Raw genomic sequence first — 57671 nt, 5'->3', positions numbered from 1 at the left:
CCCCGCCGCAGCGGCATCTTTCCCCGATGGGTTGTAGTACCTCATCAGAGTCGCCGGCTCTCGATGCCCCGTCAGACGCGCTAGAACTTGAAGAGGAAGGAAAGGCGCCATCTCAGTAATGCGGGTATGCCTGAGATCGTGAATCCGCGCATCAACCACCTCCGCCCGTACACAGACCCTGGCCCAAGCCCGGGTAATCGAGTCGGCCTTGATGCCATCAAACACCCTCCCGGATGTCGGCCAGTTTCCGCTCTTTAGTGGCTCCAGTGCCGCGACTGCCTCAGGGACCAATGGAATGTGTCGGCTCTGCGCAGGAGTCCCATGCTTTGCCTTGGTGTTCTGAAGGTGCGCAGTGGGCGGTGCCGAGGTCCAATCGATGTCCGACCAGGACAACGCGACCGCCTCCCCTCGCCGCGCGGCAGTCCAGCGTAGCCAACGAATAGCGGCAACGACCGCCGGACTCGTTTCTCCCCAACCCTCCTCGATTCGCTTCCATTCCTCGTCACTGATGATTCGAGTGCGCTCATCGTGGGCTGACGGCTTCTCAACGCCGCGCAGCGGATGGTCGCCCTCGTAATTCCACCGACTGCGGGCGACCGTGTAGACGTGGCTCAACGTCGTCAGATAGCGCCGAATAGTCGCGGGTGCATAGACCTTGCGCATGATGCCTTCGACACTGTGCGGCTCATGGCCCACGAAGTCGGAAGGTCTCAAATCAGCAACCTGGCGCTTCAGCAAGTGGGGAAAGAGGACCCGAATCTGTGAGAGCGTGCTGCGCTCCCGGTTCGCGCTCTTCTTTTTGGGTGTTTCCTCGCGCTCGTACCGGTCGAGCCATACGCCGAGCGTCTGGGCGGCTTTCGTCTCGGGCAATGAACGCCTCTCGATACGCAGCGCATTCCGCTCGGAAGCCGCAAACGCCGCGGCCTCGTGGAAGCGGGAGGTTCGACTGTAGGGATGGGAGGCTGGCGCCAAGGCGTCGTAGGGGAAAGAGCGATTGATGCGATGGAGCAGGCCCCTCGAATCTGCCCGGGAAATCTTCACCTGCCACGCCTTGCCCCGGTCATAGACACCGGCTGCTTTCAGGGAACTCGTGCGCTTCGTCATCGATGCACCGGTTAGCCAGGGAGTCGGGCCTATTTTCCCCGCTTTTTCCCACGTGCAGCAACTAAATCAATATAATGCTGAATTCCTTCCTGCTCCTAAGGGGAAGGTCGTACGTTCGAATCGTATCGGGGCCGCCACTGGTTCCCTCGTCCCGAATCGGGGCGACCCTGGTCAAGTGGCAGGTCTGTCGCCACTGCCATGCTGTCAGCCACGCCAGTTTGCGTGCGCTTCCCAGAACGCCACGCTGGCCAGATAGGCCGCGCGATCGAGCGGCACGCCCGAGCCGCCTTGATCGACGCCGAGGGCATTGCGCATCATCGTGATCGGCGCCATCGGAATTTCCTCGGGCTCGGCGGTGTACAGGCAGCCGACTACGCCCCATTCGGCCGTGATCGGCGAACCCTCCTTCGCCAGTTGTTCACGGCTGTACAGAATCGGTATCAGGAAATCGGCCACGGGCGCCTGGACGCCCTCGAACCAGCGCACCAGCACCGGCAGTTCATCCGTGCTGCGCGCTTCGTAGGCCGATCGCAGCCGATGACGATTCTCGCCGGTGATCGGGAGCACGATGCAGCGGGTCGATGTCCAGTTGCGATGGACATGCAAGGCGCAGAACGGGGCATAGCCCTCAAGCACCTTGAGCGGGGGCTCCTCGTTGAGACGGCGCTCGAAGGCTTGCGCGGTGCAGTCCTGGATCGTGTTGGCCCGAGCCACGCGAGGAAACAACCGGGTTCTGGCAAATTCGGTGAGGACGATCGAGGTCATGTGAGGCCGTGGGTACGCCGGCTGGGTTCGATTCCGGAGAATAACCACCCCGAGGCCCGTCGACGAGGGATCCAGCAAGGCAGGCCGCAATCACTCCCGCGCCTGCGCAAAAGTCTGGAGCCCTGCTTCATCTTGCCGGTCCGGGGTTGGACTACTCGACGGCGATCCAGTCGACGGCCAGACAGAACGGGCCGTCGCGGCGGTCTGCGATCAGCAGTCCAATCTCGCGCACGCTCGAGGCGTCGAGGGGCGGACCACTCAGGGGCGTACCGCGCACGCTCGGCCTCAGCGCATCGAGTCGAACGTGGACGATTTGCCAGTCTCCGGCCCTGGTGGCGAAGGTGGCTGCATAGGAAACCGGCTTGCCATCGAGGTTGGCGTCCGTGGCCAGCCTGAGTTGATAGTCGCGACCGTCTCCGCGCACCCTGAGCACCACCTGCCGGACCTGGGCCAGGTCGAATCGGACGCCGCGTGCACGTACCGAGGAAAATCCGCCGCTGTTGGCCAGCGACAGGATTCCGGAAAAGCGCAGTTCGCCATCGACGATTTCGGCACCTCCCCGCGAGAGGCCACCCATGACGCCATCGTTGACGGCGACCCAGGCCGGTTCGGCCGGATCTCCCTGGAACTGCATCAGTGTGCGCACGTCGGAGTGGGTTCCACAAAAAATGTCGCACTAGAAAAAAATGTCGCACTAGGCGGAATGCGCCTCGCCAGCCACGTCACCGGGTGCCGCCGAACCGAATCGGACCGGCGGAACATCACTGTAAACATGGACTGATGCAATCAGCGCAGCAAAGGCAGGAGGCCGATCAGGCCCACGATGATCAGATAGATGGCAACGACGTAGTTGAGCAGGCGCGGAACGATCAGGATCAGGATGCCGGCGATCAGAGCGATCAAGGGCTGGGCTGCGATATGGATGTTCATAGTGATGTTCTCCGATGGAAAGGCCGGCGCGGTGTCCGTGAATGGCAGACGGGGACGAGGTATAGCCGACCCTGCCTGAACGCACCGACAGCGCCAAGGCCCGGTCTCGCGCAACCTGGATGGCGCGGGTGGAGAGTCGACGGCAACGGGAACGCGGTTGCGGCGCCGATCGTGCGCTGGCAACAGCGAAACCTGACCACCGCCTCAGGAAACCGGGACAATACGACCCTGGATGCCGGCAGTCCGGCCGAGGAGATTCACCCCTGTCTACCCAATCGATCGATCCGCGCGGTCTCGCCGCTGCCACCGTTGCGTTCGCCATCTGGGGGCTGATGCCGCTGTACTGGCATCTGCTCAAGACAGTGCCTTCGCTGCAGATCATCACCCATCGCATCCTCTGGAGCGCGCTGATGGTCGGTGGCTGGCTGATCTGGCGCCACGGTCGGGGCTGGCTGCGCGAAACCCTCCGACAACCGCGCGCGGCCTGGATGCTGGCGCTTTCGGGAACGCTCATCGCCCTCAACTGGGGCCTCTACATCTGGGCGGTCAACGCCGGGCACGTGGTCGAGACCAGCCTCGGCTACTTCATCAACCCGCTGCTCAACGTCGTGCTCGGCGTGTTCCTGCTCGGCGAGCGACTGAACCGCGCGCAATGGATTTCGGTCGCGATCGCCGCCACCGGCGTGCTCTGGCTGACCTTCAATTACGGCAGCTTCCCCTGGATCGCCCTGGCCCTGGCCTGTTCGTTCGGTCTCTACGGATTGATTCGGAAGATTGCGGCGGTGCCGCCCGTGCGCGGTCTCGGCGTTGAAAGCATCTACCTGTTCCTGCCGGCGCTCGTATTCCTGCTCTGGACCGAAAGCCATGGCCAGGGTGGATTCATTGCTTCCCCAGCCGCAGGAGGCTGGGGCCTCAAGGCCGGCATCCTGCTCGTCTTCGGCGGCGCCTTGACCGCGATTCCGCTGATCGCCTTTGCCGAAGCCGTGCGCCGGATTCCGTTCTCGGTTGTCGGCCTGATGCAATACATGGCCCCTACCCTGCAGTTGCTCTGTGGTGTCCTGGTCTTCGGCGAACCGTTCGGTCGCGACCGCATGGTCGGTTTCGCGCTGATCTGGATCGCCCTGGGCATCTTCGCGATCGAGGGCATCGTGCGCTCGAGGCGGCGAACCTCCCCTCGATAGCGTGGGCCATCGATACACCAAATGCGAATCGGCCGACCGCTCTGCGGATGGCAGCCCGTCGCGCGCGCCACATCGGCATTGACAGCGAAATGCGCGCTGGAATGACCGGCGCAAACCGTACCGGGGCCGGCAAGCGGATTCAGCGGAGGGGATCCGCCCGCCCGGAAAGTACCGGATCGATTCCGACCCGCGCGATGCAAAAGCCATCGCGCCCGGCCACCTTTGCCTCATACAGCGCCTCGTCTGCCATGCGCAACAAGGCAGTCGGGTCGGCGCCGGACCGCGAGATGCCGATTCCGATGCTGACTCCAACCCTCAGGGCATGACCATCGACGACGAAGTCGACCCTGACCATATCGAGAAGCTTGCGCGCGACCGTCTCAATCGCCTCGGACGATTCGGCATCCTCGATGAGCACGGCGAACTCATCGCCCCCCAGGCGAGCGGCAAGATCCGATTCGCGAATGCAGCGCTTGAGCCGCGCTGAAAACTCGCAGAGGACACCATCGCCGGTCAGATGTCCGTATCGGTCGTTGATGCTCTTGAAGTGATCGATATCGATGTAGAGCAAGCCGAGCAATCGATCCTGCGGACCCGGGCGGGCCAATGCGCGGTCGAGCGACTCGCCGAATGCCTTGCGATTGGCCAGTCCGGTCAGGCTGTCGCACTGCGCCACCCTGGCCAGTTCCTCTTTCGCGAGCTTGAGTCGCGAGATGTCGAAGAGGAGCACGAAGAAACCACACACGCCTCGAGTCGAATCCAGGTCAGGGACGAAGGATGCTTCGAAGAAGCGCTGCTTGCCCTGAAAGGAGTGCGCCATCTCGAATGTCGGCGCCGTGCCTTGCAGGACCGCGGGAACATGCGGAGCAATCTCCGCATAGGCCGCCGGCCCAAATACTTCCTGCAGGGTGCGACCCACGAAATCATCCGGCTCGACGCCCAGCAATCGAGCCAGATAGGCATTCGCGAACGTGAACTGCTCGCGCGTATCGATATGCGCCACAATCGCCGGCATATGGTCGGTTATGGCGCGGAAATGCGCCTGGTTTCGAACCAGGGCCAGATTCAACCTGTCGTTGCACATCGACAGAAATCCCAGCGTTGCGGCAATCGGGAACGCCGCCGCGAGTCCAAATGCAATGGACTGCATCAGCGAGAACGCAAACGGGCCGGGCAATGCATGAGGCTGGAACAACTCGTGTGCAGCACGAACGAGCAGCACCAGTGAGAGCAGCAAGAACGCCGCCGCGGTCAGCTGATGGCTGCGCGGTCGAGCGATCGCACGCGCCATCAGTGCGGAGACCGCGAAAGCCAGTTGCACGCCGATGATGGCCGCAACCAGGACACCGCGAACGCGCGGGTTCGGCGCGAGATAGCTGAAGACCGCCTCGCCCAGAACGACGGCAAGCACCGGCAGGTAGATCAGCGCGCGATTTCGCGGACGACCGACGAAATCCCGCACGGCCTCGACCAGCTTGGCGAAACCGAGGCTCAACAGACCGTTCGCGACCACGATCGTCACGAAGTCCGACAGCAGCCCGCGAAGTCCGTACAGGACCCAGCCCGTCGGCAGCAGCAGAACACCGAGCATCCAGATCCGGATGCTGGACACCATCGCGGCCTTTTGATTTCGCAGGGCAAACCACAGGCTGACCCCGATGATCAGCGCGATCAAGGCGGCGACGATGACGACCGTGCGGATATCGAGAACCATGATTTCCCCCGGAACCAGTCTGCGCCAAGGGCCGAGAGTGGGCAAGAATGGCGGCGTGGCCTCCTCTGGTCGACCATGGCCGGCCGCCGATGCAAAAAACCACCAATGCCGATCAGAATGGCGTGCCGGTCCACCTTGCCATCATGGACGTCGCTGGCCGAAAACCCTTCTCGCCGCGACCAGGACCGCCATCCAGGCAAGGCCGAACGCGCCCGCCTGGAGAATTTCGAATGGCCAGAGATTATGCGAAGTGGGATCACGCGCGACGCCGGTCACGATCCGCAAGACGACGAACACCATCAATGCTTCCGGGACCGCCGCAGCCAGGCGCCAGCCACCCCTCCAGCGCCAGAGGCCCCAGGCCGGCCAGGCCAGTCCAAGCACCCCGACAGCGAGCATCCCCAGCATGAAGCCGCCAAACAGCACGACCTCTCCGGTGGATACCGGCGCACTCTCCCGCGCCCGATTGGCCTCGTCCTGTTGTTTCCTGGCCAGCGCCGTCAATTCGGCTATCCACCCGGGTGCGATCAGACTGTCGTCGGCAGGTTCGACGCCCCCTGTCACGCGCCCATTCCAGACCGCAACAAGCCGCGTATTGGCCTCGCTGCCATCGCCTGCCGTAATGCGGACTTCGTCGACCTCGGCGCCGGGGTGCATGAAGAAGAACCATCCCAACGCCTCACCACGGCCGGAATGGATCGCGGAAGGATTGCTGCCCGCGTCCACACGTTCGCCGTTCCGATAGGGCGCCACCCAGATGCGCACCGGCACATCCGTGGCATAGGCCAGACGCAAGTAGAAGCTCTGATTTCTGCCCAATTCCACCCGGTCTCCCGGCGGCCACGTCTCGAGCACACGTACGGTTGTCTCCGCCCTGGCCGATCCGAGCAGGCAGGCGAGGACCAGAAGAAAATTGTGCATAACGCGAAAATGCATGCTCGTCCCCTGCACCGACACCCTGCGGGCCATGCCCCTGGTCGCCGAGTTCATCACTCGCCCGGATGTGAAGCAAGCCTCGCTCACCGAAGGCCGACGAAGGCCCGATGACTTCGCCTACCTCCATCCTGCGACCCCGACGCCATCCCCGGGGTATCAACCTGCCCGGGAAGCGCAATGCCAAGTCGTGCCATCGGTAAACAAATTGCAATTAAAAATCAGCACCTGAACGGACATGCCGCATGAACGGCGACTGCATGCAAGGATTCCCAATTTATCTTGCATGCATGGAGTCTGGGGCAAGGTGATCGTCAGCGGGGCACGGCGGGCATGACCGGATCGGGTGCATTGCCGACTCTCCGCAACAATCCAATCCAAAGGGAGAAATCCATGAACGAAGATCGTATCCAGGGTAAATGGAAGCAGCTCAAGGGCAGCATCCAGGAGAAGTGGGGCAAGCTGACCAACGACGACCTCGATGTTGCCGAGGGCAACACCGAATACCTGGCAGGCAAGATCCAGGAGCGCTACGGCATGGCCCGTGACGAAGCGAAGAAGGCCGTTCGGGAATTCGAAAATTCGATCTGAGCCGCCCCGTCCGGAAGCGCAGCAGGAGGCCCCGCGATCGCGGGGCCTCCTGCGTTCCAGGCTGCATCATTACTCGGTCCGCCCGGAGCTCGCGGGAACTGTCAGCCTCTCTCACTGCCCTTTCGCCGATCCGTGCGGCGCTGATTCCGGAACGAAAGCGCCAATGCCCATCGCGGCCATGGACTGGGCAATCCTCGCTTCGAAGTTGCAGTAGAGCCGGATGACCGGCACGGCGCACCCTGGCCGGTCGATGAACTCGCAGCGTTCGACATTGAATCGATCGCCGATTCTGCGAGCGATCTCGGCATGCGAGTGGCCACCGCACATTTGCGCGTCGAAGGCCTCGCGATCTCGCGCATGAACCCAGTTGCCATAAAACCACCTGGCCGCAGAGATGCGTACTCGAAGGGACCGACATGCCGGTCGGCTGCCCATTCTGCACCCACCGGCTGACCACGGCAGGATCGCTGGCAAGACCGTACAATTGGAAACGCGAAGTGGCTGCAGTGGATATATAACAATTCATATTGGGTTACCATGCACATCACGCCAACGTCGAGGCAGGCCGCATGCGTCGTTCAGCAAGCCGCTCCATTGCAGCAATCTGCATGTCGGCAGGCGTCGTCCTGGCCATTCCAAGTCCGGTTCTGGCCGACCTCGTGTTCCTCGAACCGGGCTCATCGCCCGCAGGCAACCGGCCCGCTGGCATGGCGGTCGCAGACTTCAATCACGATGGTCTTCTGGACGTTGTTGCCGCGAATGATCAGCTCTCCACCGCGTCCGTGTTGCTGGGCACCGGCACTACTCGGTTCGCGCCGGTCGTCAGCTATGCCACGGCCCCTGATGGCCGGATTTTTCACCATCCACAGCCGCTGGCGACCGGCGACTTCAATGGCGATGGCAACCTCGACTATGCCGTCACGAGCCAGTATGGCGGCCCGTTCTATGTGTCCGTCGCGCTTGGCGTCGGCAATGGAACATTCCTGGCCCAGACCCTCCACCAGGTCGGCACCTGTCCGACCTCCGTTGTCGCAGTCGACACCAATCATGATGGCAGGCTGGACCTGATCACGACAAATTCGGAAGGCAGCAACATTTCGGTGCTGCTCGGAAACGGCAACGGGACTTTTCAGCCACGAACCGAGTTTGAGTCGGACGACTCGCCGATTTCCAATGTTTCAGCCGATTTCAACGGCGATGGCCACGCGGACATCGCACAGGTCAGCTGGGGAGTCGGACGCCTGACCATACTTCTCGGCGCAGGAAACGGGCAGTTCGGTGCTCCGACGCACTACACGGTGGGTGCCAATCCCCGCTCACTCGTCGCCGCCGATTTCAATCACGATGGAATTGCCGACATCGCCGTGGCCAATGGCGAGGGCGCCTCGATCTCGGTCGTCAAGGGATACGGGGACGGATCGTTTGCGCCCGCCATCGAGTACCCGCTCTCGAGTGCGGGATGGGTCGATTCGGAACCCAATTCGATCATCGCCGTCGATCTCGACGCCGACGGCAACCTCGATCTCGCCGTCGCCGACTTTCGCATGGCCGCGGTTGAAGTCTTCCGCGGCAGCGCGAACGGAATCTTCGGCCTGCCGCAGATCATTCCGCTCGGAACGTCCCCTTCGACGATCGCCACCGCAGACTTCAACGCCGATGGCAGCCCGGATCTCGCCGTGCTCGACTATGAATCGGGCAGCCTCGCCGTATTGATCAATGATGTCGTCTTCAACGGCAGCTTCGACTAGCACCCGGGCGAATCCTCCGCGAAAAACTGCCCGAACCGATCCTCGCCCCGTTCCGCCGACTGCACATCATTGTCATTGTTGTTTCGCGGCGCGGATCAGTGCCTCGCGCATGACGACCGCCTGGTTCTGCGTTTCATCTCGCGCCCCATAGACCAGGGTCAGCACGCCATCACCGGCCGCCCGAAGCAGTTCCGATAGCCGCTGCGCCTGGGCCGGCTCGTCGAGCCACGCGCCATAGCGCTGGCGGAATTCATCCCAACGCTCCGGCCTGTGTCCGAACCATTGGATCAAGGCCGGTTCGGGAGCGAGATCGCGGGCCCACTCGTCCAGTCGCAGCGCGTCCCTGCGGCGGCCGCGAGGCCAGAACCGATCGACGAGAACGCGGTAGCCATCATTCGCGCCGGGATCATCGTAGGCGCGTTGCAGGCGAATATCGGGCAGGTCTCGATGGGTTGGTCGGGTCATCGTCGCATTCCGGCGTGCTTCCCGAACAAGCTGCCGATATGGCTTCGCAATGCGGGCAGGAGCGCGGCTTCGAACCACGGATTGCGCTTGAACCAGGCGACGTTGCGCGGCGAGGGATGCGGCAGGGGCAGGTAACGCGGCGCGAATCGCGCGTAGTCGGCCACGGTGGCACCGACACCGCCCGCCGCGCGCGGACCCAGGATATGCCGCTGTGCATACTGGCCGATCAGCAAGGTCAGCTCGATAGCGGGTAGGTTCGCCAGCAGCCGGTCGAGCCAGAGTTCCGCGCATTCGCGTCTGGGTGGCAGGTCTCCGCTGGCGCCCTTGCCGGGATAGCAGTAGCCCATGGGAATGATGGCGACGCGCTGCGGGTCGTAGAAGGTCTCACGGTCGAGTTGCAGCCAGTCGCGCAGGCGATTGCCGCTGGCGTCGTCCCAGGGGATGCCACTGGCATGTACGCGTGCGCCGGGGGCCTGCCCGATGATCAGCAGACGCGAGCCGGCGCCGGCCTGGACGATCGGGCGCGGCACGTGCGGAAGTTGGCTCGCGCAATGGCAGCAAGCCCGGACCTGGGCAAGCAGCTGGTCGAGCGGTTCGTCGGCCCGGTTCCGTTCACTCATCTCTGCGCGTGCCGTACTTGCCATGCCTGTCTGAATACACCCATTTTGCATGCAGGTTCCAGATTCGCACCCGGCTCACGTTCGCCCCCCCGTTCATCAATGGCCTGCCTTGGATGGTCCATGACCCCGATTGGCATGCCCGGGTTCGGCGCCAGGAACGCTGGTTCCCCGGGCCATGCGCAGCGGACATGGACTTTCCTCGGCGACATTTCCGGGTCCGATGGTTTCAGCCGGAGCCCTTTTGCTCTATCCTGTCCGGCTGCATTCAGGGCTTTGGGCCCGCTTGCTGCGCCGCGTATTGCATTGGAACGCCCGCGACCGGGTATTCCCAAAAGGCCCACACCGGGCCTCGTCGCTTGCGAATGAATGATTCAACCCAATCTCCGCGCGACGGCCCGACGCCCGACCATTCAAATCAACTCTGGAGACTCCATGTCCGCTGACATTCTCAAGGCCCTCGGCCTCGACAAGTCCAATTCCGGCTCCTACCTCGGCAAGGGCGAATGGTCCAGGACCACGAATGCCGGTGTCGTGCAGTCGGTCAATCCAGCCACCAACGAAGTGATCGCGGAAGTCCATGCCTCGAGCCAGGCCGACTATGACACGATCATCAAGCGCGCCCAGGAAGCATTCGAGATCTGGCGCACGACGCCGGCACCGCGTCGCGGAGAAGCGGTGCGCCTGTGCGGCGAAGCGCTGCGCAAGCACAAGGACGCGCTCGGCTCGCTGGTCGCGCTCGAGATGGGCAAGATCAAGCCCGAAGGCGACGGCGAAGTGCAGGAGATGATCGACATCGCCGATTTCGCGGTCGGCCAGTCGCGCATGCTCTACGGCTACACGATGCATTCCGAGCGCCCGGGCCACCGCATGTACGACCAGTGGCACCCGCTCGGTCTGGTCGGCATCATCAGCGCCTTCAACTTCCCGGTAGCGGTCTGGGCCTGGAACGCCTTCCTCGCCACGATCTGCGGCGACATCTGCATCTGGAAGCCGTCGCCGCGCACGCCGCTGACCGCGATCGCGACGATGAAGATCTGCAACGAAGCGCTCAAGGACGCCGGCTTCCCGGATCTGTTCTTCCTGTTCAATGACGCCGGCACCGATCTGGCCAAGGCCTTCGTCGACGATCGCCGCATCCCGCTGATCAGCTTCACTGGTTCGACCAAGGTCGGCCGCGCGGTCGGCGAGCGCGTCGCCCAGCGCATGGGCCGAAGCCTGCTCGAACTCGGCGGCAACAACGCCATGATCGTCGACGATACCGCCGACCTGAAGCTGGCCCTGCCGGCGATCGTGTTCGGTGCGGTCGGCACGGCCGGCCAGCGCTGCACGACGACGCGCCGCCTGTTCGTGCACGAGTCGATCCACGACGACGTGGTCGCCTCGGTGGTCAAGGCCTACAAGCAGGTCGAAGGCAAGATCGGCGACCCGACCGACGCGAAGACCCTGATGGGCCCGCTCAACAGCCCGGAAGCGGTCAAGCATTTCCTCGAAGCGATCGAGAAGGCCAAGGCCGCCGGCGGCACGATCGCCACCGGCGGAACGGCGAAGGAAGGCAAGGGCAACTTCGTCCTGCCGACCGTCGTTACCGGCCTCAGGAACAGCGACGAGGTGGTCCAGACCGAAACCTTCGCGCCGATTCTCTATGTCATGAAATTCAAGACCCTCGACGAGGCGATCGCCATGCAGAACGCCGTGCCGCAGGGCCTGTCCTCGGCGATCTTCACGCAGAACGTCAAGGCTGCCGAACGTTACCTCTCGGCAGTCGGATCCGATTGCGGCATCGCCAACGTCAACATCGGCACCTCGGGTGCCGAGATCGGCGGCGCCTTCGGTGGCGAGAAGGAAACCGGCGGCGGCCGCGAGTCCGGCTCGGACGCCTGGAAGGTCTACATGCGCCGCCAGACCAACACGATCAACTACTCCGACGAGCTGCCGCTGGCCCAGGGCATCAAGTTCGAGTTCTGATCGAACCGAAGCCTGCCGTGACTCCAGAACCGGTCGCCTTGGCGGCCGGTTTTTTTTGCTCTCCGCACGCATGAGAGGGCGCTGTTGGGGTGCGCTGCCGCTTGCTCCGACCTGCACTGGCAAAATATTCGGCGGGCCGTGACAGGAAAAGGCGCCGCATTCCGTCATGAACCAGCAGACGTTCCCGCGCAAGGGAGGGTCTGATCAAGTAGCAAAGTCGTCACGACGCCTGCCTGTGTGCAGATCGCGACGCGTCGACGCAGACAGACTGGCCGTCTTTCAAGTCGACGCAACAAAGATCTGCGCGCAGGCAGGCGTCGCCCCACTGATTGATTGGATGCAGAAAAGGTGGCGTCCAGAAGGCTCCCCATATGCACCGCGCGCCTCGTCAAGGCAACCAGCCTTCACTTCGCCACGCAGTACATATGGAGAACCTTCTGAACGCCATGACGACTTTGCTACTTGATCAGACCCTCCCAAGCGAACCCATGTTGGAGTAGACCATGCGTATCACTTCCTTGTTCCTGTCCCTGCTTTTCGTCTCGCCGTTGCTGGCCGCAACGGAACCCACCCCAACGACGCCGGTCGAGCGGGGTCGTTACCTGATCGCCATCAGCGGCTGCAACGACTGCCACACCGCCGGCTACATCGCCCGTTCCGGCAAGGTCCCCGAAAGCGAATGGCTGATCGGTGACACGATGTCGTGGTCGGGCCCCTGGGGCACGACCTATGCCGCCAACCTGCGCCTGCGCCTGGCCGAGATGGACCTGGCCACCTGGAAGACCTTCGCGCGCAACGCCGTGCTGCGCCCGCCGATGCCCTACTGGGCGCTCAACCACATGACCGATGACGATCTTGAGGCGATCTGGGCTTTCACGCGCTCACTGGGCAAGGCCGGCGTGCCGGCCCCGGCGGCCCTGCCGCCCGGTGTCGACCCACCGCTGCCGGCATTCTCCCTGCACCTGCCGCCAGCGCCGGCCAGCGCTGGAAAGTAACGCCGCCAACGATTCCCGTCAGCCACGGCAGGCGACTGGCATCCGCCCGGTTTGCGCGGCGACTGCCGGTTGCCGGCAACGCGGTGCAAGCGGGCACCGGTTAAACTAGCGAACAGGAGGAGCCCATGAATCCACCCGTTCGCACCAGCGGTACCGCCATCGCCAGCCTCGTGTTCGGCATCATCACCTGGGTCGGCCTGCCGTTCATCGGCGCCCTGGTTGCCGTGATCTGCGGTCACGTGGCCCGCGGCGAGATCCGGCGCATGCCGCCCGGCGAGATCGACGGCGATGGCCTGGCCATCGCCGGCATGATCCTCGGCTACGCCCAACTGGCCCTGTTTCTGCTGGGGCTGTTGTTGTTCGTCGGGATCCTGATTTTCGGCTTCAGCTTATCGGGCATGCACTGATCGATGTACGCCCTGGCCCGCTCCCTGCTGTTCTGCCTCGATGCGGAACGCGCCCACGACCTCTCGCTGAGAGCCATCGAGACCGCCTATCGGACCGGTCTCAACCCGCTGGTTGCATCGAAGCCCGCTTCGCTGCCATCGAAGGTGTTCGGTATCGACTTCGCCAATCCGGTGGGGCTTGCCGCCGGCCTCGACAAGAATGCCGCGCATATCGATGCGCTCGCCTCGCTAGGCTTCGGATTCATCGAGGTCGGCACGACTACGCCACGCGCCCAGCCCGGCAATCCGAAACCACGCATGTTCCGCCTGCCTGAACATCAGGCGGTGATCAACCGGCTCGGCTTCAACAATGCCGGCGTCGACGTGCTGGTCGCCAATGCCGAGCGCGCGCGCTATGACGGCGTGCTCGGCATCAATATCGGCAAGAACAAGGACACACCGAACGAACGCGCGATCGACGACTATCTGTTTTGCCTGGAGCGCGTGTACGCCCGGGCCAGCTACGTCACGGTCAATATCTCCTCGCCGAATACGCAGGGCCTGCGCGACCTGCAGGAGGAGGAGACCCTGCGCCGCTTCATCGGCGGCATCTGCGAGGCCGGCGAGCGCCATGCGTCCCGCCACGGCCGACGCAAGCCGATCCTGCTCAAGATCGCGCCGGACCTCAGCGACAACGAACTCGATGCGATCGCCGAGGTCTTGCGCAACAGCGCGATCGACGGCTTGATCTGCACCAATACGACGATCGACCGCAGCGCCGTCGCCGGCCACCGCCATGCCGATGAAGCCGGCGGCCTGTCCGGCAAGCCGGTATTCGCCAAATCGACGGCCGTGCTGCGCGGCATGGCCGGACGACTCGACGGGTGCATGCCGCTGATCGGCGTCGGCGGCATCGTCAGCGGCCCTGACGCGGCGGCCAAGATCGACGCCGGTGCGAGCCTCGTGCAGTTCTATACCGGCATGGTCTACCGCGGCCCGGGCCTGATCGGCGAGAGCGTCGAGGCGATCCGCGCGCTGCGTCCCGGGGCCGCCGCGTGAGCGAAAAGCGCTATCACGTCGACGCAGCGATCGCCGAGGGCGTCGGTTACACCATCGTCGAAAATGCCTCGCTGGAAGGACGCAACACGTTTCGCGTTCCGGCCCGTGCCCGCATGCTGATCGACGTGCGCCGGCGCGAGGCCCTGGCCGAACTGTTCGGCTTCGCCATGCTCAAGTCCGCACCCCTGCTGGTTCTCGGCGAAGGCAGCAACATCCTGTTCACGCGCGACTGGCCCGGCATCGTGCTGTCGATCGCGGCGCTCGGCATCGAAGTGCGCGAGGACGACGGCGAGCGCGCCCTGGTCCGCGTCGAGGCCGGCGAAAGCTGGAACGATTTCGTGCGCTGGTCGCTCGGGAGAGGGTTCTGCGGACTTGAGAATCTCGTCCTGATTCCGGGCACGGTCGGTGCCGCGCCGATCCAGAACATCGGTGCCTACGGCGTCGAGGTCAGCGAATTCATCGACCATGTGGAAGCCTGGGACCGGGCTGCCGGCGAACTCGTGCGACTGTCGAATCCGGAATGCCGGTTCGGCTATCGCGACTCGGTGTTCAAGCATCAGCGCGACCGCTATATCGTCACGGCGGTGACGTTCGCCCTGTCCCGTTCGCGGCCGTTGCGCGTGGACTATGCCGGCGTCGCCGAGGAACTGGCCGTGCTCGGCATCGAAACGCCGACCGCGCCAGCGGTCGCCGAGGCGATCGCCCGCATCCGCACGCGCAAGCTGCCGAATCCGGCCCTGATAGGCAATGCCGGCAGCTTCTTCAAGAACCCGGTCGTGACGCGCGCAGAAGCAACCGCGCTGGGCGAGGCGAACCCCGGCATGCCAGCCTGGGACGGCGTCGACAACCAAGTGAAACTGTCGGCAGCCTGGTTGATAGAATCCTGCGGATTCAAAGGGTTGCAGCAGGGTCATGCAGCCGTCTCTGAACAGCATGCCCTGGTCCTCGTCAATCGTGGCCGCGCGACGGGGAGCGAAGTGTGGGCTCTGGCGGAGCGCATCCGCGGCGCGGTGACCCATCGCTTCGGCGTCGATCTGGAAGCCGAACCCCTGGTGCTGTAGCGTCGTCGCATTCGGGCGCATGCCCTCGGCCCGGGTAGGGGACTGATCTCCTGCCTGTCCTCGCGCGCCACGATGGACCGCTGGAAACGGGCAATGCCGTTCAGCTTGCTGCAGGATCCGGGGCTTGGATTCCCCTGCCCTGTCGCCGACCGGATTGCTGGTGGTCGCAGGTCATGCGCTGATGTTCGACTCGGTGCACGGGGCCGACGAGGGGACTGCCGCCCATGTTCTCCAGTTGCTCCAGCTCGTACAGGTGCCGTTGGTGCGCTGGCACCTCGTCAGGTTTCCGCCAATCGATCGACCGCGAGCGCCCGGGACAGTCGGCACGCAGGTCGCCCTGGCGCTTGCGGCGATGTTTGCGGATGGGGGGCTGACCTGGGCGCAAGGCGCGCCCGCCGATCACCATGGCAAGGCCACGCCACTGGCCTTCGACAATTCACGCGCAAACGGGGGAACTTGCGCCCCGGCTCGATGGCCCAGCGCGCGAGCTTGGTCACACCCCAAAGCGCCGATTTCTGATCCACTGTCCGACGATCTGTCCATGTCGCCTGTCCAGGCCGCTCGCAACTGCCTGGTGGGCGACGCCGGAAAACCCCGAACGGAGTGCGTTCCATGGCCGCAGCCCCCAGCAGTGCCGCCTTTGTCCAGTCGCGCCGACGCCTGTTCGGTGCGTTGTTTTCCAGTGCCGGTATCGAGGACATCGATCCGTCGTTGGCAATGCGCCGCCCCGGACACGACGGCTTCCGCGAGGACGACCTGCCGCAGAGTCCCGCCGTCCTGAGTTTTCCGCCGGCCGCGGCGCGCTGGCTGACCCGCTGCACATTCGGCTACACGACTCAGGCACTCGCCGACTTCAATGCCCTGGGAGCCAATGACGATGCGCGCTGGACCGCCTGGCTCAACCAGCAACTCTCGCCCGCGTCGATCAGCGACAGCGCCTGTGATGCGCGCATCGCCAGCGCCGCCTTCACGACACTCAACAAGAGCGCCAACCAGTTGTGGAACGACCATCACTCGGTCACCACCAACTATTACCTGCGCATGCTGCCGGTCTCCGAGACCGAGTGCGCGACGGTCATCCGCCAGACCTACAGCCGGCGCCAGCTCCAGGAAGTCATGGTCGACTTCTGGCATGACCATTTCAGTGTGTTCGGCTGGGACTATGACGGCGGACCCATGTTCCCGGCCTTCGACCGCCTGGCCATCCGACCGCAGGTATTCGGCAATTTCCGCACCATGCTGCAGGCGGTCGGCGAATCGGCCTCGATGATGTACATGCTCGATTTGTATTCGAGCGAGGCCTCACATCCGAACGAGAACTACGCGCGCGAACTGTTCGAACTGCACACCATGGGCGCCGAACACTACGGCGGCATCGTGCAGAACCCGGACAGCTTCGCCAACATGACCCTGCTCGGCCATTACACCGCGCCCGACGGCGAGGAGGAGCGGCTCAAGTATGTCGACGACGATATCTACGAAGCCGCCCGCGCTCTCACTGGCTGGACGATCTCGGGAGCGAACTGGCCGTATACGCCGGTCAACGGTGTGCCGCTCGGCCAGTTCGCCTACGATTCGAGCACCCACGACCAGGGCGTCAAGCGCATCCTCGCCCGCTACTTCGCCGCCTCGCAGGGACAGATCGACGGCAACACCCTGTTCGACATGCTCGCGCGTCATCCATCCACCGCGCGCCATGTCGCGACCAAGATCTGTCGGCGCTTCGTCGGCTCTGCGCCATCCACGGCGCTGATCGACAGTGCCGCCAGCGTGTTCCAGCAGCAATGGCAGGCCAGCGACCAGATCGCCCAGGTCCTGCAGGTCATCCTGCAATCGGCCGAATTCAAGAGCGGCTGGGGTACTGCGATGAAGCGTCCCGCGCTCTGCGCGGTCAGCGCGTTGCGGGCTACTGGCGCCGATTTCACACCCAAACCTGACAACTCGACGACCTATACACCGACCGAAGAATTCATGGGCCGCCTGCAGGCCGCGGGGCAACGCCTCTTCTATTGGCCGGCTCCGAATGGCTACCCGGACGATCCCGTCGCCTGGTCGAGCACGGGCACGCTCGGCATGACCCTGAGGATGTTGCCGCGCCTGCTCGAAATGCATCAGACCGAAAGCTACAACAATGCCTACCCGTTCCTGATCGACATCCACGCGCAAACCCTGGCCGCGTTCGTCGCCAACCAGCGTACCGCCGCGAACATCATCGGCTACTGGTGCGATCGCATCCTCGGCTACCGGCCCGAGCCGACTTACAGCGTGGCCGTCGATTTTCTGCGCCAGAACGCCGCTGCCGGCGCGGTGCTCGACCTGGTCACCGATGGCACCGACAACGGGCATCCGGCGCATACCGGTACCTGGAATCTCAATGACCTTTCCAAGCACTACACGATTGCCCGCCTGCGCACGGCGGTTGGCCTGATCCTGTGCAGTCCCGAATTCCTGCGTCGTTGAGGAGCGCTCCCATGACCCGAATCAATCGACGCGACTTTCTCAAGGGCTGTAGCGTGGCAGCCCTGGCCAGCGGCGCCAGCGGCCGTGCCTTTGCCTATTTCTCGGCGCCCGGCTTGGTGCCGACGACGGCCACCAACGACACCCTCGTGATCGTGTTCCTGCGCGGCGCGATGGACGGCCTGAGCCTGCTGCCGCCCGGCGCGGCCAGTCCTTACCGGGCCGACTACGAGGCCGCGCGGACCAATACCCGGATCCCGACCTCGGGCACCGGCGCAGCACTTTCGCTGAACGGCACGAACTGGGCCCTGCACCCGCGGGCGACCGGACTGCGCACCCTGTTCAACCAGAATCGCCTTGCCTTCATTGTCGGGGCCGGCCAGACCCAGCCGAATCCGGTCATCCGCAGCCACTTCGATGCCCAGGCCAATCTCGAATTCGGCTTCGGCGGCGGCACCGGTACCAACATCGGCTGGCTGACCCGGCACCTGGCCAGCGGCGGCCTGCCCGGCACGGTGGCCCTGCCGGCGACCTCGATGGGCAGCATCACGGCCAGCAGCCTGCTTGGCAGCTCCGACGCGATCACCATGAACAGCGCCTCGGATTTCCGCCTCGACGGCTTTCACTGGTCGTGGCAGGAGGATGACAGCGCGCACGGTCTGGTCGGCGCGGTGTCGCGCATGCATTCGCTGTGGAGCGGCAATTCGACCCAGCTCGAGGCGGCCGGCGTCGAGACCCTGGCCTCGCTCGACCTGCTGCGGCCGATCAATTTCGGCCTCTACAATGCGACCAGCAATCCCGGCGGCTACCAGCCGACCGGCGGCGCGAACTACACGCTCGATTACAACCAGGGTTTCGGCGACCAGTTGCGCAATGTCGCCCAGCTGATCAAGAGCAATCTCGGCCTGCGCGTGGCCACGATCGACCTCGGCAACTGGGACACCCATGTCGGCCAGGGCAACCCGACCCAGTCCTACGACTGGTTCGGCAACCAGGTCTCGAGTCTCTCGGGTGGGCTCAGCGCGTTCTATACCGACCTCGCCAGCAGCGCCTCGGGCAACCTGATGCAGCGAACCAGCGTGATCGTGGTCAGCGAGTTCGGCCGGCGCGTGCAGGAGAACGCCGATGGCGGCACCGACCATGGCTACGGCAACGTGATGATGGCACTTGGCGGCTCGGTCAACGGCGGCCAGGTCTACGGATCGATTCCCGGCCTCGCTACCGCGCAGCTCTACCAGGGCACCGACGTGGCCGTGACTACCGACTACCGCCGCATCGTCTCCGAAGCGCTGATCCGGCGCATGGGCAACCCGAACATCTACTACGTCTTCCCCGGCTATTCAGGCTATGCGCCCCTGGGCATCTTCCAAGGCGCCGACCAACCGCCGGACGATTTCGACGCGGTGTTTGCGGATGGGTTCGACTAAGGGCCGGGATTGGGGATTCGAGATTCGGGATTCGCAAGAGCTGACGAATGCCTCACGCTGGATTGGCTTCTGGCTTCGGCTCCCAACGAATCCCGAATCTCGAATCCCGAATCCCGGCTTTCAGGCCTCACTACACTCGAAGTGCAAGAGATTGCCGTCTTCGGCGGCGTGCGACTGGCCGAGGCTGATCGTGCCGCTGCGGCGCAGGTGGAAGGCGTCGCGGTGGACCAGCAGTTCCTCGTTGCCGATCCTGACCCAGGTGCCATTGGTCGAGCGGTCGGAGAGGATGAAGTGGCCCTTCTTCCATTCGATCATGGCGTGGTCGCGCGAGACCCAGTCCGACTCGATGGTCAGGCTGTGGCCGTCCTCGCGCCCCAGGGTGAACGGATCGGCGAGTTCGTCGATCTGGAATTCGCGATCCATGTAGCGCAGGTTGAGGACGACGCGCTTGTTCTTGGTGAACTGGACGATGCGCTGCACCGTGGTGACGTGCGAGACATCTTCCTGCCACATCACGTCGACGATCTCGATCGGCAGCAGCTTGCCGGCAACCCGGGCCGTGCCGACCGAGCGCACACGCACGCCGGCGGCATTGGTGATGTTCAACGCGGTGCTCGCCGTAGCGACGATCTGGTCGCGCTTGGCGATGGCCGCCATGCGCGCGGCGACATTGACCGCGTCGCCGAAGACGTCCTTTTCCTCGACCAGGGCCTCACCATGGTGCAGGCCGATGCGGATGCCGATGTTCTCCTGCACGAACGCGGCGTCGGACTTCATGCGACGCTGCATGTCGGTGGAGGCGAGCAGGCCCTGCACGGCACCGGGGAACGTGCACATGATCTCGTCGCCGATCGTCTTGATCAGCTTGCCGCCATGCCGATGCGCGACCTCGATCAGGGCGTCGAGCACGGCCGCGATGATGTCGCGTGCGGCGACGTTGCCGCGCGTCTCGAACAGCTTGGTGCTGCCCGAAACGTCGGCAAACAGGATTGTCAGCGTGGAAGTGGCGCCCATTGCATCGGATGATAGGACATTCAGCGAGGCGGCTCCAGAATATCCGCGGCGGCAACGATATCTGAATCGGCCGGCAAGACCGCCAGCGCAGCGCCGGCCAGCGGCGTATAGGTATCGGCACCGACCACACGCTGCAGCGGCGTCGCCCCGAACCCGGCCTCGACGATGGCCGTGATCACGCCTTCGCCGACGCCGGCTGAATGGCGGCCTTCATCGACCACGAGGATGCGCCGCGCACTGCGCGCCTGCTCGGCGATGTAGGCCTCGTTGAGCGGCACCAGCCAGCGCAGGTCGACCACGCGGACCTTCCATTTCCGCCGGGATTCGATTTCGCGGGCGGCGCGCAGGCTCATCGGCACGCCGTTGCCATAGGTGAAGATGACCAGGTCGGACGCGTCCGGCGCATAGACACGCCCCTCACCGAGCGGCATGGCCTGGTCTGGCGCCGGATACGGGAACAACCACTGGCCGTCGCCGGCCTCGTGCAGGTCCTTGGTCATGTACAGCGCGATCGGCTCGAGAAACACGCTGACCCGGCCATCGACCCGGGCCAGCGCAGCCAGGGTGCGCAGCATGGTCGCGGCATCGTCGCCGCGGCTCGGGCAGCCGACGACCAAGCCGGGGATATCGCGCAGTGCGGTCAGGGAATTGTCGTTGTGGAAGTGGCCACCGAAGCCCTTCTGGTAGCCGAGCCCGGCAATGCGCACGACCATCGGATTTCGGTACTGGTCGTTCGAGAAGAACTGCAGCGAGGCCGCTTCGCCGCGGATCTGGTCGCAGGCGTTGTGAAAATAGGCCAGGTACTGGATCTCGGGAATTGGCAGCAGGCCCATGTTGGCGTAGCCCTGGGCCAGGCCGAGGATGATCGTCTCGTCGAGCAAGGTGTTGAAGACGCGCGCATTGCGAAAGGCCTTGTGCAGGCCCTTGGTCACGGTATAGACACCGCCTTTCTGGGCCACGTCCTCGCCGAACAGCAGGGCCTGCGGGTACTTGCAGAACAGGTCGTGCAGGGCCTGGTTGATCTGGATGGCGAGGTGCCGCGGCGGCAGGTTCTCCGGCAGCTTGCTCTCGCCACCGAAGATGTCGAGACGCTTCTCGGCATAATCGCTGCGTTCGGCCTCGGCCTTGACCGCCGCTGGCGTATACGGCGCCAGCGGCGCGACGATTTCGGCCAGTCCGGTCAGTTTCGGCCGGCGGTCCGCCTCATCGGCGGCGGCGAAGCAGCGCGCACGGATCGTTTCATAGCGGGCCAGCACTTCGTCCTTGCCGAGCAGGCCGGATTCAAGGGCAATGGCCGCCGAGCGCAGCAATGGGTCGCCGGCCTCGACCTTGACCAGTTCCTCGATGCTGCGCCACTCGATCTCGAAGTCGGTGCCGGCGTGGCCCATGATGCGGGTCGTACGCAGGTGCAGGAAGGTCGGCCGACGCGTGCGCCGGCAGTGCGCCACGGCGCGCTCGACATCGGCGTAGCCGCCCGCCAAGTCGAGGCCGTCGGCGTAGAAGTAGTCGAGGTCGCGACGCTCGCTGAAATTGCGCTCGATCCAGCCGCCCGGCGTCTTCACCGAGATGCCGATGCCATTGTCCTCGCAGACGAACAGGACGGGCGCCGGCAGCTTCTGGTAGGCGGTCCAGCCGGCCGCATTGAAGGCCGTCTGCGCGGTCGCATGGTTCGACGAGGCATCACCGAACGAACAGATCGCAATGGAATCCTCCGGCACGGGCAGTGCGTGGCCGATACGCCGGGACTGTTCGATGGCCAGCGCCGTGCCGAGCGCCTTGGGCAGGTGCGAGGCGATGGTCGAAGTCTGCGGCAGGACCCAGAGCGGCTTGGAACCCCAGACCTTGTGGCGTCCCCCCGACGCCGGATCATCCTTGCTCGCCGCAAACGACAGCGCCGAATCCATGATCGGATCCATACCTGGCAGCTTGCGGAAACGTTCCGCCATGAAGGCGCCGGAACGATAGTGCAGGAAGGCCGGATCGGTATGCCGGGTGAGCCGGGCGACCATCGCGTTGCCTTCGTGGCCGCTCGATCCGATCGTGTAGAACACGCGATTGCGCACGCGCAGCACGCGGGCCATCAGGTCGAGGTGGCGCGAGACCAGTTGCGACTCGAACAGTTCGAGGAAATCCGCCGCCGTGCAGGCGCTGCCCGGCAGAACGGCCTGATCGGGTGCTGGAGCCGGGCGCACCGGACCATCCCAGTCGCGTACGTACTCGATGAAGTTCTGATCGCAGATATCGGCGCGATTGAGTCCGCGGTGACGCGCGGCAATGACGGGGGTTTTGGCGGATGCGGCAACGGACATGGGGCTGATCGGAAAACGGGTAGTCCGCTATTGTATCCGGGCCCGGGCGCGCTGCCGATGGGATATCCCTGCGACCGGGCGAATCTCGAACGAAGTTCGGGGGATCGCGCTGGACTCAGGCGCCGAGCGGCACGAAACCGGGTATGCCACGCACACGCGCCAACCAATCCCGCACGGCCGCGTACGGGGAGAGGTCGAAGCCGCCGTCGTCGGCCACATGGGTGTAGGCAAAAAGAGCGATGTCGGCAACGCTCGGTGTGCTGCCGACCAGGTACGGCCGGTTCGCCAGCTGCTGTTCGAGGATGGCCAGGGCCTGATGGCCCCTTTCGAGCAACCGCGGCAACTCGCTGCGGCGGGGGTGATCCTGATCGAGCATCAGACAGATGAACCGCGCCACGGCGATATAGGGTTCATGGCTGTACTGCTCGAAGAACAGCCACTGCAACACCTGGGCGCGCTGCCAACGGTCTTCGGGCAGATAGCGGCTGTCCTCCGCCAGGAAGCAGAGAATCGCGTTCGACTCGGCCAGGGTACGGCCGTCCTCGAGTTCGAGGACCGGCACCTTGCCGACCGGGTTGCGGGCAAGGAATTCCTGCGTCCGGGTCCCGCCATGGGCGCTGTCGACCTCGACCCAGCGGTAGGGGCGATCGAGCAGGGCCATCAGCAACTGGATCTTGTAGCAGTTGCCGGAGATCGCCATTCCGTAGACCGTCGGCAGGTTCATTTTCCAGCGCTCCGCTTCGATTGCCATTGTTCGCGCGACTGTCCCCAGACCTCGACGTCAATCTCGATTGGCGCCGGCAACCGGCCCATGCGCAGGTAGCGCGAGCCAAGACGTGCGGCAACCCCCTTCGAGCCGGCATTCTCCGGGGATATCGTATGAATGACTTCGCTCCAGCCGAGGTGCTGGAACGACCAGTCGATCGCCGCCGTCGCCGCCTCGACCGCATAGCCCCTGCCCCATGCCTCGCGAAGCAGGCCCCAGCCGACCTCGGTGCCCGGCCAGCCTTCCGGCATCCACGGCCCGATACGTCCGAGCCAGTGGCCCGAAGATTTTTCGATGACCGAAAACATGGCAAAGCCCTGGATCTGCCAGGCGCCGGCCATCGCGATGAAGCCGCGCCAGGCCGTGGATCGGGGCTGCACACCGCCTAGATGGCGCATGACCTCGGGATCCGCGGCGAAGCGTGCCCAGGCCTCGAAATCTTCGGCAGCCGTCGGACGCAGGATCAGGCGATCGGTTTCGATGTGGCGCAAGGATTGGTCCACGGCGGCTTCAGGGTCGCTTCGTAGCGACGTCGGTGGCGGAGGCCGGCACATAATCGCAATCCGGCAGGGCCCGCACTATCTGCGGAAAGTCACGGGTCCGGCAGCGCCACTGCAGGCCCATCGATTCGATCCCGGTCAGATCGGGCAGCCATTCGATCGTGCCGCCGTCGACCCCCGATTCGGCGTCGAAAGTCAGGATCAGTTCGCCGCCCTCGTCGACTTCGAGCGAGCGCAGGCTCTGGCCCTTGTACGAACCCGGTTCGGGCAGGCCAGCCTCGGCATTCGAGGCCGGCATGCGTCCACTGTTCATGTAGAACTCGGTGACGGCCATGCGCGCCGACGTGCTGGCGACCGTGTCATTGCGGATGGCGAGGATCGCGCGGTCCTCGGCCAGGGTGCGTTCGGCCAGCTGCCGGCCCTGCTCGATCCGCGCCTGTTGTTCCGCCTCGGCGGCCGCCCGTTCGCGGTCGGCTTCGTATTTCGTGTAGAGATGAAACGCGAACAGCGCGATGAGGACGCCGAAGAACGAAGCCAGCAAAGTCACGAGCGCATGACGCATTCCGGTTTTCCTGACGGTGGTTTCCATTCGCAATGGGCTCGGCTACTCCACGAAATCACCCAGCCGCCGCTTCACCGGGCACGGCGCTGCTCAGAACGCGTTGATGCCGGTGACCTCGCGGCCAACCACGAGCTGGTGAACGGTTTCGGTCCCCTCGTAGGTGATCACGGATTCGAGGTTGAGGGCGTGGCGGATCGGGCAATGTTCGGTGGTGATGCCGGCCCCGCCAAGGATGTCACGGGCCTCGCGGGCGATATCGATGGCCATGCGGCAGTTGTTCCACTTGGCCAGCGATACCTGGGTCGGCTGCATCGTGCCGGCGTCCTTGAGACGGCCGAGCTGGAGCGAGAGCAGCTGGGCCATGGTGATTCGGCGGGCCATGTCGGCCAGCTTGAGCTGGACGGCCTGGCGGGAAGCGATCGGCTGCTTGAACAGGATGCGGTTCTTCGAATACTCGAGGACCTCGGTGAAACAGGCGATGGCCGCGCCAATCGGGCCCCAGGTGATGCCGTAACGGGCCTGGGTCAGGCAGCCCAGCGGTCCCTTCAGGCCCTTGACGTTGGGCAGGCGGTTGGCCTCCGGCACGCGCACGTTGTCGAAGAACAGGGCCGAGGTGACCGAAGCGCGCAGGCTCATCTTCTTGTGGATTTCCTGGGCCTTGAAGCCGGGGAAGTCCTTCTCGATCACGAAGCCCTGGATGCCCTCGTCGGTCATTGCCCAGACGATCGCGATATCGGCCAGGTTGCCGTTGGTGATCCACATCTTCGAGCCATTGATGATCCAGTCGGCACCGTCCTTCTTGGCATGGGTCTTCATGCTGCCCGGATCCGAGCCGCCCTGCGGTTCGGTCAGGCCAAAGCAGCCGATCACCTTGCCGGCGGCCATGTCCGGCAGCCAGCGCCGGCGCTGCTCCTCGGTGCCGTAGGCGTAGATCGGGTACATGCAAAGCGAGGACTGTACCGAGGCGAAGCTGCGGATGCCGGAATCACCGCGCTCGAGTTCCTGGCAGATCAGGCCATAGCTGACGCCATTCAGGCCCGCGCAACCGTATTCGGTCGGCAGGCTCGAGCCGAGCAGGCCGAGTTCGGCCATCTCCGGGATCAGTTCCTTCGGGAACACGCCCTTGTCGAAACAATCGCCGATGATTGGAATCACGCGTTCATCGGTGAAGCGCGCCACCGTATCCTGAACCGCCTGCTCCTCTTCGCTGAGCAGGGAGCGGACGTCGTACAGATCAACGGGATTGAGCGGGGTGGCGGCCATGGCTGTGTTCCGGAAGGGTTGGCAAAGCAGGCTATTGTAAACGGCCTGCGCAAGCCGGAACACCGCTACTTTGTCGCGCCTGCCGTGGCGACTGATCAGACCCGGGCGACGTGCCCTTGGCGGATTGCTGCCGGGACCCTATGCTGGCCGCCCGATTCTGCCGTCTGCCCATGCGCGTCCCCGTTCTCGCCTATCACGCGGTCAACATTTCCGGTAACGACTACGCCAGCAACGACCCGCGGGCGTTCGCCGCCGATCTGCGCCTGATCGACGACCTCGGTCTGCGCATCGTTCCGCTGCACTGGGTCGTCGACCAACTCCTCGGTCGCGCCAATCGCGACCTCGAGCGCTGCGTCGCCCTGACCTGCGACGATGGTTCGAATTTCGATTTCGAGGACATCGAGCATCCGACCCATGGTCGCCAGCGCAGTCTCCATCACTGCCTGACCGACTTCATCGCCGAGCGCGGCAAGGACGCCCAACCCGATCTGCATCTGACCTCGTTTGTGATTGCCTCGCCGGAAGCACGCGCGCACATTGACCGGGGCTGTCTGGCCGGACGGGGATGGATGGACGATGCCTGGTGGCCCGCCGCCCAGGATACCGGCCTGATCGCGATCGAAAACCACAGCTGGGACCACAACCATGCCGCCGTGCCATTGCCCGGCATCGACGGCATGCCCCGCGGCTCCTTCCTGAGCGTCGACAACCGCGCCAGGGCCAGGGCCGAGATCGCCGCCGCCAGCGACTTCATCAACGCCCGGATCGCGCCACAGCGGACGACGCTGTTCTGCTACCCGTTCAGCCACGTACCCGACTACGTCCACGACGAATACCTGCCCAGGTTCGGCGAGGAACACGGCATGCTGGCGGCCATGGGCGACGGCGCGGAACCTGTGCATCCCGACAGCGACCGCTGGAACCTGCCGCGCTACATTTGCGGCTGGCACTGGAAATCGCCCGAAGCGCTGCGCCAGATACTGCTTGGCTGACTCTACCGCAGGGGTACCTCAGAAGGCGCCGAGGGCGTGGACCTTGGCCAGCAGGGCGCGCCGGATGTTCGGGTGCAGCGGTTTGTGCCAATGCACGATCACGTGCTCGTGCTCGGTCTGCACAAAACCCGCTGCCAGGGCCACTTCGAGCGCTCGCGGATCGCCGCAGTGGCCGAAGAAGGCGTCGCAACAGTCCGCGTACTTGCGGAACGCATATTTGAGCAGATGGAACCAGAGGCCGCCGGCACTGCGCAGCGCGTCGCGCTCGCCGGGTGACATCAGGCGCGCAGTCTCGCCGTTGGTGCACGAGCCACCGGAGAGATACACGTCGCCGAACGGCATCATGTGCGAGTAGCCGGCCAGGTGCAGTCCACCCATGGGGTCACGGTAAAAGGCAACCAGATGGCGCGGATAGGCCGGCGGCGGGTGACCGAATTTGCGCTTGAACAAGTTGGCCACAAGCAAATCCGCGTGGTCGACTTCCGTGATGGCGATGAAATCCCGCAGTGACCCAGGCAGGATCTCTGCCGAATCGAACAGTTCACCGGTCTGCATCTTGACCTCCGTATTGCGCCCGCCGTGAAGCGATGGAGGTGCAGCAAGGACCCCGTTGGATTGCTTCGCGCATGGTGTCAGAACGGAATCCAGGTGCGTGCCTGTTCGACCAGTTGGAGTTTGCGCTCGTGCTCCACCGGCTTGTGCCAGCGCGCGATCAGTTTCTCATGATCGGTCGGCTCGAATCCGGCTTGCATGTCGACCTCCCAGGCCCGTGCGTCTCCGCAATAGCCGAAATAGGCCTCGCATCTGTCGGCAAATCGATCGAACGCATAACGCAGGGCATTCAGGTAGACGCCGCCCGCGGCCGTGACCAGCTCGCGTTGTTGCTCGCTCATCATCGCGAATACCCGACCATCCGTCGCTGCGCCGCCAACCAGATAGATGTCGCCGCGAGGACGTATGTGCACATACGAGAACGGCACGAGGCAGTGCCAGTCCTTGCGAAAGAAGGTGACGATGTGGTGGGGGAAATCGGGAACCGAAAGCCTGAACTTGCGCTGGAAGATCTGCTCTGCCACGGCCGGTCCCTCGGCCACTTCGGTCACGACTATGAAATCTTCAAGCATGAATTTCCGCCAATGGGAGGTCCCGGATGGCGGCACGATAGCAGGCAGGCTTGCCGGAACGAAACCGTCAATCGGACGATGGGTTGTGAACCCCGTGCGGCACGTGACCGGTGGCCACGTGCTGGCGTGCCGATTCGACGTTGAGCATCGAATCGTCGAAGAAGATGTCGGCGCCAAAGGCCTCGAGAAACGGGCCCTTCGAACGCCCGCCGAGGAACAGCGCTTCGTCGAGGCGGATCCCCCAGCTGCGCAAGGTCAGGATCACGCGCTTGTGCGCTGGCGCCGAGCGCGCGGTGACCAGGGCGGTGCGGATCGGCGAGGTTTCGATCGGGAACGCCGCCTGGATGCGATGCAGGGCCTCGAGGAAGGTGCGGAACGGCCCCACCGCAAGCGGCTCGTTGACCCTTGCCCTTTCGTTGCGGTGGAACGCATCGAGGCCTTCGTGATGGGAAACGCGCTCGGAATCGTCGCCGAAGATGACCGCATCACCATCGAAGGCGATGCGCAACTGCTCGGACGGCAGTTCGGGCGCCTTCGAGGGCAGGATCGTCGCCGCGGCCACGCCAGCGGTCAGCGCGCGACGCACGTCCTCGACATTGGCCGAGAGGAACAGGTTGGCCCCAAACGGGTGCGCATAAGAAGCGGTCGGCGCGCCGTTGGTGAATGCCGCGCGCACGATGTCGAGTCCGTAGTGCTCGATCGCGTTGAAGATGCGCAGGCCGGTGTCGGCCGAGTTGCGCGAGAGCAGGATCACCTCGACCCGTGGCGCCTCCGGGGCCAGCGCATTCAGGCGCAGCAGCTTCTGCACCAGCGGGAAAGCGATTCCTGGCTGCAGCAGTTCATCTTCGTGGGCGATCTGGTAGCGCGCGTAGGCATCGAGCCCTTCGCGCTCGAACAGCTCATGGCTGTCGCCAAGGTCGAACAGGGCGCGCGAGGAGATGGCGACGACCAGCTTGTCGCTGGTCGCCGGTGGCGGAATATCGTCTTTTTCGAAGCGGGCACCCATGGCGCGGATCTTACAGGGTGCCCCCGGATCAATCCTCGAAACTGTCAACGAAGATCATGTCGGTTGCGAGCTGAAAGGCATTCCATGCATCGACGCGCCCCATACCCTGCACCGGGTTGGGATATGTCGTCGCCGGGATGCCGCCGCAGACCTGTGAATCGTTGATCGGAACCGCGGTATCCCTGAGGATCTGCGCGACCCGCGCCGGATCGCCCTTCAGGGCAGGATTGGCCGACATGAGTAGCGCGACCACGCCGGCCACATGGGGCGTCGCCATGCTGGTGCCGCTGATCGTCATGTAGCTCGTGTCGCTGCCGTTGCTGATCGAGCGGACGCTCGAACCCGGCGCGATGACGTCCGGCTTGACACTCGACGAACCGAGACCCGGGCCGCGCAGCGAAAAGCCGGACATGGCGTCGCCGGACGTCATCGAGCCGATCGTGAACGACGCGTCGTAGATGGCGGGCGGGTCGATGATGCCGCCACAGGCGGATCCGCCGTTACCCGCTGCCGCGACGAACACGATGCCACCCGCAACGAGGTTTTCGATGGCCTCCTTGATCTCGGTACCCGCCGTGCACCCTTCACTGGCCGGGCAGCCCCATGAGTTGCTGATCACGTCGGGTGCCAGATCCGGATTCGGGTTGGCTCCGTTCAGGTCAGTCGGTGCGAGCAGCCACTGCGCACACTCGTTGTAGCGAGCCGGCGTGCCGTCGCCGGCATTCATGTTGCGGCACCCGATCCATTTTGCGCCAGGCGCCACGCCGACCTGATTGCTGCCGCCGTCGTCGCCGACCATGGTGCCGATCGTGTGGCTGCCGTGACCATTGTCGTCGCAGGGGACCGGCGAATCGGCGCCGCACGAGCTGCCTGCGACATGGATGGAATCATGCCAGTTGTAGTTGTGGTCGGCGCTGACGCCGTTCCAGCCACGGTATTTGGCCTTGATCGCAGCATGGGTCCAGCGAATGCCGGTGTCCTGACCGGCAATCACCACGTCCTGGCCGGTAAACCCGGCGGCCCAGACCAGTGGCGCCCGGACCTTGTTGACGCCCCATTCGATGGCCTGCGGCGCTGCGGGAGCCGACCCATCCGATTGAGTTGCGGACGAAGGATCGGGCAGCGGGCCGTTCTCGACAGGCTGCTTCAGCGCGTAGCTGCGATTCGACTCGATCTTGGCGACCTCCTCACGAGCCGCCAACGCCTCTATTTGCCGCGGCGTCAACGACGCCTGGATCATGTTGACGATCCAGTACGGGCGATAGGCAATGCCCTGCGCATCGAGCCAGTTGCGCAAACCGGCCTGGGTCACGTCCGCCGTTGCGCGCAGGGTATCGACCAGATTGCGCCGACGCTCGAGGTAGTTGCCATCATTGCGAAGAAGGCTCTTCGGTGCCCGTGCGGACAGCACGATCAGGGTATCGACGCTCCCCGAGCGCTGGGCCTCGGCGCGCAGGCCTGCCTCGATCTCGGCGGCACCGACAGGTGCCATGGCGGCCGCGCAAGCCAGAGCCAGAGGTGCCACGCGCAGGAATGGAACGGTCATCAACAAACTCCCCAAGAGTTGGCCCGCTCCGTGGGCAGACGTCCCGCCAGAGCGGGGCAATTTCGGACTTTAAGGGAAGTTGGCGCCGCTGCCTAGGAGCCTGTCGGACTTTGCAGGTCGAGGCGAGAATTCGGCTGTATGTGAGGAGATCTTTGACGATTTGCAGACCCATAGTGGTTCCATGGGTCAAAAAGCGGCGGAAATATGAACCATACAGACGGATTCGCAGCCCCGTCTGGCAAAGTCCGACAGGCTCCCGGGGATGCCCCTAGACCGTGAACTGTTCCTTGAGGATGCGTTCCTCCAGATTGAGTTCGGGGTCGAACAGAAGGGTCATGGTCTGGTCGGCCGATTCGCGGATGACCACCTCGACGACGTCGCGCACTTCGCTCGAGTCGGCCGTGGCGCTGACCGGACGCTTGTACGGATCGAGGATCTCGAACTTGATCTCGGTGGTCTCCGGCAGCACGGCGCCGCGCCACCGGCGCGGACGAAACGGGCTGATCGGCGTCATCGCCAGCAGCTTCGAGCCGATCGGCAGGATTGGCCCATGGGCGGAGAGGTTGTAGGCCGTGGACCCGGCCGGCGTCGCCACGAGGACGCCATCGCACATCAGTTCCTCGATGCGCACGATACCGTTCAGCGACACGCGGATGTGCGCCGCCTGCTTGGTCTGGCGCAGCAAGGAGACTTCATTGAAGGCCAGCGCCTCGACGCTGGTGCCCGATTCCGAATGGGCATGCATCGCGAGCGGACGCATGACCGTCGGCTGCGCACGCGCGATTCGCTCGGGCAGGTCATCGGCGTGAAACGGATTGAGGAGGAATCCGACCGTGCCGAGCTTCATGCCGTAGACCGGCTTGCCGAGGGCCAGATGGCGATGCAGGGTGCGCAGCATGAACCCGTCGCCGCCCAACGCCACGATGACATCGGCCTCCTCCGGCGCGAGGTCGCCGTAGCGCTCCTTGAGCTTGGCCAGCTCGGCCTGGGCCTCGGGGCCATGGCTCGCCACCAGAGCGATGCGCTGACTCACGTTGTCACCCCGCGTCGTTTGCGCTGCGTCCCGCAGCAGGCCCCGACTCTAGCAGACGGACGGAACCCGATGGATTCCGTCCGTCAGGCTGCGCTACACCAGTTGTGCCAGCCGGCGCACGGCCACGGACACGATCGGATAGTCGATGACGACCTGGCTGCGCATGTCGGCGAGCGTGCTCAGCAGTGCCTTCAGGGTCGGGTCGTCGCGACCGATCCAGGCGGCGACGCGATGGACACCCTCACCGGCGCATTCGAAGGCGAGCATCTGCGAGACCAGCGAACGCTGGTGCGAAAGCAGCTCGTCACGCAACGAGCCGCGCGCGTGCGCATGCCAGCGCGTCTCGACCGGCAGGTCCTCGATCTTTTCCATCAGCCACTTCAGGTTCAGGGCCTCGCCGACGGCGAAGAAGACCGAGGCCACGTCGATGACGCTGTGGCCGCTCTGCTGGGCGACCAGGGCGATGTCCATGGCCGAAGCCAGCGACGGCAGGTGGGCCAGTTGGTCGGCCAGTTGCTCCGGGAAGCCCTGTTCGATCCACTGCGCGCGCCCGGCTTCGAAGACTGCGTTTTCGGCAGCGCTGGTCACCGCGTCGATCCGGGCCCGCAGTTCACGCATCGGCGGCTCATAGCGCTCGACCGCCGCGGCGATATCGTGGACCTCGCCGGGATGGTTGAGCAGCCAGCGCGTCATCGTGCGCAGCAGGCTCCAGATGGCCAGGTTCGCATCGATCTGGGCATTGCCATTGACCTTGCCGTCGAGTTCCTCGATTTCGGCCCACAGCGTGCGCGCATCGAGCACTTCGCGGGCGATGTTGAAGGCCTTGGCCACGGCCGCGGGCGATTGCCCGGTGTCTTCCTGCATGCGCAGCATGAAGGTCGCGCCCATGCGGTTGACCATCGAGTTGGTCACCGCCGTGGCGATGATCTCGCGTTTCAGGCGGTGCCGCTCCATGTGCTCGGCGAAGCGTTCGCGCAGCGGTTCCGGGAAATAGCGACGCAGTTCCTTGGACAGGTACGGGTCTTCCGGCACGTCCGAATCAAGCAGTTGCTGGAAGATCACGATTTTCGAGTACGAGAGCAGGATCGCGAGTTCCGGACGGGTCAGGCCGACGCCGCGGGCCTTGCGCTCAGCGAACTCCTTCTCGCTGGGCAGGAATTCGATCTGGCGGTCCAGCAGGCCCTGCGCCTCGAGCGTGCGCACGAGGTGCTGCTTGGAGCCGAGCCGCGAGACCGACATGCGTTCCATGATGCTGATCGCTTCGTTCTGCCGGTAGTTGTCGAACAGGACCAGGCGCTCGACCTCGTCCGTCATCTCGCGCAGGAGGGCATTGCGCTGCTCGACGCTCATCTCGCCGCGGCGTACTGCATCATTCAGCAGGATCTTGATGTTGACCTCGTGATCCGAGGTATCCACACCGGCCGAGTTGTCGATGAAGTCGGTATTGAGCAGCACGCCGTTCTGGGCCGCCTCGATACGTCCGCGCTGGGTCATGCCGAGGTTGCCGCCTTCGCCGATCACCTTGCAGCGCAGCTCGCCGCCGTTGATGCGGATCGCATTGTTGGCGCGGTCGCCGGCATCAGCGTGGGTTTCGCTGGCCGACTTGACATACGTGCCGATGCCGCCATTCCAGAGCAGGTCGACCGGCGCCTTGAGGATCGCCGTGAGCAGTTCGTTCGGGGTGAGCTTCTGGGCGCCGCCGTCGATACCGAGCGCCGCCGCGGCTTCGGCGGACAAGTCGATGGTCTTGGCCGAGCGCGGATAGACGCCACCACCCGCCGAAATCAGCTTGGTGTCGTAGTCGGCCCAGGACGACCGTGGCAACTTGAACATGCGCTCGCGCTCGATGAACGAGCTGGCCGCATCCGGGTTCGGGTCGATGAAGATGTGCCGGTGGTCGAAGGCGGCGACCAGGCGGATGTGCCGGGACAGCAGCATGCCATTGCCGAAGACGTCGCCGGACATGTCGCCGACGCCGACGCAGGTGAAGTCCTCGCTCTGGCTGTCGCACCCCATGGCACGGAAATGGCGCTTGACCGATTCCCAGGCACCCTTCGCCGTGATGCCCATGCCCTTGTGGTCGTAGCCCACCGAACCGCCCGAAGCGAACGCATCGCCGAGCCAGAAATCGTGCTCGGCGCTGACCGCGTTGGCGATGTCGGAGAACGTCGCCGTGCCCTTGTCGGCAGCGACGACCAGGTAGGGGTCGGCATCGTCGTGGCGGACCACGTCCTGCGGATGGACGAGGTCACCTTCGACGAGATTGTCGGTGACATCGAGCAGGCCGTTGATGAACATGCGGTAGCAGGCCACGCCCTCGGCCAGGACCGCATCGCGTTCGCCGCTGGCCGGCGGTCGCTTGACGAAGAACCCGCCTTTCGAACCGACCGGCACGATGACCGTGTTCTTGACCATCTGCGCCTTGACCAGGCCGAGCACCTCGGTGCGGAAATCCTCGCGCCGGTCCGACCAGCGCAGGCCGCCACGCGCAACCGGGCCGAAGCGCAGGTGCACGCCTTCAACGCGCGGTGAATAGACGAAGATTTCGCGATAGGGGCGCGGCTTCGGCAGTTCGCTCAGTTGCGAAGGATCAAACTTGAAGCTCGTGTATTCGTGCGCCTTGCCATCGACGCGCTGGTAGTAGTTGGTGCGCAGGGTGGCCCGGATCACCGCGCTGAAGCTGCGCAGGATGCGGTCCTCGTCGAGGCTGGCGACGCGTCCCAGCAAGGTATTGATGGTCGAGGCGATGACCCGGCACTGGGTGTCGCGCGGCTGGTCGCGGCAGGCGATCAGCTCGTCGATCAGGCCGGGATTGTCGGCCAGCGACTGCGCCGGGATCAGCGTCTCCATCTCGTCGCGCAGGCGGCTGCGGGCTTCCTCGATGAACTCTGCGCCGGCGTCGAGGCGATGCGGATCGAACTTCGCTTCGAACAGTTCGACCAGCAGACCGGCCATGTCCGGATAGTTGGCCAGGGTCTGCTCCATGTAGGCCTGCGAGAACGGCACGCCGGTCTGCAGCAGGTATTTGCAGTAGCCGCGCAGGATGCTGACCTGGCGCCAGTCCAATTGGGCGGCGAGCACGAGCTTGTTGAAGCCGTCGTTCTCGGCATCGCCACGCCAGATGCGCTCGAAGGCCACCTGGAACAGTTCACGCACGCTGGGCAGTTCGAAGGCGAGTCGCCCTGGTCGGACCAGGATGTCCTGGATCGTGATCGCGTTGCCGCTGTTCCTGATCTCGTAGAGATTCTCGGTCAGAACGCTGAGACCGAGGTTTTCGAGCAGCGGGATGACCTCGGACAGGGTAATGTCGGCGCCGAGCCGGAATACCTTGAAGTGCAGCACGCCATCCTGCTTCTGCGACGGATACAGATTGAGCTGGATGTCGTCGGCATCGGCCAGGGCGGCCGCCAGTTCCACGTCGGAGGCTGCATTCTGCGGCGTGACCTTCTCGATGTAGCCTGCCGGCAAGGCCTTGCCATAGCGGCTGGCCAGCTTGCTGCCACGCTCCTCGCCATGGCTGGCGACGAGGATTTCGCGCAGGTCGTCGTGCCAGTTGCGCACGATCTCGGCGATGTTGGCTTCGAGTTCGGCCACGTTCCAGTCCGGGCGCTCACCCGGGTCCGGACGCACGATCATGTGCACGCGGGCCAGCGGCGACTCGTCGAGGAGCACGGTCGAGTCGATGCGTTCGGCGCGGAAATAGTCCCTGAGCATGGCCTCGATGCGCTCGCGCACCTCGGTATTGAACCGGTCGCGCGGCACGTAGGCGAGCATCGAGAAGAACCGGCCGTAACGGTCCCTGCGCACGAACAGGCGCGTGCGCGCCCGCTCGCGCAGGTCGAGCACGGCCATGGCGATCTCGTAGAGCTCGTCGGTCGAGCACTGGAATACTTCGTCGCGCGGCAGGGTGTCGAGGATGTGGCGCAGGGCCTTGCCCGAATGCGAATCGCGCTTGAGCCCCGAGCGGGTCAGGATGGTGTCGTAGTTCTTGCGCAGCAGCGGCACCTGGCGCGGCGGCGTCATGTACGCCGAGGATGTCAGCAGGCCGAGGAAGCGCTGTTCGAGGACCGGCTTGCCGCTGGCGTCGAAGCCGAGCACCGAAAGGTAGTCCATGTGGCCGGGGCGATGCACGCGCGATCGCGAATTGGTCTTTGTGAGGATCAGGGCTCCGACCGAGCCGGACTTCTCGAGATCGCTCGCCGCCAGCGTCTTCAGCGAACGCGCCGGAAAGCCCTTCTCGGAGCCACGCATGATGCCCAGTCCCGTGTTCTCGATCGGCTTGAGCACCTCATCGCCGTTCTCCTCGACGACGCGGTATTCACGGTAGCCGACGAAGGTGAAGTGATCGTCGGCGATCCACTTGAGAAATTCCTGGGCCTCGTCGAGGCTGGCCTGGTCGAACGGCAGGTTCAGGGTCGGCAGCTGGTCGGCGATTTCGAGCATTTTCGCCTTCATTTTTGGCCAGTCGGAGACCGCCGCGCGCACGTCCTCGACAGCCGCTGCGATGTTCCTGCGCAAGGCCTCGATCTCATTGGCGTCGCTGACCCGCTCGATCTCGAACAGCATGACCGACTCGGCCGCGCCACGTCCGATCTGTTCGTCGCCGAAGGCCAGGATGTGGCCGCCCGGATCGCGCTCCACGCAGAAGATTGGATGGATGACCGCGTGCGTGGCGAGACTCGCCTGGTTGATCGCCATCGAGACCGAATCGACCAGGAACGGCATATCATCGGTCGCGATCGCGATCATGGTGTGGCCGCTGTCGAAGCCCTCTTCGGCTGCCTGTGGATTGAATACCCGGATCTTGGCCGTGTGTGGCGTGCGCTGGCGCAGGTATTCGAACATGTACTGGGCGATCCGCGCCCATTCGGCGGGGTCCCTGCCGCCGATGTCGTCAGCGGGCACGTGCCGGAAGAAGTGGGCGGCAAAGGCCTGCGTGTCGCGCTGGCGGGAGGCCCCGCCCTGGCTGGAAATCTGGTTCAGGATCGGCTCAAGACGCTTGGATTCGCTGGCGACGCTTTGGGCATTCATTCCGATTCTTCGGGCTCGTGGGCGGTGGGCGCGGAGGATACGCTCGACCCCAGGCGGAATCCACCGCGCCAGCCTTTGCGCGGGCACCCGCAGCGGGGTCGCTCCGGGCCACGCAAGGGCCACGTCCGGGGTCCCTCCTTCGGGACATGCCGAGACCGGGAGCGACCAGCCGATCGGCGCGATTTGTCAAATCCGGCGCTGAACCTCCCGTTCAGGCGGTGACGCTGGCGGTCCGGAAGCTCTCAGCACCGGTAGTCGGACGTTTCCATTGGCGGACTTGTGAACTTCGTCAGACTTTTGGCATCGAAATCTGCGCCAGTTGGCAGAATCCGGAAGCGGCGAACGTCGATGGCACGCGGGTTGCAACCCCGGACAACGCATACCCCTGCAGTCGAGCGGATCATGAACGGCCACGGTGCGACACTTTCTGGCGCGGCAAGCGCCTGGAACCGGAGATACAGCCAACGGCTGGTCGCCTCGTTCCTGGTGCTCGCCGTCATCCTCGCCGCCGTCGCGGTCCAGGTCTACCGGGCCGTGGGTGAGTTCGTCGCGACCAACCACTGGGTCACGCATTCGCTCGAGGTCAAGCAGGAGATCACCCTGACCCTCGCCTCCCTGCACGATATCGAGGCCAGCCAGCGCGCCTACATCATCTCAGGCAAGGTGGAGAGGCTCGAGGACTACTATCGCGATTTCCCGCGCGCCAGCGAACACAGTGAGCGCCTGGCCGCGCTGGTGGCCGACGACCCGCAACAGGCGGAGACCGCTGCCCGCTTGCACGACCTGATCCAGCAACGCATCGATGGCATCAATGCGGTCCTCACCCAATACGCCAAGGGCGGCATCGAAGCGGTGCGGACTTCCCTGCAGGTCGCCCGCTCGCTGGAGGAGGACCATCGGATCGATGCCCTCGGCAAAACCATGCTGCGCAACGAAGAAGCGTTGCTGGCACAGCGCGAAAAGCGCATGGAGGAAAAAGCCGGGCTGACCACCTTGCTGACGACCGGCGCGGTCCTGGTCTGCCTGCTCATCCTGAGCCTGGCCCTGGTCGCCTTGTTGCGCGAAGAACGCAGGCGCCTGATCAGCGATGCGCGCGTCAAGTCTGCAAACGTCGAGCTGACCACGAGCCTGAACAAGTCGCAGGACCTGGCGCGGACCTTGCGCCAGCTCTCGGAACTGGGCGAAATGCTGCAGGGTTGCCGCAGCATCGAAGAAGCCACCGACAGCTTGCGGATTTCGCTGCCGCATCTGCTTCCCGGCAGCTCGGGCTCGATCAGCCTGATCAACGCGTCGAAAAACCTGCTCGAGCCGATCGCCACCTGGGGTTCGGGCATCGCCGCGGAAAGCGGAGTATTTTCTCCAAACGATTGCTGGGCGCTGCGTCGCGGCCACGTGCATCCTGCCTCCGGGACCCTGCCGTCCTTCACCTGCCGCCACCTGCATTCGGATTCCGACGAGGGTGCGCATGGCAGTCATTGCCGCTTGTGCGTGCCGATGGTCGCCCAGGGCGAGATGCTGGGCGTGCTCACCGTTAGCGACGATGCCGAAATCAGCACGGAGGTTCGCGAAATCGCGATCGCGGCCAGTGAACAGATCTCCCTGGCCATGGCCAACCTGCGCCTGCAGGAAACGCTGCGAACCCAGTCGCTGCGCGATGCGCTGACCGGACTGTTCAACCGGCGCTATCTCGAGGCCTCGTTCGAGCGTGAAATCCAGCGTGCCGAACGTCGCCAGTTGCCGCTCAGCGTGCTGATGCTCGACGTCGATCATTTCAAGCGGTTCAACGACACCCACGGGCACGAAGCCGGCGATACCCTGCTCGCCCAGTTCGGCGCCCTGCTTGCTCGCACCGTGCGCAGCGAGGACGTCAGCTGCCGCTACGGCGGCGAGGAATTCACCATCCTCATGCCCGAGGCCGATTCGGAGCAGGCTTTGCAGCGCGCCGAGGAGATCTGCTCCGCGGTGCGCAACCTCGACGTCCAGCACCGCAACCTGTCGCTCGGCCAGGTCACCGTATCCATCGGCGTGGCAACCTACGGCGAACACGGCAAGTCGGCCGAGGAACTCATGCGCAACGCCGACAATGCCCTCTATCTGGCCAAGAACAGCGGCCGCGACCAGGCCATGCTGGCCGAAGTGCTGCACCCCAAGTCCGAGTCGAAGACCCCGCTTTCGCTGGCCAGCGTTTCCCGTCTCGGCAGCACCAGCAAGGTCGGTTGAGTACGGGGGAGCGGTGATCCGGATACCTGCACGGGCCGCGCATCGGCAACAAACGGCGGTCGCGCGAGCCGGGAGGCGATCTCAGCGCAGCCCGGTCTCGTTACGGGCGATGACGAGACGCTGGATCTCGCTAGTGCCTTCGTAGATCTCGGTGATCTTGGCGTCGCGGAAATAGCGCTCGAGCGGCATTTCCTTCGAATAGCCCATGCCGCCATGGATCTGCACGGCCTGGTGGGTCACCCACATGGCGGCCTCCGAGGCATACAGCTTGGCCACCGCCGCCTCGGTGCTGAAACGCCCGCCGGTGCGGTCGGCCTCGCCCTTGGCGAATGCCGCACGCAGGGTCAGCAACTCGGCCGCATCGAGCCGGCATTTCATGTCGGCGATCTTGGCCTGGATCATCTGGAACGAGCCGATCGCGTGGCCGAATGCCTTGCGCTCCTGCACATAGGCAACGCTCGCCTGGTAGGCCGCTCGGCAAAGACCAACCGCCTGCGAGGCGATGCCGATGCGTCCGGCATCAAGCACCCCCATGGCGATACCGAAACCCTTGCCTTGCGGGCCGAGCATGTCGCCCGCGGGACAGACATAGTCGTGGAATTCGATCTCGCAGGTGGCCGAGGCACGGATGCCGAGCTTGGGCTCCACCTTGCCGGCGTGGAATCCGGGCCGAGCGGTATCGATGATGAAGGCGGAGATGCCCTTGGCGCCAATGCCGGGGGTCGTGATCGCGAACAGGATGATGTACTTGGCGACCGGACCCGAGGTGATCCAGCTCTTCTTGCCGTTGATGACCCAGTCGCCGTCCGCATTCCGCGATGCCTGGGTATGCATGGCCGAGGCGTCGGATCCGGATTGAGGTTCGGTCAGCGCGTAGGCGCCGATGTGCTCGCCCGAGGCGATCGCGCGCACATATTTCTGCTTCTGCTCCTCGGTGCCGTGCTGCAGGATGCCGTTGCAGTACAGCGAATTGTTGACCGACATGATCGTCGAGTGCGCCGTGTCGGCAGCACCGATCTCGATCATGGCCAGGGCGTAGGCGACCGGATCCATGCCGGCACCGCCGTATTCCTCGGGCACCTCGATGCCCATCAGGCCGAGTTGACCCATTTCGCGAATGTTCTCGAGCGGGAACCTGCCGGTTGCGTCGAGTTCGGCGGCAACCGGCGCGATGCGCTTCTGCGCGAACTCGCGGGCGATGGACTGGATCGAGAGCTGATCGTCGCTGAGGCGAAAATCCATGGGTCATCCTTTGCGGCGTGGGGCGGCCGGCGATTTTATCGCGTCGGGGGCCTTTCCGCCTGCCGATGGGGGAATCCCGCCAGGCGCCAACCTCGGCGCAGCGGTCAGATCCACGTTGACGGCACCGCAAGGTCTGGCTACGCTGCACTTCCATCTTTCAATCAAGATGAAAGGATAATACGTGGACCTGACCGCCACCTCGGCCCTGCTCCGGCTGCTCTCCGACCCGACCCGGGTGCGCCTGCTGGCCTTGCTCGAACGCGAAGAACTGACCGTGGCCGAGCTCTCGGCGATCCTGCGCCTGGCCCAGCCGCGCGTGTCGACCCACCTGGCCAAGCTCAAGGATGCCGGTCTCGTCCGCGACCGTCGCGCCGGCGTGTCGTCCTACTACCGGTTCAACGGTGAGCTCGCGCCACGCGAAGGCGCGCTCCTGCATGCCCTCAAGGAAGCCGTCGATGACGCCCTGCTCAGGGACGATGAGCATCGGCTTCCCGGCGTCCTGGCCAAGCGCGCCCGCGCCGAAGGCTGGGCCGACACGGTCGCCGGCGACATGGAGCGCCATTACTCCCCGGGACGCACCTGGGAAACCCTGGCCCGCGCCATGACCCAGCTGGTCGATCCGGGTGACGTGCTGGACATCGCCTCCGGCGACGGCGTTCTCGCCGAACTGCTGGCACCGCGGGCCCGCTCGATCGTATGCGTCGATGCCAGCCCGCGCGTGGTCGCCGCTGCTCGCGAGCGGCTCAAGGGTTTTGCCAATGTCGAAGTCGTCACCGGTGACATGCATGCCCTTGATCTCGGCCGCAGGCGCTTCGATCTGGTCCTGCTCATGCATGCCCTGACCTACAGCGAAAAGCCGGCCACGGTCGTCGCCGAGGCCGCGCGCGTGCTGGCCAAAGGTGGTCGCCTGCTGGCCGCCACGCTCGGCAAGCACGCGCATCACGGTGCCGTGGAACCCTTCGATCATCGCAACCTTGGCTTCCGGCCGGCCGACCTGCGCGGTTTCGCCGAGAGTACCGGGCTCGAGGTGCTCAAATGCGAACGCATCACGCGCGAGAGCAAGGCGCCGCATTTCGAGGTGGTCACCCTGCTGGCGCGCAAGCCATGAGCGCGCCGCTGCCCTGGCTGCACCCGGAGCGCGTGCAGATGCTCGAACAGGCGCTCTCCCGGCGCATCCTGGTCATCGACGGCGCCATGGGCACGATGATCCAGAGCCATCGGCTCGACGAATCCGATTACCGGGGCGAGCGTTTTGTCGATGGCCATGATTCCGCGCATGCGCACGGCGACGGCTGTTCGCACGACCTCAAGGGCAACAATGACCTGCTTTCGCTGACCCGGCCCGACATCATCCGCGCCGTGCACGAAGCCTATCTGGAGGCCGGCGCGGACCTGGTGGAGACCAATACCTTCAACGCCACCGCAATCAGCCAGTCCGACTATCACCTCGAACACATCGTCTACGAGTTGAATCGCGAGGGCGCGCGGCTGGCCCGCGCCGCCTGCGATGCGTACAGCGCGAAGACGCCGGACCAGCCGCGTTTCGTGATCGGCGTGCTCGGGCCGACCAGCCGCACCGCTTCGATCAGTCCCGACGTCAACGATCCGGGCTTTCGCAACACCAGTTTCGACGAACTGCGGGCCACCTACCGTGAGGCCACCGAAGGCCTGATCGACGGCGGTGCGGACACGCTCATGGTCGAGACGATCTTCGACACGCTGAATGCCAAGGCCGCCCTGTTCGCCATCGCCGAGGTCTTCGAGCAACGCGGCGGCCGCCTGCCGATCATGATCTCGGGCACGATCACCGACCGCTCGGGGCGCACCCTGTCCGGGCAGACCGCCGAAGCCTTCCACGCCTCGCTTGCGCACAGTCGTCCACTTTCGTTCGGCCTGAACTGCGCCCTTGGTGCGGCCGACCTGCGCGAACACGTCGAAACCCTGGCCCGGGTCAGCCGTGCCTACGTCAGCGCACACCCGAATGCCGGCCTGCCGAATGCGTTCGGCGAATACGACGAGACACCCGAGGAGATGGCTTCGACCCTGCGTGAATTCGCCACATCAGGCCTGCTCAACCTGGTCGGTGGCTGCTGCGGCACGACGCCGGCGCACATCCACGCCATTGCCGAGGCTGTCCGCGGGCTTGCACCCCGGCGCCTGCCGGTCAGGGACCTGGCCGCATGACCGCGACTTCGCACCACACGGTCCTGTCCGGCCTCGAACCGCTGGTCATCACGCCGCAACTCAACTTCATCAACGTCGGCGAGCGCACCAACGTCACCGGCAGCGCGCAGTTCCGCAAGATGATCAAGGAAGGCCGTTTCGAGGACGCTGTCGAGGTCGCCCGCCAGCAGGTCGAAAACGGCGCCCAGATCCTTGACGTCAACATGGACGAGGGCCTTATCGATTCGGAAGCGGCGATGGTCCGCTTCCTAAATCTGATCGCCTCGGAGCCGGACATCGCACGCATCCCGGTCATGGTCGATTCGTCGAAGTGGTCGGTGATCGAAGCCGGACTGAAGTGCCTGCAGGGCAAGGGCGTGGTCAATTCGATCTCGCTCAAGGAAGGCGAGGTGGCGTTCCGGGAGCAGGCGCGCACGGTGCTGCGCTACGGTGCCGCGGCGGTGGTCATGGCCTTCGACGAGGAGGGCCAGGCCGATACCTGCGCGCGCAAGGTCGCGATCTGCACGCGCGCCTACCGGATCCTCGTCGATGAAGTGGGCTTCCCGCCCGAAGACATCATCTTCGACCCCAATATCTTCGCCATCGCCACCGGCATCGAGGAGCACGACAACTACGCGGTCGACTTCATCGAGGCGACCCGGATCATCCGCCGCACCCTGCCCCATTGCCACGTCTCCGGCGGCGTCTCCAACGTCTCGTTCTCGTTCCGCGGCAACGAGCCGGTGCGTGCGGCCATCCATGCGGTCTTCCTCTACCACGCGATCAAGGCCGGCATGGACATGGGCATCGTCAACGCCGGCGCGTTGCCGATCGTCGATGATCTCGATGGCGATCTGCGCGAGCGCGTCGAGGACGTGGTCCTCAACCGCCGAAGTGATGCCACCGAACGCCTGCTCGAGATCGCCGAGCGCCACAAGCGCGGGATTGGGGATTCGGGATTCGGGATTCGCGAAGACAAGAACGCCTGGCGCGACTTGCCGGTAGCGAAGCGACTGGCGCATGCGCTGGTGCATGGCATCGATGCGCATGTGGAGACCGACACCGAGGAGGCGCGGCTGGAATCGGTGCGACCGCTGGATGTGATCGAGGGGCCCCTGATGGATGGCATGAACGTGGTCGGCGACCTGTTCGGCGCCGGCAAGATGTTCCTGCCGCAGGTGGTCAAGTCGGCGCGCGTGATGAAGAAGGCCGTGGCCTGGCTGCTGCCCCACATCGAAGCCGAGAAACTGCGCACCGGCGATGTCGGCAAGTCGAACGGCAAGATCATCATGGCCACGGTCAAGGGCGACGTGCACGACATTGGCAAGAACATCGTCGGCGTCGTACTCCGATGCAACAACTTCGAGGTCATCGACCTTGGCGTGATGGTGCCGGCGCAGAAGATCCTCGACACGGCGCGCGCAGAGAACGCCGACATGATCGGACTCTCGGGGCTGATCACGCCGTCACTGGAGGAAATGACCCATGTCGCCCGCGAAATGCAGCGCCAGGATTTCCACCTGCCGCTGCTGATCGGCGGCGCCACGACCTCGCGCGCGCACACGGCGCTGAAGATCGAACCGCACTATCGATCACCGACGGTCTGGGTCAAGGACGCCTCGCGCGCCGTGGGCGTCGCCCAGTCGCTGATTTCGAAGGACATGGTCGACGCCTTCATGGACAAGATCCGCGCCGACTACGCCGAGATCCGCGAACGCCACAAGGGCCGCGGCGACGCCAGGCGTCTGGTCCCGCTCGAAAAGGCGCGTGCGCAACGCTTCGATGGCGACTGGACGAGCCATCGACCCGTGCAGCCGCGCCGGATCGGGGTCACGGTGCTCGATGATTTCCCACTTGCCGAACTCGTGCCGTTCATCGACTGGTCGCCGTTCTTCAACGCCTGGGAACTGGCCGGAAGCTATCCGGCAATCCTCGATGACGCCGTGGTCGGCGCGCAGGCGCGCGAGCTTCATCACGATGTCCTGGCCATGCTCGAACGCGTCATTGCGGAGAAATGGCTGGTCGCTCGCGGCGCCTTCGGTCTGTGGCCGGCGACTGCAAACGGCGACGACGTGCAGGTACTCGCCGCGGACGGTTCGACGATTTCGATCCTGCACTTCCTGCGCCAGCAGGTCGACAAGCCGATCGAACGTCCCGATTTCTGCCTGGCCGACTTCATTGCGCCGAAGGATTCGGGGGTCGAGGACTGGATCGGCGGCTTTGCCGTGACCGCCGGCATCGGCATCGACGCGCACGTGGCCCGCTTCGAACAGGACCATGACGACTACTCGGCGATCCTGCTCAAGGCCCTGGCCGATCGCCTGGCCGAGGCGTTCGCCGAATGCCTGCACCAGCGCGTGCGCAGGGACTACTGGGGTTACGCCGCGGACGAGGTTATCGACAATGAGGGCCTGATCGCCGAGGCCTATCAGGGCATCCGCCCCGCTCCGGGCTACCCGGCCTGCCCCGACCACAGCGAAAAAGCCACGCTGTTTACACTACTCGATGCGACCGCGAACACCGGCATCTCGCTGACCGAGAGCTTCGCCATGTTGCCGACGGCGGCCGTCTCGGGCTGGTACTTCTCGCATCCGAAAAGTCAGTACTTCGTGGTCGGCCGCATATCCCGCGAACAGGTCGAGGACTATTCCCGGCGCAAGGGCTGGAGTATTGCCGAAGCCGAACGCTGGCTGGCCCCGAATCTCGACTACGATCCGGAGTAGTGGAAACCTGCATGTGGGGAAACGCGCCTGCCGGATCCGGCAGGCGCGCCGATCTCTACATTCCCGACGAACCAGCGCCGCTCATGGCCGACATGAAGGCCATGCCGCCAAAAATGAAGAACAGCACGATCGCGACCAGGGCAAGAATCAGATAGGCCTTGCAGAAGTTGGACTTGTTCGGATTCGTTCCGCTCGAGAAAGCCCAGACGAACAGCATCACGATGTTGACCAGCGGAATCGCAAGGACAATGAAGGTGATGATCCAGTCGCCGAGCGACATGACCGGTGCGCTGCTACGATTTTCCATGCTTGCCTCTCCCCGAGGATGATCGCCAGGCGGACGCCTGACCGGGGGGATTCTGGCATGAAGCCGCCGCGGGCGCATCCATTCAGCTTTCGGCCCATTCCCGGCGGTGGCGCAGGTCCACGACCAGGTTGTAGATCGAGACGAAGGCCGGAAATGCGTTCGAAAGGATGCCGACCGAGTCGTTCTTGCCAAACGTGAAATAGCTGACCAGCATCAGGCTGCCGAGAATGGACAGCCACCAGAATGCCCTTGGCATGTGCACGCGGCGCAGCTTCTTGGTCGCGTACATCTGCACGAACCAGCGGCTGGTGAAGAGCAGGACGCCGCAGTAGCCAATCAGCTTCCAGGGCGTGACGCCGATGCTGTGGATGTTGAACAGGACTTCGTTCATTGCGCTGCGACACCAGGTGAGGGGGTGACGCATTCTATCCTGCCGAGGCCTCTGGCCCGGGCCGGATCGACATGTGCCCCGTCACCGACGCTTGCGCGCGAGCCGGATTATGCAAGCAAGCCGAGGCAGGCGGCCGGCTGGCGCCTGCCTACGGAATCGATCAGCTGCGCGCCTTGAGCCAGTCGTGGATCGCCGGAGGCACCTCACGCTGGGCGCGGCCGGACACGTAGATGCCGATATGCCCGCCCTTGAAGGCGATCTGGGTATAGTCCTTGCTGCCGACGGCGGCCTGCAGCGCCCGCGAGGAATCGGGCGGGACCAGATGATCCTGTTCGGCGAAGATGTTGAGCACCGGCATCGTGATCCTGCCCAGGTCCACGGTGCGGTCGCCGATGGTCAGACCACCCCTGACCAGCTTGTTGCCCTGGTAGAAATCCCGCATGAATTCACGGAAGGCCTCGCCGGCCTGGTCGGGCGAATCGAAGATCCACTTCTCCATGCGCAGGAAATTCTCGAGTTCCTCCTTGTTGTCGAGGATATCGACCATGCCGACGTACTTCTGCTGCAGCAGGCGCATCGGCTTGAGCATCAGGTAGCACCAGTTCATCAGGTCGGCCGGCACGTTGCCGATCGTGTCGACGAACAGGTCGGCATCCATGTTGCGGGTCCAGTTCGACAGCATGTTGTCCGGGGTGTGGAAATCCACCGGGGTCACCATGGTGATCAGGTTCTTGACCTTGTGCGGATGCATGGCCGTGAAGCACAGCGAGAACGCACCGCCCTGGCAAATGCCGAGCAGGTTGATCTTGGCCACGCCGGCGTTCTTCGCCACCGCATCGACGCTGCGCCGGATGTAGCCGTTGATGTAGTCGTCCAGGGTCAGCCAGCGATCGGCGCGATCCGGGTAGCCCCAGTCGATCAGATAGACATCCTCGCCCTGGGCCAGCAGGTTGCGAACCAGCGACTTGTCCGCCTGCAGGTCGACCATGTAGGGCCGGTTGACCAGCGCATAGACGATCAGGATCGGTGTCTTCGCGGTCGGCTTCCTGTCGCCGCGGAAACGGTAGACGACGAGCTTGTCCTCGCGGTAGACGACGTCCTTCGGCGTCACGCCGAAATCGACGTCGTCGAGCGTGCGCAGCACTTCGCTGCCGCGACTCATTTTCTTCTGGAAGCGGACCGCTTCCTCGAACAGTTCCGACGGCGCAATATTGAGCGGGCCCATCAGCGGTCACCTCCGCGCTTGCCGGATGCGGACGTGCGGGTCTGCGGCGCACGGCTCGCGGTCGCCGTCTTCGACTTGCGTGCGAAACGGGCGATGCTGGCGGCGAAGCTGTTGCCTTTCGGCTTGCCCTTGCTTCCCTGCCCCGTCGATTTCACTGCAGCGCCGACCGCGGCGACTGATTTTCCGGCTTCCGAGCGGCTTCGCTTGGGCCGGCGCTTGGCGCTCGAGCTGGCAGCGGTTTTGCGCCGCGGCTTCGCCTTGGACGATGGGGTTTTCGCTGCCCCGGTAACTGCCCGGCTCACGGACTGCACGACCTGCGTGCGCTTGCCCTTGCCAGCGCCGGTGTCGGCGTCGCCCGCCGGCGCTGCTTCGGCCTTGCTGCCAGAGGTCTTGGCTTGCGTAGCCCTGGCGGCGGCCGGCTTTGCCATTTTCGACGTCCTGGGCGTGCTGGCCCTGGCTGCACGTGCCGGTTTTGCGGTCGCAGCGCTGCCTGTTCGCGCGTCCGGTTGCGACTTGAGTGCCGCTACCTCGTTGCGCAAGACCCCGATCTCGGCCAGCAGCGCCTGATGTCCGGCCTCGCCTCCCTGCTGGTTGCGGAATTCGCGGCGCAGTGCCTGCAAACGCTGGCCGATGCTGTCGACTTCGCTGCGCGTCGGCATGCCGAGCTCGTTGCAGTAACGCTCGATCTCGCCCTGCACCTGCTGGCGCACGCGCATCTGCGCATCGACCACGGCGGCATACACCTCGCGGAATTCCTCGGACAGGGCGATCTCCGCATAGGCTTCCTCGGCCGCGTCGATCCAGAGGTCGTACAGGGCGCGCGCCGACTCGATCTGGCGACCGGGTTCCTCGCGTTCGGCCAGCTTGAGCTGAAAGCGGGCGAAGCTCTGCTCGCCGACCTTGAGCATGAGGCGATCGTAGCGCGCGCTCTGCTCCTGATAGTCTATGAAGACCTGCGCCGTCTTTTGCAGGTTTTCCTGCTTTTCGCGCAGGAATCCGAAAGCCGGCTGGTGCAGGGCGCCGCGTGTCTTGTCGAACATCGGCCCTGCCGCTGCGGCGAACTGCTCCATCATCTGGTCGAAGCCTCGCGCTCCCGAGCCGGCGAGCCCGCGCATCGCGGTGGCCATCGGATTACCGATCGCCGGGGACGAAAATGCACCGGAAAACATGCCGTTGCGGAATGCATCGGCCAGGTTGTCGCCAGCGCCCCCGGTCTGGCCGACCGCGGCCGCGGCCAGGCTTTGCAGCATGCCGAGATAGCCCTGGGCGCCACTGAGCATGCGCTCCACGGCCTCGTTCTGCTGCTTGCCGTCGGCAAACGGATTGGCCTTGCCCAGCACGTCGGCCCAGCCGGCGTTCGCAGTGCCGGCGCCCCACGGGACCTGGCCCGTGTTTGCGCCGAGGGCGGCTTGCGCTTGACGCGCCATCGCCTCCCAGTTCTTTGCCCATTGGGCTATATCCAGCGATTCGCTCATGGCGCGATCTCCGATTCGAGTCAGCGGGCGGCGCGGGCGCCGCATGTCGCACATGATAGCGGTGCGCGCGTTACAGCGGCGAATCGGCGCGCTGGCGCCGGCCCGGACTCCGGTACCGCACGCACATGCGCCGCGCAGGAACCCGCGACTCAGGGAACGCCCAGTTGAACCGCGCCGAGCGGGCCACTTCCACGTGGCGTGGTCGCGATATCGCGGCTCGGCGGCAGGGCCTCACCGGCAAACAGATGCGCCCACATCCGGTCCAGGGCCGCATACGCGAACGGCATCAGCGGTACATGCCGATCGCCGAACCCCGGAAAGGCCAGGAAGGCATCGAAGTGCTGGGCATGCTCGACCCGCCACAGGACAGGGTGACGCTCGTTGGCCTCGAGCCAGCGGACGTATGGATCGGAACTGAAGGCTATCGGCACCAGGCCATCGGCCTGGCCATGCACGATGATGATCGGCAGGTCGGCGCGCGGCAGCGCAGCCCGGGTTGCCTCGACACCCGCGGCAAGGCGCTGCCCTAGCGCATCCTGCGTGCCCCACAACTGGCGAAGGCACTCGACACCGGGCCAGCTCGCATCGTCGCCGGTCGCCATGTCATCGACGATGCCTACCCCGGCGCCGGGCGGAATGCCCGAGGCATCGGACCACCAGGCCGCACGCTCGGCGGGCGTCGCGAGTCGCGGGGCCGTGCCGGGATCCATGCCGGCCAGACCATAACCGCACGGCATCGGACCCGCCGCCGTGCGCGTGTACGCCGCCGCATAGGTCACCGCGACCGCGCGCCAGAGATCAAGGGCCGTGCTCGCCGCGACATTGCGCAGCGCGGCATCGGTCCAGCCGGAAACGTGCAGACGGGCCAGCGCCTCAGCGGCCTGGGTCTGCAGATCGTCCGCGGTCAACTCGCCGCGTTCGTGCAAGGTGGCGCAGCGCGTGACCCAGGCCGGTGGATGCGCGCCATTGACGCGCGCGAACGGCGTGTCGTCGAAGCGCGGCTCGAGCAACGCGCAGGGCGTCAGCAGGGCCGCTTCAGTGACGTAGTCGTAGAGGGCGCGCCCACCGTCGCCCGCGAGGATGTTGGGCTCCACTGCGACCACGCCGTCGAGCAGGTTGGCATCGTTCTCGGCGGCGCGCAAAACGGCACCGCCGCCGTTGGAAAGGCTGGCGGCGATGATGCGCGTGTTCCCGGCAGTGAATGGCGCCTGGTCCGGAAAGGCCTGGTCGAGCGCGTGCAGGGCGAACCGTGCGGCCTGGATGACGTGCCGCCCCCACGAGGCCTCGGGGTTGTCGCCGGAATGCGCATGCTTGACCAGCACGGCGTTGAGCGGGCCGGGCGTTTCATCGCCATCGGGCGCGAATTCGAGCATCTCGACGCCGCGCTCGGTACGCGTACCGTCGAGGCGAACGCCGGTATTGCTGGCCACGTCGAAATAACCGCTGCCGGTGCCCTTGTCGGTATAGGCCACCGCGCAGCCGCGCGGCAGGCCCCAGGCACCGGCCAGCGAGATCGCGCCATAGACCCCGCGCGATCCCGATGAGGCCGCGACGATCACGCAGCGCTTGTCGCGATCGAACAGGTCGGGCACCTGCAGCAGGACGCGATGCGGCGAGCGCGCTTCCGGCAGTTTCGCAAATGCGCTGAACTCGCGACCGGTAACCAGCGGAACGCTGCCGTAGATTTCGCCATAGCTGCCGAGCGGTCCCAGATCGGCGATGCCCCGCCAGCTCGTATAGATTGCCCGACGACGCAACTCGGCCGGCGTCGGCGCCTGCGCGTCGGCGAACGCCGGCACCGACCCGCGCAGGCCGGAAAGACCGAGGCCGGCGCTGAGCAGGTCGTCGGCTCCCTCGTGTCGAGTGACCCTGATCTCGCTGACGAGCCCATCGGACATGACCGGTTTCTCCGAACCCCGCGGCGTGCTCGCGCACGCGCCAAGAAGCAACGCGGCGAGGACGCCGCAACCGTGAATGACTGTTCTGTTCATGCCATCACCGTAGCAACTGTCGACCAGCCTGTCATCGGGACCAAGGTACAAGCCTTCCCTGCGCATTGCCGATGCCTGCCTGCTGTGGTGTGATCGGGTACCGAGGCCGCGAAGCCATCCTGCCCATGAAATCGATCGCCATCCTCCTGCTCGTCTGCACTGGCCTGGCCAGGCCCGCTCTGGCTGCGCCAGCCGACACCCTCGAGCAACGCGCTGCAACCCTGCACCAGAGCGCTATCGTGCTCGATACCCACCTGGATACACCGATGCTGTTCGCGCGTCCCGATTGGCGCATCGGCGACCGCCACAGCTTCGACGCGGATTTCTCCCAGGTCGACTATCCGCGCATGCTCGAAGGCGGACTCGATGGCGGCTTCTGGGTGATCTACACGCCACAGGGCGAACGCACCGTCGCCGGCAACCGGGCGGCGCGGGACTTCGGCCTGAAGCGCCTGGTCGAGATCCGCGAGATGGTCGCAGCGAATGCCGACCGCTTCGAGATCGCCCTGAGCGCCGACGATGCGGCACGCATCAAGAAGGCCGGCAAGCGCATCGTCTATATCAGCATGGAAAATGCGTCGCCGCTGGCGAGCGACCCGAGCCTGCTCAGCGCCTACTACGCGCTGGGCTTGCGCATGCTCGGCCTGGTCCACTCTGCCAACGACGACTTCGCCGATTCCTCGACCAATCCAGGCGGCCCCGAATTCAACGGACTGAGCGACAAGGGCCGGGCCCTGGTCGCCGAAGCGAACCGGCTCGGCCTGATCATCGACCTTTCGCATGCCAGCGACGCCGTATTCGACCAGGTCGTCGAGCTCTCGAAGACGCCGGTGGTGCTCTCGCATACCGCATCGGCCGCGCTCAACGCCCATCCACGCAACATCGACGATGCGCGACTGCGCAAGCTGGCCGCGACGGGTGGCGTGATCCAGGTCAATTCGGTCAACCAGTTTCTCATCAAGGTGCCGAAAAACGGCGAGCGCGATGCCGAGTTCGACCGCTTCTTCGCGATCATCGAAGACGGCGCGGCACTGACCGTCGAGAAGCGCAAGCAGGCCATGCGGCTGTACCGCGAGATCGAAGCGAAATATCCGGCGCCACAGGCGACATTCGAGGACTACATGAAACACATGCTGCACATCCTCGAAGTGGCCGGACCCGAGCATGTCGGCCTCGGCGCCGACTGGGACGGCGGCGGCGGGGTCAGCGGCATGATCGATGTCGCCAGCCTGCCGAAGATCACCGAGCGCCTGCTTCGCGAGGGCTACAGCGAGGCGCAGATCAAGGGCGTGCTCGGTGGCAACCTGCTGCGCGTGATGCGCGCGGTCGAGGCGGCCAGGCAACCGTGAACAGCCCGGGCTGCCTTGCCATGAATACGGAGGAATTGCGATGAATCGAATGAACCGGCCCGGCCTGTCGGTGCTGCTCCTGCTCTGCGCGTATGCCCGCGCCGAGACGCCGCACCCACCTGCACTCGTGATCCACGGAGGTGCCGGTGTCATCCGCGCCAGCATGACGCCCGAAATCGAGAAAGCAGTGCGGGCGACCCTGCTCGAAGCCGTCAACCGCGGCTATGCCGAACTGAAGGCAGGAAAACCCGCCCTGGATGCCGTCACCGCCGCGATCACCGTGCTCGAGGACGACCCCAACTTCAATGCCGGCAAGGGAGCCGTGTTCACCCATGACGGCCACAACGAACTCGACTCGGCGGTCATGGATGGCGCCAGCCTCAAGGCCGGCGCAGTGGCCGGCGTGCGCTCCGTGCGCAACCCCATCCTGCTCGCCCGAGCGGTGATGGAAAAATCGCCGCACGTCATGCTGGCCGGCCCGGGTGCCGAAACCTTTGCCAGGGAAAACGGCATCACCCTCGTCGATCCCGCCTACTTCCGCACCGAGCGCCGCTGGCAGCAGTTGCAGAAGGCGCTGACCGAAGACAAGGCCGGCACGGCTCACGCCGATCTGGAAACGGCGAAGCATTTCGGCACGGTCGGAGCGGTCGCCCTCGATCGCAACGGACATCTCGCGGCAGGAACCTCGACCGGCGGCATGACCGACAAACGATTCGGCCGCATAGGCGACTCGCCGGTGATCGGTGCCGGCACCTACGCCGACGCGAACTGCGCGGTTTCGGCCACCGGCTGGGGCGAGTTCTACCTGCGTACGGTCGCCGCACATTCGATCTGCATGCGCGTCGGCCTCCTCGGCCAACCGCTGGCCAAGGCCGCCGAACAGGTCATCAACAAGGACATCCCGAAACTCGGCGGCGACGGTGGCGCCATCGTGCTCGGTGCGGACGGCAGCATGGCGATGCCGTTCAACACCGACGGCATGTTCCGCGCCTGGGTCGGCGCCGACGGCATTGCGCATGTCGCGATCTACGCAGACGAGGACGCATCGAAGCAATAGGGTTCTCATTGAACGCGCTGGCCGCCGCGAGGTGCAGCGCGAGATGAAGCACCCCCCTTCATCCGGCATCATCTGTCCCTGCTTTCACTCACTCGCGGCGAGCCAGTTTCTTCTCCTTGCATGGCCACTGCAGCACTGCATAGGGGCCGCATTCACTGCCCATCCCGCGCAGCCAGGACGAAGCCGACTCCCGCAAGCATGCCGCTTGCCCATCACCGCGGCGCCTGCTCTTCCTTCTCTCGCCACGCGGGAGAAGGTGCCCGCAGGGCGGATGAGGGGCTTTGGGCTTTGGGCTTTGGGCTTTGGGCTTTGGGCTTTGGGCTTTGGGCTTTGGGCTTTGGGCTTTGGGCTTTGGGCTTTGGGCTTTGGGCTTTGGGCTTTGGGCTTTGGGCTTTGGGCTTTGGCTGTTGCCATTGCTCTCCGCTCTGGCGCGCAGGATGCGCGCTACCCGGGCCCCGTAAGCGGTGGCGGCCGGGCGAAGGAAAGGCCCGCAGGGTGGGCGCAAGGGATTGCGCCCAGTTCGCTGCCAGCACACGGAGGTGCTGTCAGCGAACCCCCGCAGCCCGGCCGCGAAGTCGCAGGGCAGGATGCCCGCAGACCACCGCTTTGGGGTGGCCTTCTCTTTGCCTACTTTCTCTTGGCCACGCAAGAGAAAGTGGGTCGCTCGCCGCAGGCGAGTGAAAGCTCTGGATTGGATCGACATATCTCGCGCCGCGTAGCGATGTCGAGCAGAGCGACAAGCACAGTCACTGGGTCCCTGCCTGAGCAGGGACGACAGCCTACAAGGTTGAATCGTTCAGAAAGCGCATCGCGCCTGAAGGCGCTCCTACAGTGGAAGCGAAGTGACTCGCACGCCGGAGGCGAGTGAAAGCCGTTGCCACCAAGGCTGCGCCGCGCAGCGGTGCACGAACAGAAGAAGCCGAGTCAACGGGTCCATGCCCGCACGAAGTCCGCCCAGTCCTGAGCCTGTCGAAGGGCTGGGACGAAGGACCTCAGTCGATGCACACTGATGCCGAGACCGCCAGCGAACAGTGGCCGCACGCAAATCCGCGGCACGGTTGTCTGCGCAGGCACTTCATGCGAAGGACAGGAAACTTCCCGCGCGCCTGCTCACACAGCGTCGACAAGACCCATGGTTGTCCACATCACGATGCCGCCGGCCGCTGCCGAAGGATCCTGCCGGCGCGGCCATCACTGCCAACCTTGCGCACCCAGAGGCGTGCATCGTCGAGCAACGAATAGATCACAGGCAACGCCATCAGGGTGACGATGGTCGAGAACATCAGGCCGCCGACGATCGCGCGCGCCATCGGGAAGTACGGTGGACCATCGCCACCGACCTGCACGGTGCCGATGCACAGCGGCACCATCGCCAGGATCGCCGTACCCATGGTCATCAGTACCGGTCGCAGGCGATCCTTGCTGCCGCGCACCAACGCTTCGGTTCGCAACAGGCCCTCATGCCTGAGCTGGTTGATGTGCATGAGCATGACAATGCCGTTGTTCACGACCACGCCCATCAATATCAGTATTCCGATCATCGCCATGAACGAAAACGTGGTGCCGGTTATCCAGAACAGCCAGAACACGCCGAACACGGAGAACACGAACGTCGTCATGATCGCGGCCGGATAGATCAGTGACTCGAACATCGCGCACATGACCACGTAGACCAGAACCAGGGCGATGATGATGTTGAACATCATGCGCTGCCCCGTCTCGTCCGCTTCGCGGAACGAGGTGCCGAAAGTCCAGCGGTAGCCGGCCGGCAGGGACACGTTGGCCATTGCCGTCTCGATGCGCTTGCGCGCCTCGTCGGAGGTGGTGTCACTGTCGAGATTGGTCTGAATCTGCAACGAAGTCTGGCGGTTCTCGCGCTGGATCGTCGAGGCCGCGCCTTGCGTACGCACCTCGACCATCGCCATCAGCGGAATCTGGCTGCCGTCCGGCGCACGCAGCTTGTAATCGGACATGTCGTTGATGCTCTGCGCATCGGCATTCTGGAAGCGTACCCAGGTCGGAATCTGCGTATCGCCGCGACGGAAATCCTTGAGCTGCGCCCCGCGCAGTGCGATCGAGACGTATTGCGCGACGTCCGCGGCGCTGAATCCGTAGTAGCGGGCGCGTTCGCGATCGATACGCACGGCGATTTCACGCTCTTCGGAATTCTCGACAAGACGAACATCGTGCAGTCCGGGAACGCGGCTCAGGACGGCCATCACGGATTCCGATTGTTCGCGCAATGTGTCCGTCGAGTCGCCGACCAGCGACAGCTTGATGCCGTTGCTGTTGCCGCCACCATTGCCATCGAAACTGACCGAGCCAATGGCCAGCTTGGGCAATCCCTTGCGTATGTCGTCGATGATCTCGCTGGCCGGCCGGATCGCATCGTCGTCTTCGGTGAGCAGGATGTTGGTCTGCGCATTGCCGCGCTCATCGAAATAGCTGTAGATGTTGCGGATCTCGAATTCTTTCTTGTGCTCGGTCAGGTACTGCTCGATCTTGCTGACCGACTGTTCAAGCTGCGGCAGGCGGTAGTTGCCGTTGAGCTCGTAGCGCAACTGCATTTCGCGCGTGTCCCCTGCCGGGAACATGTCGGACTTGGTCTGCGACATCGGCACGAAGCTCAGCAGCAGCAGGCACAACAGGCCGAGCATGGTCTTGCCGCGGTTCTGCAGCGACCAGTCGACCAGTCGTCCATAGCGATGCTGCAGGCGTGTGATCGCGTTCTCGCGGCCGATGAACTTGGGTGGCGGCAGCTTGGCGGCGAGCATCGGAATCAGGCTGACCGCCACCAGCCACGAGGCGATGTGCGCGATCGCCATCGAGATGGCCACCTGGGTCAGGTAGATGGCAATCGGGGTGCGCTCGCCGAACACGTTCGGCAGGAACACGATGATGCTGGTCAGGGTACCGGCAGTGATCGCCGTGCCGACCGCGCGCGTGCCCTCCACCGCGCTGTACCAGGGCTTGTCGGGATAGCGCTCGCGATACTGGTAGATGCTCTCGACGGCGACCACGGCGTTGTCGACCAGCATGCCCACGGCCAACAGCAGACCCATCATCGACAGGATATTGAGACTGATGCCGAAAAAGTACATGCAGCCCAGGGTAATCACGAAACAGACCGGTATGGCCAGCGAGACCATGGCCGTTGCCCGCCAGTCGCGCAGGAAGAAGAACAGCACGAGGACAGACAGCACCGTGCCCTCGATGCCTGCCTTGCCGAGTTCGCGCAGCGAATCGGTGACCCCCTTGGCCTGGTTCTGCAGGAAGTAGAGGGTCAGACCCTTCAGCTCGGGCTCCTTCGACGCCCGCGCCACCTCGGCGAGCACGGCCCGGCCAACCTCGACGAGGTTGGCGCTGCGCTCGCGGCTGATGTCGATGGCGACCGCCGGCCTCTGGTCGAGCCGCCGCTGGTAGTCGAGTCGCGCTGGTCGCAGTTGAACGTCGGCGATGTCACCCAGGCGCAGGCCGGTATCGTTGATGACCAGATTGCGCACTTCGTCCAGCGACCGCCACTCACCTTGCGGCTGCACGCGATAGCGCATGCCACCGTCGTGGATCAATCCCGCCGACGTCGAGAAGTTGGCCTCGCGCAGCGACTTGGCCAGATCATTGAGGTTGATGTTGTGGGCGCTCAGGCGATCCGAGGACAGCTCGATCTGCACCTCCGGCGGCGCCACGCCCTGGATGGTGACCTTGGCCACCCCGGGCAGGCGCTCGAGCGGGCGCTTGAGCTTGCGATCGAGCAATTCATAGGAGTTGGACAGATCGCCGTCGCTCGATATGCGCAATTGCAGAACCGGCTGGTCCGAGGTCGAGAACTTGAACACGAAGAAGCGCTGCAGGTCGTCGGGAAGATCGGCGCGGATCGCATCGATCTTGTCGCGCGCCTCGACCGCCTTCGATGAAACGTCCTGCCCCCACTTGAACTCGAGGAACAATTGCGCACCGTCGGCACGCGAACTCGAATTCATCGACTGGATGCCGGTCAGCGTGGACAGCGCCTCCTCGATCGGTCGCGCGATGGTCCGCTCGATCTCGGCCGGCGTCGACCCCGGATACGGCACGTCGATGAACAGGAACGGCGCCTGGATGTCGGGCATGTATTCGAGCGGCAGGCGAAACGCCGCGAGGAGACCGATGACGGTCATCGAAACGAAGAACATGACCGCCGTGACCGGGCGCTTCAGGCTGAGTTCGGCGAGGGTCATGGGGAGGCTCCGGGTATTGTCATCATTGGCGATGTGGGCAAGCCCGCTTGGCTGGCATGTTTCGGGAACCGAAAGGCCGACGCTTCCCCATGTTTAGTCCGCCGCTGACAGTCCGAGAAACTCCTTACTACTGAGCCTTTGCGACGGGCGAACAAATGGATTGCGACGCTTTCACTCGCCTTCGGCGAGCGAGTTACTTTTCTTTGCGTGCTCACTGCGCCGCAGGAGCGGCGCGAACGGCGCAGCTGGCCCGAAGGGCGAAGGGCAGGTAGCCCGAAGTCAAGGAAGTAACCAAAAGAAAGAGCACCCCGATGCAGCGGTCTCCGGGCATCCTGCGCTGCGACTCCGCGCAGCGGCTCCGGGGTTGGCTGACAGTCCCTCCATGGACTGGCAGCCAACTGGCTCGCATCCCTGCGAGCCGCCCTGCGGGCCTTTTCTCCGCCACTGCGCCACTGCATAGGGGCCCCAGTGACTGCGCCTCCTGCGCAGCCAAGACGAAGCAGCGTTCCGCAAACCTGCAGCTCGCTCTTCGCTTTGGCTCCTGATCTTCCTTCTCCCGCCGTGCGGGAGAAGGTGCCGCAGGCGGATGAGGGGCTTTGGCTTTGGCTGTCGCGTTTGCTTTTCGCTCTGGCGCGCAGGATGCGCGCTACCCGGGCCCCGTAAGCGGTGGCGGCCGGGCGAAGGAAAGGCCCGCAGGGTGGGCGCGAGGGATCGCGCCCAGTTCGCTGCCAGCACACGGAGGTGCTGTCAGCGAACCCCCGTAG

45 protein-coding genes (1 of these 45 running past the window's edge) are annotated in these 57671 nt (G+C 64.7%); 18 read left to right on the top strand and 27 right to left on the bottom strand.

Translation table 11 applies throughout. The features are described 5' to 3' along the window. From BM125_RS10595 to BM125_RS10580, 4 genes are all read right to left on the bottom strand, one after another. On the bottom strand, positions 1 to 1104 hold the 5' portion of the coding sequence (locus tag BM125_RS10595) for a tyrosine-type recombinase/integrase (protein WP_092407738.1). 33 nt of this gene lie to the left of the window's left edge; 1104 of the gene's 1137 nt are visible here — the first part of the coding sequence; the start codon lies at positions 1102 to 1104; its stop codon lies off the left edge, out of view. Between the two features lie 204 nt (positions 1105 to 1308). Continuing rightward, positions 1309 to 1869 carry a DUF3228 family protein gene (locus BM125_RS10590; RefSeq protein WP_092407736.1) on the bottom strand — a complete coding sequence of 187 codons (561 nt, stop codon included), beginning with the start codon at positions 1867 to 1869 and terminating at the stop codon, positions 1309 to 1311. A 151-nt stretch (positions 1870 to 2020) separates the two neighbouring features. Further along, positions 2021 to 2515 carry a CIA30 family protein gene (locus tag BM125_RS10585; protein WP_217647851.1) on the bottom strand — a complete coding sequence of 165 codons (495 nt, stop codon included), beginning with the start codon at positions 2513 to 2515 and terminating at the stop codon, positions 2021 to 2023. A gap of 140 nt (positions 2516 to 2655) precedes the next feature. Beyond that, on the bottom strand, positions 2656 to 2799 hold the full coding sequence (locus BM125_RS10580) for a DUF3096 domain-containing protein (RefSeq protein WP_092407732.1): 144 nt from the start codon (positions 2797 to 2799) through the stop codon (positions 2656 to 2658). Between the two features lie 263 nt (positions 2800 to 3062). On the opposite strand from BM125_RS10580, the gene rarD reads away from it, so the two are divergent. After that, positions 3063 to 3980 (top strand): EamA family transporter RarD, encoded by a 918-nt coding sequence (rarD, locus tag BM125_RS10575; RefSeq protein ID WP_245778889.1) that lies wholly within the window; start codon positions 3063 to 3065, stop codon positions 3978 to 3980. A gap of 139 nt (positions 3981 to 4119) precedes the next feature. On the opposite strand, the gene BM125_RS10570 is transcribed toward rarD, so the two are convergent. Both BM125_RS10570 and BM125_RS10565 read right to left on the bottom strand, forming a co-directional pair. Beyond that, entirely contained in the window at positions 4120 to 5694 is a 1575-nt protein-coding gene (locus tag BM125_RS10570) for a GGDEF domain-containing protein (protein WP_092407728.1), read from the bottom strand. A gap of 141 nt (positions 5695 to 5835) precedes the next feature. Then, the gene (locus tag BM125_RS10565; protein WP_092407796.1) at positions 5836 to 6630 is read right to left on the bottom strand and encodes a hypothetical protein; all 795 of its coding nucleotides are present in this window, start codon (positions 6628 to 6630) and stop codon (positions 5836 to 5838) included. Here BM125_RS10565 and BM125_RS20215 point away from each other — a divergent pair. The 3 genes from BM125_RS20215 to BM125_RS10550 all read left to right on the top strand — a co-directional run bounded on the left by BM125_RS20215 (position 6629) and on the right by BM125_RS10550 (position 8966). After that, the gene (locus BM125_RS20215; RefSeq protein WP_175498017.1) at positions 6629 to 6859 is read left to right on the top strand and encodes a hypothetical protein; all 231 of its coding nucleotides are present in this window, start codon (positions 6629 to 6631) and stop codon (positions 6857 to 6859) included. The two genes, BM125_RS10565 and BM125_RS20215, sit on opposite strands and share 2 nt — an antisense overlap. A gap of 161 nt (positions 6860 to 7020) precedes the next feature. Next, entirely contained in the window at positions 7021 to 7218 is a 198-nt protein-coding gene (locus tag BM125_RS10560) for a CsbD family protein (RefSeq protein ID WP_092407726.1), read from the top strand. Positions 7219 to 7826: 608 nt separating this feature from the next. After that, positions 7827 to 8966: an FG-GAP repeat domain-containing protein gene (locus tag BM125_RS10550; protein WP_175498016.1), complete on the top strand. Its 1140-nt coding sequence runs from the start codon at positions 7827 to 7829 to the stop codon at positions 8964 to 8966. A 72-nt stretch (positions 8967 to 9038) separates the two neighbouring features. Here BM125_RS10550 and BM125_RS10545 read toward each other — a convergent pair whose 3' ends face one another. Further along, positions 9039 to 9431 carry a DUF488 domain-containing protein gene (locus tag BM125_RS10545; protein WP_092407720.1) on the bottom strand — a complete coding sequence of 131 codons (393 nt, stop codon included), beginning with the start codon at positions 9429 to 9431 and terminating at the stop codon, positions 9039 to 9041. Further along, positions 9428 to 10051, bottom strand: coding sequence for a uracil-DNA glycosylase family protein (locus BM125_RS10540; protein ID WP_092407718.1), 624 nt, complete (start codon positions 10049 to 10051; stop codon positions 9428 to 9430). The genes BM125_RS10545 and BM125_RS10540 overlap by 4 nt, the downstream gene beginning before the upstream one ends. A gap of 432 nt (positions 10052 to 10483) precedes the next feature. Between BM125_RS10540 and amaB the strand changes: the two genes are divergently transcribed. The 7 genes from amaB (at position 10484) to BM125_RS10500 (ending at position 19401) form a co-directional block, all read left to right on the top strand. Next, entirely contained in the window at positions 10484 to 12016 is a 1533-nt protein-coding gene (gene amaB, locus BM125_RS10535) for an L-piperidine-6-carboxylate dehydrogenase (RefSeq protein WP_092407716.1), read from the top strand. Between the two features lie 503 nt (positions 12017 to 12519). Continuing rightward, complete coding sequence (locus tag BM125_RS10530; protein WP_175498015.1) at positions 12520 to 13011, top strand: hypothetical protein; 492 nt, start codon at positions 12520 to 12522, stop codon at positions 13009 to 13011. A gap of 125 nt (positions 13012 to 13136) precedes the next feature. Then, positions 13137 to 13418 (top strand): DUF4190 domain-containing protein, encoded by a 282-nt coding sequence (locus BM125_RS10525; RefSeq protein ID WP_092407714.1) that lies wholly within the window; start codon positions 13137 to 13139, stop codon positions 13416 to 13418. Positions 13419 to 13421: 3 nt separating this feature from the next. Further along, a complete protein-coding gene (locus tag BM125_RS10520) occupies positions 13422 to 14456 on the top strand; it encodes a quinone-dependent dihydroorotate dehydrogenase (protein ID WP_092407713.1) in 1035 nt (344 codons plus the stop codon). Beyond that, a complete protein-coding gene (gene murB / locus BM125_RS10515) occupies positions 14453 to 15517 on the top strand; it encodes a UDP-N-acetylmuramate dehydrogenase (RefSeq protein ID WP_245778885.1) in 1065 nt (354 codons plus the stop codon). The genes BM125_RS10520 and murB overlap by 4 nt, the downstream gene beginning before the upstream one ends. A gap of 612 nt (positions 15518 to 16129) precedes the next feature. Continuing rightward, positions 16130 to 17977: a DUF1800 domain-containing protein gene (locus BM125_RS10505; RefSeq protein WP_092407709.1), complete on the top strand. Its 1848-nt coding sequence runs from the start codon at positions 16130 to 16132 to the stop codon at positions 17975 to 17977. 11 nt (positions 17978 to 17988) lie between these two features. Further along, the gene (locus BM125_RS10500) at positions 17989 to 19401 is read left to right on the top strand and encodes a DUF1501 domain-containing protein (RefSeq protein ID WP_092407707.1); all 1413 of its coding nucleotides are present in this window, start codon (positions 17989 to 17991) and stop codon (positions 19399 to 19401) included. A 120-nt stretch (positions 19402 to 19521) separates the two neighbouring features. Here the strand turns inward: BM125_RS10500 and BM125_RS10495 are convergent, their stop codons facing one another. From BM125_RS10495 to BM125_RS10470, 6 genes are all read right to left on the bottom strand, one after another. After that, the gene (locus BM125_RS10495; protein WP_092407705.1) at positions 19522 to 20415 is read right to left on the bottom strand and encodes an adenylate/guanylate cyclase domain-containing protein; all 894 of its coding nucleotides are present in this window, start codon (positions 20413 to 20415) and stop codon (positions 19522 to 19524) included. A 20-nt stretch (positions 20416 to 20435) separates the two neighbouring features. Next, positions 20436 to 22724 carry a thiamine pyrophosphate-dependent enzyme gene (locus BM125_RS10490; protein WP_092407703.1) on the bottom strand — a complete coding sequence of 763 codons (2289 nt, stop codon included), beginning with the start codon at positions 22722 to 22724 and terminating at the stop codon, positions 20436 to 20438. 115 nt (positions 22725 to 22839) lie between these two features. Continuing rightward, positions 22840 to 23448 carry a glutathione S-transferase family protein gene (locus BM125_RS10485; RefSeq protein WP_092407701.1) on the bottom strand — a complete coding sequence of 203 codons (609 nt, stop codon included), beginning with the start codon at positions 23446 to 23448 and terminating at the stop codon, positions 22840 to 22842. Then, positions 23445 to 23981: a GNAT family N-acetyltransferase gene (locus BM125_RS10480; protein ID WP_245778884.1), complete on the bottom strand. Its 537-nt coding sequence runs from the start codon at positions 23979 to 23981 to the stop codon at positions 23445 to 23447. Before BM125_RS10480 ends, BM125_RS10485 begins: the two co-directional genes overlap by 4 nt. A gap of 19 nt (positions 23982 to 24000) precedes the next feature. Next, the gene (locus BM125_RS10475; RefSeq protein ID WP_175498014.1) at positions 24001 to 24552 is read right to left on the bottom strand and encodes a pilin; all 552 of its coding nucleotides are present in this window, start codon (positions 24550 to 24552) and stop codon (positions 24001 to 24003) included. A 90-nt stretch (positions 24553 to 24642) separates the two neighbouring features. Continuing rightward, positions 24643 to 25815 carry an acyl-CoA dehydrogenase family protein gene (locus BM125_RS10470; protein ID WP_092407695.1) on the bottom strand — a complete coding sequence of 391 codons (1173 nt, stop codon included), beginning with the start codon at positions 25813 to 25815 and terminating at the stop codon, positions 24643 to 24645. Positions 25816 to 25985: 170 nt separating this feature from the next. Here BM125_RS10470 and BM125_RS10465 point away from each other — a divergent pair, with 170 nt between their 5' ends. Further along, positions 25986 to 26807, top strand: coding sequence for a polysaccharide deacetylase family protein (locus tag BM125_RS10465; RefSeq protein WP_175498013.1), 822 nt, complete (start codon positions 25986 to 25988; stop codon positions 26805 to 26807). Positions 26808 to 26825: 18 nt separating this feature from the next. Here BM125_RS10465 and BM125_RS10460 read toward each other — a convergent pair whose 3' ends face one another. The 6 genes from BM125_RS10460 to BM125_RS10435 form a co-directional block, all read right to left on the bottom strand. Next, the gene (locus BM125_RS10460; RefSeq protein ID WP_092407691.1) at positions 26826 to 27362 is read right to left on the bottom strand and encodes a hypothetical protein; all 537 of its coding nucleotides are present in this window, start codon (positions 27360 to 27362) and stop codon (positions 26826 to 26828) included. A gap of 77 nt (positions 27363 to 27439) precedes the next feature. After that, on the bottom strand, positions 27440 to 27931 hold the full coding sequence (locus BM125_RS10455) for a hypothetical protein (RefSeq protein WP_092407689.1): 492 nt from the start codon (positions 27929 to 27931) through the stop codon (positions 27440 to 27442). Positions 27932 to 27998: 67 nt separating this feature from the next. Beyond that, positions 27999 to 28937, bottom strand: a complete 939-nt coding sequence (locus BM125_RS10450; RefSeq protein ID WP_092407685.1) for a 5'-nucleotidase — start codon at positions 28935 to 28937, stop codon at positions 27999 to 28001. Between the two features lie 28 nt (positions 28938 to 28965). Further along, positions 28966 to 30483, bottom strand: coding sequence for a S8 family serine peptidase (locus BM125_RS10445; RefSeq protein ID WP_092407683.1), 1518 nt, complete (start codon positions 30481 to 30483; stop codon positions 28966 to 28968). A gap of 268 nt (positions 30484 to 30751) precedes the next feature. Further along, positions 30752 to 31516, bottom strand: a complete 765-nt coding sequence (locus BM125_RS10440; protein WP_092407681.1) for an NAD kinase — start codon at positions 31514 to 31516, stop codon at positions 30752 to 30754. A gap of 93 nt (positions 31517 to 31609) precedes the next feature. Beyond that, complete coding sequence (locus BM125_RS10435) at positions 31610 to 36547, bottom strand: NAD-glutamate dehydrogenase (protein WP_092407679.1); 4938 nt, start codon at positions 36545 to 36547, stop codon at positions 31610 to 31612. 402 nt (positions 36548 to 36949) lie between these two features. Between BM125_RS10435 and BM125_RS10430 the strand changes: the two genes are divergently transcribed. Then, positions 36950 to 38767: a sensor domain-containing diguanylate cyclase gene (locus tag BM125_RS10430; protein WP_175498012.1), complete on the top strand. Its 1818-nt coding sequence runs from the start codon at positions 36950 to 36952 to the stop codon at positions 38765 to 38767. A gap of 81 nt (positions 38768 to 38848) precedes the next feature. Here BM125_RS10430 and BM125_RS10425 read toward each other — a convergent pair whose 3' ends face one another. Next, entirely contained in the window at positions 38849 to 40009 is a 1161-nt protein-coding gene (locus tag BM125_RS10425; protein WP_092407675.1) for an acyl-CoA dehydrogenase family protein, read from the bottom strand. 181 nt (positions 40010 to 40190) lie between these two features. Between BM125_RS10425 and BM125_RS10420 the strand changes: the two genes are divergently transcribed. From BM125_RS10420 to metH, 3 genes are read left to right on the top strand one after another with little or no spacing between them, the layout of a single operon-like run. Beyond that, complete coding sequence (locus BM125_RS10420) at positions 40191 to 41117, top strand: ArsR/SmtB family transcription factor (RefSeq protein WP_092407673.1); 927 nt, start codon at positions 40191 to 40193, stop codon at positions 41115 to 41117. Beyond that, positions 41114 to 42193 carry a homocysteine S-methyltransferase family protein gene (locus tag BM125_RS10415; RefSeq protein ID WP_092407671.1) on the top strand — a complete coding sequence of 360 codons (1080 nt, stop codon included), beginning with the start codon at positions 41114 to 41116 and terminating at the stop codon, positions 42191 to 42193. Before BM125_RS10420 ends, BM125_RS10415 begins: the two co-directional genes overlap by 4 nt. After that, positions 42100 to 44895 carry a methionine synthase gene (gene metH / locus BM125_RS10410; RefSeq protein WP_245778888.1) on the top strand — a complete coding sequence of 932 codons (2796 nt, stop codon included), beginning with the start codon at positions 42100 to 42102 and terminating at the stop codon, positions 44893 to 44895. Before BM125_RS10415 ends, metH begins: the two co-directional genes overlap by 94 nt. A gap of 55 nt (positions 44896 to 44950) precedes the next feature. Here metH and BM125_RS10405 read toward each other — a convergent pair whose 3' ends face one another. From BM125_RS10405 to BM125_RS10385, 5 genes are all read right to left on the bottom strand, one after another. Beyond that, complete coding sequence (locus BM125_RS10405) at positions 44951 to 45202, bottom strand: hypothetical protein (protein ID WP_092407667.1); 252 nt, start codon at positions 45200 to 45202, stop codon at positions 44951 to 44953. Between the two features lie 82 nt (positions 45203 to 45284). Beyond that, on the bottom strand, positions 45285 to 45593 hold the full coding sequence (locus BM125_RS10400) for a lipid-A-disaccharide synthase N-terminal domain-containing protein (protein ID WP_092407665.1): 309 nt from the start codon (positions 45591 to 45593) through the stop codon (positions 45285 to 45287). A gap of 160 nt (positions 45594 to 45753) precedes the next feature. Beyond that, positions 45754 to 46821, bottom strand: coding sequence for a class III poly(R)-hydroxyalkanoic acid synthase subunit PhaC (locus BM125_RS10395; protein WP_425429612.1), 1068 nt, complete (start codon positions 46819 to 46821; stop codon positions 45754 to 45756). Then, the gene (gene phaE / locus BM125_RS10390) at positions 46818 to 48293 is read right to left on the bottom strand and encodes a class III poly(R)-hydroxyalkanoic acid synthase subunit PhaE (protein WP_175498011.1); all 1476 of its coding nucleotides are present in this window, start codon (positions 48291 to 48293) and stop codon (positions 46818 to 46820) included. The genes BM125_RS10395 and phaE overlap by 4 nt, the downstream gene beginning before the upstream one ends. 149 nt (positions 48294 to 48442) lie before the next feature. After that, positions 48443 to 50284 (bottom strand): 3-hydroxybutyrate oligomer hydrolase family protein, encoded by a 1842-nt coding sequence (locus tag BM125_RS10385; protein WP_092407793.1) that lies wholly within the window; start codon positions 50282 to 50284, stop codon positions 48443 to 48445. A gap of 119 nt (positions 50285 to 50403) precedes the next feature. Between BM125_RS10385 and BM125_RS10380 the strand changes: the two genes are divergently transcribed. Both BM125_RS10380 and BM125_RS10375 read left to right on the top strand, forming a co-directional pair. Further along, positions 50404 to 51633: a dipeptidase gene (locus BM125_RS10380; protein WP_217647853.1), complete on the top strand. Its 1230-nt coding sequence runs from the start codon at positions 50404 to 50406 to the stop codon at positions 51631 to 51633. A 49-nt stretch (positions 51634 to 51682) separates the two neighbouring features. Beyond that, positions 51683 to 52690 (top strand): isoaspartyl peptidase/L-asparaginase family protein, encoded by a 1008-nt coding sequence (locus BM125_RS10375; protein WP_092407657.1) that lies wholly within the window; start codon positions 51683 to 51685, stop codon positions 52688 to 52690. A gap of 1145 nt (positions 52691 to 53835) precedes the next feature. Here BM125_RS10375 and BM125_RS10365 read toward each other — a convergent pair. Beyond that, positions 53836 to 56907, bottom strand: a complete 3072-nt coding sequence (locus BM125_RS10365; protein WP_092407653.1) for an efflux RND transporter permease subunit — start codon at positions 56905 to 56907, stop codon at positions 53836 to 53838. Between the last annotated feature and the right edge of the window lie 764 nt (positions 56908 to 57671).

It is taken from the genome of Dokdonella immobilis, assembly GCF_900115085.1.
GTDB lineage: Bacteria > Pseudomonadota > Gammaproteobacteria > Xanthomonadales > Rhodanobacteraceae > Dokdonella > Dokdonella immobilis.
Note: the sequence above shows the minus strand (reverse complement) of the source record. Positions and strands in the feature narration are given on the sequence as shown.

Excerpts from the sequence above, each read along its gene's own strand:
- BM125_RS10590 (WP_092407736.1), bottom strand. The coding sequence starts at position 1,869 with ATGACCTCGATCGTCCTCACCGAATTTGCCAGAACCCGGTTGTTTCCT.
- BM125_RS10580 (WP_092407732.1), bottom strand. The coding sequence starts at position 2,799 with ATGAACATCCATATCGCAGCCCAGCCCTTGATCGCTCTGATCGCCGGC.
- BM125_RS10570 (WP_092407728.1), bottom strand. The coding sequence starts at position 5,694 with ATGGTTCTCGATATCCGCACGGTCGTCATCGTCGCCGCCTTGATCGCG.
- BM125_RS20215 (WP_175498017.1), top strand. The coding sequence starts at position 6,629 with ATGCTCGTCCCCTGCACCGACACCCTGCGGGCCATGCCCCTGGTCGCC.
- BM125_RS10565 (WP_092407796.1), bottom strand. The coding sequence starts at position 6,630 with ATGCATTTTCGCGTTATGCACAATTTTCTTCTGGTCCTCGCCTGCCTG.
- BM125_RS10560 (WP_092407726.1), top strand. The coding sequence starts at position 7,021 with ATGAACGAAGATCGTATCCAGGGTAAATGGAAGCAGCTCAAGGGCAGC.
- BM125_RS10550 (WP_175498016.1), top strand. The coding sequence starts at position 7,827 with ATGTCGGCAGGCGTCGTCCTGGCCATTCCAAGTCCGGTTCTGGCCGAC.
- BM125_RS10545 (WP_092407720.1), bottom strand. The coding sequence starts at position 9,431 with ATGACCCGACCAACCCATCGAGACCTGCCCGATATTCGCCTGCAACGC.
- BM125_RS10540 (WP_092407718.1), bottom strand. The coding sequence starts at position 10,051 with ATGAGTGAACGGAACCGGGCCGACGAACCGCTCGACCAGCTGCTTGCC.
- amaB (WP_092407716.1), top strand. The coding sequence starts at position 10,484 with ATGTCCGCTGACATTCTCAAGGCCCTCGGCCTCGACAAGTCCAATTCC.
- BM125_RS10530 (WP_175498015.1), top strand. The coding sequence starts at position 12,520 with ATGCGTATCACTTCCTTGTTCCTGTCCCTGCTTTTCGTCTCGCCGTTG.
- BM125_RS10525 (WP_092407714.1), top strand. The coding sequence starts at position 13,137 with ATGAATCCACCCGTTCGCACCAGCGGTACCGCCATCGCCAGCCTCGTG.
- BM125_RS10520 (WP_092407713.1), top strand. The coding sequence starts at position 13,422 with ATGTACGCCCTGGCCCGCTCCCTGCTGTTCTGCCTCGATGCGGAACGC.
- BM125_RS10505 (WP_092407709.1), top strand. The coding sequence starts at position 16,130 with ATGGCCGCAGCCCCCAGCAGTGCCGCCTTTGTCCAGTCGCGCCGACGC.
- BM125_RS10500 (WP_092407707.1), top strand. The coding sequence starts at position 17,989 with ATGACCCGAATCAATCGACGCGACTTTCTCAAGGGCTGTAGCGTGGCA.
- BM125_RS10495 (WP_092407705.1), bottom strand. The coding sequence starts at position 20,415 with ATGGGCGCCACTTCCACGCTGACAATCCTGTTTGCCGACGTTTCGGGC.
- BM125_RS10490 (WP_092407703.1), bottom strand. The coding sequence starts at position 22,724 with ATGTCCGTTGCCGCATCCGCCAAAACCCCCGTCATTGCCGCGCGTCAC.
- BM125_RS10485 (WP_092407701.1), bottom strand. The coding sequence starts at position 23,448 with ATGAACCTGCCGACGGTCTACGGAATGGCGATCTCCGGCAACTGCTAC.
- BM125_RS10475 (WP_175498014.1), bottom strand. The coding sequence starts at position 24,552 with ATGCGTCATGCGCTCGTGACTTTGCTGGCTTCGTTCTTCGGCGTCCTC.
- BM125_RS10470 (WP_092407695.1), bottom strand. The coding sequence starts at position 25,815 with ATGGCCGCCACCCCGCTCAATCCCGTTGATCTGTACGACGTCCGCTCC.
- BM125_RS10465 (WP_175498013.1), top strand. The coding sequence starts at position 25,986 with ATGCGCGTCCCCGTTCTCGCCTATCACGCGGTCAACATTTCCGGTAAC.
- BM125_RS10460 (WP_092407691.1), bottom strand. The coding sequence starts at position 27,362 with ATGCAGACCGGTGAACTGTTCGATTCGGCAGAGATCCTGCCTGGGTCA.
- BM125_RS10455 (WP_092407689.1), bottom strand. The coding sequence starts at position 27,931 with ATGCTTGAAGATTTCATAGTCGTGACCGAAGTGGCCGAGGGACCGGCC.
- BM125_RS10450 (WP_092407685.1), bottom strand. The coding sequence starts at position 28,937 with ATGGGTGCCCGCTTCGAAAAAGACGATATTCCGCCACCGGCGACCAGC.
- BM125_RS10445 (WP_092407683.1), bottom strand. The coding sequence starts at position 30,483 with ATGACCGTTCCATTCCTGCGCGTGGCACCTCTGGCTCTGGCTTGCGCG.
- BM125_RS10435 (WP_092407679.1), bottom strand. The coding sequence starts at position 36,547 with ATGAATGCCCAAAGCGTCGCCAGCGAATCCAAGCGTCTTGAGCCGATC.
- BM125_RS10430 (WP_175498012.1), top strand. The coding sequence starts at position 36,950 with ATGAACGGCCACGGTGCGACACTTTCTGGCGCGGCAAGCGCCTGGAAC.
- BM125_RS10425 (WP_092407675.1), bottom strand. The coding sequence starts at position 40,009 with ATGGATTTTCGCCTCAGCGACGATCAGCTCTCGATCCAGTCCATCGCC.
- BM125_RS10415 (WP_092407671.1), top strand. The coding sequence starts at position 41,114 with ATGAGCGCGCCGCTGCCCTGGCTGCACCCGGAGCGCGTGCAGATGCTC.
- BM125_RS10405 (WP_092407667.1), bottom strand. The coding sequence starts at position 45,202 with ATGGAAAATCGTAGCAGCGCACCGGTCATGTCGCTCGGCGACTGGATC.
- BM125_RS10400 (WP_092407665.1), bottom strand. The coding sequence starts at position 45,593 with ATGAACGAAGTCCTGTTCAACATCCACAGCATCGGCGTCACGCCCTGG.
- phaE (WP_175498011.1), bottom strand. The coding sequence starts at position 48,293 with ATGAGCGAATCGCTGGATATAGCCCAATGGGCAAAGAACTGGGAGGCG.
- BM125_RS10385 (WP_092407793.1), bottom strand. The coding sequence starts at position 50,284 with ATGAACAGAACAGTCATTCACGGTTGCGGCGTCCTCGCCGCGTTGCTT.
- BM125_RS10375 (WP_092407657.1), top strand. The coding sequence starts at position 51,683 with ATGAACCGGCCCGGCCTGTCGGTGCTGCTCCTGCTCTGCGCGTATGCC.
- BM125_RS10365 (WP_092407653.1), bottom strand. The coding sequence starts at position 56,907 with ATGACCCTCGCCGAACTCAGCCTGAAGCGCCCGGTCACGGCGGTCATG.